Here is a 56,396-nt window from a genome sequence, read left to right as displayed (position 1 = left end):
TTCTTAAGCATAAGGCTCCATTTCTTCAAGTGTAACGCGGGGCTCTACGCCTTCGAGGATGGGGGCTTCGTTCTCATCCTTAATCAGTTTGCTGTTGCCGGCCAGGGTTCCGAAGAAGTAGTACAGGCCGGGGATGATGATTACCCCGAACACCGTACCGAACAGCATGCCGCCCAGGGCCGAGCTACCGATGGTGCGGTTGCCAATGGCACCGGCACCCGTAGCCACCACCAGCGGAATCAGACCAGCGATGAAGGCGAAGGAGGTCATCAGAATCGGGCGGAAACGGGTCTTGGCACCTTCGATGGCCGCGTCGCGCACGCTCATGCCCTCTTCGTGTTTCAGGGCCGCGAATTCGACGATAAGTACCGCGTTTTTACCCAGCAGACCCACGAGCATTACCAGACCTACCTGGGCGTAGATGTCGTTGGCCAGGCCAAACATCTTGATGAACAGGAAGGACCCGAACACACCCGCTACCAGCGAGAGAATAACGGCCAGCGGCAGCAGGAAGCTTTCGTACTGCGCGGCCAGCACCAGGTACACGAACACGAGTACGATGAGGAAAATCACGGTCGACTCGTTGCCGCGGCCCACTTCGTCTTTCGACAGGCCGCCCCAGTCGATGCCGTAGCCATGGGGCAGGGTCTCGGCCACTTCCTGCACCGCCTTGATGGCCTCGCCCGAGCTGTAGCCGGCGGCAGCCCCGCCCCGGATGGAACCCGTGGGGTACATGTTGTAGCGGTTGATTTCGTTGGCTCCCTGCGACTTCACGATTTTCATGAAGGCCGAGAACGGGACCATTTCGCCCTTGTCGTTCTTGGCCCACATGTTCAGGATGTCTTCGGGCAGTTTGCGGTACTCCGGCGAGGCCTGCACGAACACCTTGAAGAAGCGCTGGTACTTGATGAAGCCCAGCTCGTAAGTCGAGCCCACCAGGATGCTGAGCGTGTTCATGGCGTTGCCGATGCTCACGCCTTTCTGCATGGCCAGCTCGTTATCAATCTTGAGCTCGTACTGGGGGTAATTGGCCGAGAAGAAGGTGAATACGCCCGCCAGCTCCTTGCGCTTTTTCAGCTTGGCAATGAACTCGTTGTTCACCCGTTCCAGGGCCTTGTAATCGCCGGTGCTGGTTTTGTCGAGCATCTGCAGCTGGAAACCACCCGCCGCGCCGTAGCCCGGTACTGCCGGCGGCTCGAAGAATTCGATGGTCGCGCCGGGAATCTCGTGGGCCTTCTTCTCCAGGTTCGCCACAATCTCGGCAATGGATTCCTTGCGCTCCGACCATGGCTTCAAGTCAATCAAGCAAGTACCGGCGTTCGAGCCGCGGCCTTCGGTCAGTACTTCGTAACCGGCCAGCGTCGAGATGTTAGCGATGCCGGGCACGTCCTTAGCCAGGTCGCGCAAGCGCTTCGATACGGCGTTCGTTTGTTCCAGCGTGGTGCCGGGTGGCGTCTGCACAATGGCGTAAATCAGGCCCTGGTCTTCGCTCGGAATGAAGCCGGCTGGCAAACCTGCCGAGATGGCCCAAATGCCCAGCCCGAATGCTACCAGCATCACGAACGTAACAATGCGGTTGGCCACAATGCGCTGCAACAGGCCCACGTAGGCATTGGTCAGCTTCTCAAAGCCGCGGTTGAACCAGTCGAAGAAACGCTGCAGCGGCGTTTGCTTCTTGGGTTGGCCGTGGTGGTTTTTCAGAATCATGGCGCAAAGCACCGGCGTCAGCGTCAACGCCACGAGGCCCGAAATCACGATGGCCGTGGCCATGGTAATGGAGAACTGACGGTAGAAAATGCCCACCGGGCCGCTCATGAACGACACCGGAATGAACACGGCTGTCATCATGATGGTGATGCCGATGATGGCGCCGCTGATTTCGCCAACGACTTGTCGGACTGCATTATAAGGCGATAGGTGCTGCTCGTCCATCTTGGCGTGCACCGCCTCAATCACCACAATGGCGTTATCGACCACAATACCAATCGAAAGCACCAGCGCAAACAGCGTAATCATGTTGATGGTGAGGCCAAACGCCTGCATCGCAATGAACGAGCCCACCAGCGACACCGGCACGGCCAGCGCCGGAATCAGCGTCGAGCGCCAGTCGCCGAGGAAGATGAACACCACCAGTGCCACCAGAATGAAGGCATCGCGCAGGGTATGAATCACGTTCTCAATCGAGGCGTCGAGGAAGTTCGACACGTCGTAGGTGATTTTGTAGTCCATGCCGGGCGGGAAGCTGCTTTTCTTTAGCTCTTCCAGCTTGGCTTTCACCTCCTTAATTACGTCCGAAGCGTTCGAACCGTAGGTCTGCTTCAGCACAATAGCCGCCGAGGGGTACTGGTTCAGGTTGGAGTAGATGTCGTAGTATTCCGAGCCCAGCTCCACGTTGGCCACGTCCTTCAGGTGCAGGCTTTCCCCGTTCGGGTTAGCCTTCAGAATCACGTTCTTGTACTGCTCCACGTCGTTGAAGCGGCCCTGGTAGCTCAGCACGTATTCCAGCGACTGCGCATTCTTGCCATCGGCGCGGCCGATACGGCCCGGCGAGCCAATTACGCTCTGCTCGTCCAGCGCCTTCATTACATCGTCTACCGAGATGTTGTAGGCCCGCATGCGGTCGGGTTTCAGCCACACGCGCATGGCGTACTGCCGGCTGCCCAGGATGCTGGCCCGGCCGATGCCGCCGAGGCGCTGCAGCTCGGGTATCATGTTCACGCCGGCAAAGTTGAACAGGTACTTCATGTCCGTGTTCTTGTCTTTCGAGTACAAGTTCACGTACATCAGCATGTTGGGCACCACGCGGTTCACAATCACACCCTCGCGCTGCACAATCAGCGGCAGGCGGTTGAGCACCTGGGCAATGCGGGTGTTCACGTTCACCACCGCCTGGTCGGGGTTGGTGCCCAGGTTGAACACAATCTGGATGTTGGCCTCCCCGGCCGATACGGCGTCGGAGGTCATGTACTTCATGCCCGGCACGCCGTTCACGGCCTGCTCCAGCGGAATCAGCACCGACTCGGTCAACACTTTAGCGCTGGCGCCGGGGTAGGAGGCGCTCACCATCACGAGGGGCGGCGAAATCTCCGGAAACTGCGACGTGGGCAGCTGCATGATGGCCAGCCCGCCCATGAGCAGGATGGACACCGATATAACAATGGCAAATACGGGCCTGCGAATGAATTTACTAAACATATTCTTCTGGCTGTGTGAATATTAGGAAAGGCCGATTAAGAATCGAAGGCCGTCATGCAGAGCGCAGCGAAGCATCTTTACTGCGCAGCGCAACTCAATCGTAAGATTTAGTGGTGGCGGGCGAGATGCTTCGCTGCGCTCTGCATGACGGCCTATGTAGTCCGCTTATTCGGCGGTTACCTTCAGATTCGAGAGAACCCCCTGCGGCGCCTTGTAGTCATAAGCCACCTTGTCGCCGTCTTTCACCTTGCGCAGGCCTTCCAGGAGAATGCGGTCGTTGGTGGTGATGCCGGAGCCAATAATGTAGAGGTCAGGCATTTCTGAGGCGATTTTCACTTCGCGCTGATGCACCACGTTGTTCTTGTCGACCACGAAAACGTACTTCTTTTCGAGGATTTCGAACGTGGCTTTCTGCGGGATGATGACGGCGCCTTTCAGCGGCACGGTCATCAGCACGCTGCCGGTTTCGCCGTTGCGCAGCAGGCCGTCGGGATTAGGGAAGGTGGCGCGGAAGGCGATGTTGCCGGTTTCGTTATTGAAATCAGCCTCAATGGTTTGCACAATGCCCGTCTGGTCGAATACCTCGTTGTTGGCCATGCGAAGCTTCACGTGCGCGGCCTTGTCGTTGGTTTTCGAGTGGGCTTTGTAAGCCAGGTACTCAGCCTCGGGTACGTTGTAGTACACCCACATTTTGCTGTTGTCCGAAAGCGTCGTCAGCAGGTCGCCTTCATCCACGAGGCTGCCCAGCCGGGCCTGGAAGTGGTCCATGATGCCGCTAAACGGTGCCTTCATGGTCGTGAATTGGAGGTGCGTCTGGGCCAGCGACACGTCGGCATTGGCCTTGTCGTATTTGGCCTGCGCCAGCGCCAACTCGCTGCCCGACACGATGTTCTTGTCGGCCAGCTTCTTGGTGTTCTGGTACTCCATCTGCACGTAATGAGCCTCGGCCTGCGACTTCTTCAACTCGGCCTGGTACACGGTGGGCTTAATCTGGAACATGGTCTGGCCCTGCGACACGTGCTGGCCTTCGTCCACGAAAATCTTCTCCAGATAGCCTTTCTCCAGCGCCCGCATCTCGATGCGCTGGTAGGAGTGGACCTGCGCCACGTACTCCTTGGTGATGGTGGTGTCTTTCTGCAACGGGCTGGTGGCGACCAACTTAATCTGCTCTTCGACTTCCTTTTTTTCTTCCTTGCAGCCGGTGGTGTAGAACAAAACACTGCAGCTCAGCAGCATGAGTACTCTTTTCATAGGAACCTTGGGTAACGTGACAGGCGGGTGGTATTGCATAGAAAATGGTAATTCAGAAAACGGCCCCCAATGGCTAGCCTGACCCGCGATGCATTGGGAAAGCCTGTGCCGGGGGGCAAATCAGGCGGTGGAATTGGCCGGAAGACCAGCAAGAATCGGAGCCGGGTTGGGCTGATTGGGGTTGTTCATACTTCGCGGAAGGCTTCGCTCAAACAGCAGAACGCCCTTGGCCCCCAGCAAACCTGCCGGAACCAAAACAAGCCGAATGCGTGCATCGAAGGGTGGGAGGGGCGAGGCAACGCAGCTTGTGTCGTGGGTTGACAGCACAAACTTCCCCCCGGTGGCATGAAGCGTAAATGAAGGTTTACCGCCGTGCTTTATATTTTTCGGCCCGCATCTGCCGCGTCCAGAGGCACTTTTGGGGCTTGGGGCGGGGCGGGTTGATGAAGAAAGTGAAGCCTTTCCTGTTACCTTTAATTCACCCAGCCCGCATAGCCATAACGACAAGTAAGCAAGCAGTTATCGACCGCACCATCAAAGCCATTAACCTGCTTCCCGCCGATAAAGCCGAAGAAATTCCCGACTTCGCCGACTTTATGAGCAAGCGCTACGAAGAGCAGCTATTGGCGCAGGGAATCCAGCAGCTAGCTGCCGAGAGCAAGACGTTCGACTTCTTAAATACTGAGGAAGAATTGTATGCCAAAGCTGACTTGAAGGAAGTATAGCCCGCGAAACCTTCGAAGAAGGCTACGAAGCCTTTAAGTTAGGCGCAATGCTCAAGGAAATGAGCGAGGAAAACAAGATGATGCAGGAGGAACTAGACGCCAAGTGCGATACGACGAAAAAGTACATCTCCCATATCGAAAACAACGCCAGCGACATTCGCCTCTCCACGCTCATAAGGATTGTGTGGGAGGGCTTTGGCAAAAACTTGAAGTTGACGGTGGACTAATAACAATTCTAAAAAACAATTAATAAAGAATAACATGGAAGAATTCGATTTGCCAAAAGCTCAGGAGATTGGGAGGAATTTTGCATCACAAGCTAACAACTGGGAGAGTGGGCACAAATTTACCAAAATGTTAGATGATAATACTTTCGTTGATAACGAATATGGTAAAATCTATGAAATTGAAATTTATCCTAGATATAGCAGACTGAAAATTGGGGCAGATGCAAATCAAATCGACCTAATGTTGAGCCTTTGTGGAAATTTGAATCCGCCATATTATATCCTTTATGTGTTGGTAGTTCCACGACAAGGGCACGAACAGGGAAGGTATCAGTCAAATCTGATTGAAAGCATATCTGATGTAAGGCTTTTTCTGAATGAATACAAAGAATTTTTTGAGACCGATGGAAGGCATCATATTTGGATTGGGGCTGCTGATAATTCAGGACTAATAATTTATGACCAGCATAATGTTATTTTCTGCTATGGGGATTTAGAGCGACAAACCACCTTTTTGCAAACCCACGGTTTTCAAGAGAAAGCATTTTCTTTCCCTGTGCCACATGCTCATCGGTACAATGAAAAAAATGACAAGTCTGAAGAGAAGATATTGCAACATTGGGATTGGGGAATTTCTCCGGTAACTGATGATGATACTTACGATTGATTTATTAAACGCGCTTGGAATGGCACACTTATAATCAGTTAGGTCGTGAGTCGCTAATTGTGTTATAAAAGAAACGCCCCGCAACGAATTCGTTACGGGGCGTTTCTTTTGAGGCTTCAGCTACTTCTGCGCCTTATGGGGCGGAAGCGCTGGCGGGCGGCATTACGCCTGGGCCAGGTCGAAGCGGCCGAGGTTCATCACCTTGGCCCACACGGCTACGAAGTCCTTCAGGAACTTCTCCTGCGAGTCCGCGCAGGCGTACACTTCGGCCAGGGCGCGCAGCTCGGAGTTCGAGCCGAAAATCAGGTCGACGCGGGTGCCGGTCCACTTCACCTGGCCGGTTTTGCGGTCGCGGCCGTTGAAGAGGTTTTGAGCATCCGAGGTGCTGGCCCAGGTGGTGTTCAGGTCGAGCAGGTTCAGGAAGTAGTCGTTGGTGAGCGCACCGGCCTGAGTGGTGAACACGCCGTTGTCCGAGCCGTCAAAGTTGATGTTGATGGCGCGCAGGCCACCGAACAGGACGGTCAACTCGGGGGCGGTCAGGGTCAGGAGCTGGGCTTTGTCAATCAGCAGCTCCTCGGCGGCGGCGCGGTGATGCGTCTTCAGGTAGTTGCGGAAGCCATCGGCGGCCGGCTCCAGGGCCTGGAACGACTGCACGTCGGTTTGCTCCTGCGAGGCATCGGCGCGGCCGGGGGTGAAGGGCACAGTCACGGTGTGGCCGGCGTTTTTGGCGGCTTGCTCGATGCCAACCACACCGGCCAGCACGATGAGGTCAGCCATCGAAACCTGCTTGCCGCCGGTTTGGGCCGCGTTGAACTCCTGCTGAATGCCGCCGAGCTTGTTGAGGACGGTCGAGAGCTGCGCGGGGTTGTTCACTTCCCAGTAGCGCTGCGGGGCCAGGCGCAGACGGCCGCCGTTGGTACCGCCGCGCTTGTCGGAGCCACGGTAGGTGGAAGCCGAAGCCCAGGCGGTGGACACCAATTGCTGCACGGTGAGGCCGGAATCGGCGATTTTGCCTTTCAGCGCGGCCACGTCCTGGGCATCAATCACCTGGTAGGTAACGGCCGGGATGGGGTCTTGCCAGAGCAGCTCCTCGGTGGGTACTTCGGGGCCGAGGTAACGCTCTTTCGGGCCCATGTCGCGGTGCGTCAGCTTAAACCAGGCGCGGGCAAAAGCATCGGCAAACTCGTCGGGGTTCTCGTGGAAGCGGCGCGAAATCTTCTCGTAAATCGGGTCAACGCGCAGGGCGATGTCCGAAGTCAGCATGAAGGGGGCGTGCTTCACGTTCGGGTCGTGGGCATCGGGGACGGTACCTTCGCCGCCGCCGTTCACGGGGCGCCACTGGTGAGCGCCGGCGGGGCTCTTAGTCAGCTCCCACTCGTAGCCGAACAGGTTGTTGAAGTAGCCGTTGCCCCACTGCGCGGGCGTGCTCGTCCAGGCGCCCTCGAGGCCGCTGGTGATGGTGTGCTCGGAGTGGCCTTTGCCATAGCTGTTGCGCCAGCCCTGGCCCAGTTCCTCAATGGGGGCACCGGCGGGTTCGCGGGCCACGAACTTGGCCGGGTCGGCCGCGCCGTGGGTTTTGCCGAAGGTGTGGCCGCCGGCAATCAGGGCCACGGTCTCCTCGTCGTTCATGGCCATGCGGCCGAAGGTTTCGCGGATGTCGCGGGCCGAGCGCTCGGGGATGGGCTCACCGTCCGGGCCTTCGGGGTTCACGTAGATAAGGCCCATTTGCACGGCGGCCAGCGGGTTTTCCAGCTGCCGGTCGTTTACGTAGCGCTTGTCGCCGAGCCACTCGGTTTCGGGGCCCCAGTACACGTCTTCCTGCGGCTCCCACACGTCGGCGCGGCCACCGGCGAAGCCGAAAGGCTTCAGGCCCATCGACTCCAGGGCACAGTTGCCGGTCAGAATCATGAGGTCGGCCCAGGAGATTTGCTTGCCGTATTTCTGCTTGATGGGCCACAGCAGGAGGCGGGCTTTGTCGAGGTTGGCGTTGTCGGGCCAGCTGTTGAGGGGGGCAAAGCGCTGCATGCCCGCGCCCGCGCCGCCGCGGCCGTCGGTAATGCGGTAGGTGCCGGCGCTGTGCCAGGCCATCCGGATGAAGAAGGGGCCGTAGTGGCCGTAGTCGGCCGGCCACCAGTCCTGCGAGTTGGTCATCAGCTCGAACAGGTCCTGCTTCACCGCATTCAAATCCAGCTTCTTGAATTCCTCGGCATAGTTGAAGTCCTTGTCCATCGGGTCGGTCAAGGGCGAGTGCTGGCGCAGGATGCTCAGCTTGAGTAGATTGGGCCACCACTCGCGGTTGGTGCGGCCGCCACCGGCCGTCTGCTTCACCTCGCCATTTAGGAAAGGGCACTGGGAAGCATCCGCGTTGAGGTCATGGAGGATGGAGTTTTCCGGGGGAAGGTCGTGCAGGTTGGCGCTCATGTTGTAAGTGTTTTTAGTGGTCAGCCTCATAAAAGGCCGGTTGAATTAAAAAGTTAGCGGACTTACCTGAGAAGCCGTTTTGAGAGGCTGATACAGGGCAAGAGGCGGGAGCTTTGCACAAAGCTAATTGGCGTAAATGCATAATCAAAATCGATTTTATTTATAACTTTATAACCAAAACCTATATCGGCGCGCCGCTTTTTTGCTATGAATCTCCAACAACTCGGCTACCTCGTGGCCCTGGATACGCACCGCCAGTTCGGCCTTGCCGCCGAAAAAAGCTTTGTGAGCCAGCCGGCGTTGAGCGTGCAAGTGCAAAAGCTGGAAGAGGAGCTGGGCGTATTGCTGTTCGACCGTACCCAGCGCGGGGCCGAGCCCACGGCCGTAGGGGCCCAGGTTATTGCCCAGGCCCGGCGCGTACTGCACGAAGCCCAGCAGCTGCGCGAATTAGTACAGGTGGCCAAAGGCGAGGTAGTGGGCGAGCTGCGCCTGGGCGTCATCTCCACGCTGGCCCCGTACTTGGTGCCGCGCTTCCTGGTGGGGCTCAGCACGGCCTACCCCAATTTGCGCGTCCACATTGAGGAGCTGCGCTCCGAAGAAATCATGCTGCGGCTCAAGGACTACCGGCTGGATGTGGGGCTGCTGGTCACGCCGCTCGATGACCGGCTGTTGCACGAGCTGCCCCTGCTGGACGAGCCTTTCCTGCTGCTCGCCTCCGAGGACCACCCGCTGGCCGCCCGGGCCACCGTGAGCCCGGCCGACCTGGCCAGCCCCGGCCTGTGGCTGATGCAGGAGGGCCACTGCTTCCGCAACCAGGTGCTGAACCTGTGCGGCCGGACTGCTTCCACCGGGGCCGTGGCCTACGAAAGCGGCTCCATCGAAACGCTGAAAGAGCTGGTGCGCCACCACCACGGCTACACGCTGGTGCCCGAGCTGGCCGTGCTGGACGAAGTCGATAGCAATCCGCTCCTCAAACGCTTCGTGGACCCAACCCCGGTGCGCGAGGTGAGCTTGGTGGTGCATCACGGCTTCGTGCGAACGACGTTGCTCACCGCTTTACGGGAGTTGATTCTGGCCAGCGTGCCCGCCCGGTTGCGTGCGGGTAAGTCGGGGGAGAAAATCCGGTGGCGCTAACGGATGAATTAAAAATGCTCAGCGACACAATCTCAAAACACCTCTTCACTAAGGATGGAAAACGAAAACGCCGTATCAAACAAGCCTGATGTTCTGGACAACGGTCCTTTCTACCACGGGACGAAAGCAGATTTGCCGGTTGGTGAATTTCTGACCGCGGGGTTCAACTCGAATTATCACCCCGAAGTCGTGATGAATCACATTTATTTCACTGCCCTGCCCAATGGAGCGGGGCTTGCAGCCGCCCTGGCCAAAGGCGACGGGCACGAACGAGTTTACATTGTCGAGCCGACGGGCAGCTTTGAAAATGACCCGAACGTGACGGATAAGAAATTTCCCGGTAATCCAACTCGCTCGTATCGCAGTCAGGCACCCTTGAAAATCGTTGGCGAAGTGACGGATTGGGTGAGAATAACACCCGAAGAGCTCCAGGTATGGCGCGAAAAGCTGGCGAATCTTAGAGCGGATTCGAATGCAAAAATCATTAATTAATGGCCAGTCTCTATATCATTGCCGGTTGCAACGGAGCCGGCAAAACCACAGCTTCCTTTACCGTTTTGCCGGAGCTTTTGCAGGTGCGGGAGTTCGTGAATGCAGATGAAATTGCGCGAGGGCTTTCGCCTTTTCAGCCAGAAACAGTTTCGATTGAAGCAGGCAGAATCATGTTGCGCCGGTTGCAAGAGTTAACGACACAAGAGGTGGATTTCGCTTTCGAAACGACGCTGGCAACTCGCAGCTTCGCGGGGCTGATTGACCGCACCAAAGCGCAGGGCTATACTGTCACTCTGATTTATTATTGGCTCGACAGTGTTGAACTGGCCGTTGCAAGGGTTCAGGCCCGCGTGGCGGAGGGGGGACATAATATTCCCGCTGAGGTTATTGCCCGCCGCTATCAGGCGGGACTACGCAACTTTCTGAACCTGTATAAAAGCCGGGTGGATTACTGGCTGCTTATCGATAATTCCCAAACGCAGCCCGAACTAATTGCCGAAGGGCAGGGTAATGCCTCATATAAGGTTGTAGATTTACCCAAGTGGAAAGCCATCCATCAACTAGCGAATTATGAACCAGACCGAAATTAAAGAGAAGGTGCTGCAAGGCGGCAAGCTGGCTATTGAGCGGCTTTTAGTCAAAAAGCGCCAAACCAACTCTTATGTGGTGGTTTCTGAGAACGGCAAGGTAGTGAAGCTAAAAGCCTGATTATAAATGGATAAGACATTAAAACGCCCCGCAACTAACCAGTTGCGGGGCGTTTTAATGTCACTTCAGCAGCACTAGCCGCTGGAGTTTCTACAGCAGCTTGTCAATCGTGACGGGCAGGTCGCGCACGCGCTTGCCTGTGGCGTGGTAGATGGCGTTGGTAACGGCGGCGGCTACGCCCAGCAGGCCTACTTCGCCCAGGCCTTTGATGCCGAGCGGGTTGACTTTATCGTCTTCCTCGCTCACGAAAATTACGTCGATGTCGTGGATGTCCGCGTTCACGGGGACGTGGTATTCGGCGTAGTTGTGGTTCATGTAGCGGCCGAAGCGGTGGTCCATTACCGATTCTTCCATCAGGGCCGAGCTGATGCCCCAGACTACGGAGCCGAGGACTTGGCTGCGGGCGGTTTTGGGGTTGATGATGCGGCCGGCGGCCACGGCATTCACCACGCGGGTGACGTGCACGGTCATCAGCTCCGGGTCCACTTTCACTTCCACAAACACGGCGTTGTGGGCGTGCATGGAGTATTTCGGCGGCTTCAGCGCTTCCAGCTTGGCCAGCACGGTGGAGTTTTCAGCTTCGATTTTGGGCTCGCCGCTGGCCTGCACGAGGTCGCGCAGCACGACGGCCTGGGTTTCGTCGGAGCGCAGGCGCAGCTGGCCGTTGGCAAATTTCACGTCGTCGATTTTGGCGTCTTTGAAAGCCGGGTGGTCCATTTTCTGGGCCTGCTTTAGCAGAGCTTCGCCTAGCTTGGTGCAGGCCTCCACCACGGAATTGCCCACGGAAGCAGCCGTCCAGGAACCGCCTTGCAGCGGCGACTCGGGCAAGGTAGTGTCGCCCAGCACAAAGGTGACGGCTTCGATGGGCAGGCCCATGCTTTCGGCCGCAATCTGCGTCATAATGGTGTAGGTGCCGGTGCCGATGTCGTTGGTGCCGCTGCTCACGGTGAGGTGGCCATCGGCGTCAAGGCTGGCTTTTACTACGGCGGGCTGCTTGGAAGCATCCCAGATGCCGCCGCCCATGCCCCAACCCACCAGCAGCTTGCCGTCGCGCATCGAGCCGGGCTCGGCGGTGCGTTTTTCCCAGCCGAATTTAGCTGCGCCCTCGGCGTAGCACTTGCGCAGGGCTTTGCTGGAGTAGGGGAGGTTTTGCGCTTGGTCGAAATCGGAGTAGTTGCGAATGCGGAATTCGAGCGGGTCGAGGCCGGCGGCGTAGGCCATCTCGTCCATCGCAATTTCCAAGGCAATAGAGCCCGAGGCCGCGCCGGGCGCGCGCATGTCGAGCGGCGAAAACACGTCGAGCTTGCTTAGGCGGTAGCCCAGCTCCACGTTTTTGCAGTCGTAGAGCGTGCCGCTCCAGCCCACCACGTTTTCGGTGAAATCCTCAAACTGCGAGGTTTCGGCCACGGCAAAGTGGTTGATGCCCGTGAGTGAGCCGTCGGCCGCCGTGGCAAGGGCTACGTGCTGCAAGGTTTCGGGCCGGTGGCCGAAGCTGAACATCTGCTGGCGGGTGAGCGACACGCGCACCGACCGCTCCAGTTGCAGCGAGGCCATCACGGCCAGAAACAGCTGGTACTGGGGCCGCAAACCAGAGCCGAAGCCGCCGCCGGTGTACTTCGAAATTACGCGGGCCTGGTCCTTGTTCAGCCCGAACACCTTCATCACGTACTGCTGGCTGTTGAAGGCACCCTGCGTTTTGTCGTAGATATTCAGGCTCTTATCGACCAGCCACTCCACGGTGCTCGCGAACATCTCCATGGGGTTGTGGTGCTGGGCGTGGTGCGAGTACTGTGCCTCCATGTGGGCCACGCCCTCCTTCCAGCCCTTGCTAAAATTGCCGCGCGACTTCGGGGGCTTGTAGCCGGTTTTGCCCCGGCCAGGCTCATACGCCTCGTCGATGTGCTTCACCAGCTCGGTTTCGTGCGCTTCTTCCTCGTATTCAATGTGCAGGATGGACGCGGCATAGCGGGCCAGCTCAAAGGTGTCGGCCACCACCAGCGCCACGGGCTGCATACTAAACTTGATTTCGGCGTCGTGCAGCGGCCTAAAGGGCGAGCCGCCGGGGGCCACGTCGTCCTTATAGCTGCGGTCGAGAAAGGCGAAGCCAGGCACGTTTTCGTGCGTGAAAACCTCCTGCACGCCCGGCAGCGCCCGCACCGGCGCGGCATCAATTTTCGTGATTTTGCCCTTGGCAATTGGGCTGCTCACCACGTAGCCGTAGAGCAGATTGGGGACGTTGAATTCGGCGGCGTACTTGGCGGTACCGGCCACTTTAGCTGGGCCATCGACGCGGTTGGTGGGTTTGCCGATGTAGTCGGTGGTGTGGCTCATGGGTTAGAGTTTTGGAAGGCGTTGGCGTCGAACGCCTGATTCATTTCGGTGGCTTGCTTGAGCGCGCGCACGATGGCACGCTTGGCCAGCTCAATCTTGAAGGTGTTGGCCCCGTAGCCTTTGGCGTTTTCGAGCACCTTGGCGGCCACGCGGCGGAAGGTGTCGGCCGTGGCGTGCTGGCCGACGAGCATCGCCTCGGCCTCCTTGTCGCGCCAGGGCTTGTGGGCCACGCCGCCCAGCGCCAGGCGGGCATCCTTGATGAGGGTGCCTTCCAACTCCAGCGCCGCTGCCACGCTCACCAGCGCGAAGGCGTAGCTGGTGCGGTCGCGCAGCTTCAGGTAGCTGAAATTGGTTGAGAAGCCCTTGGCCGGCAGGTCGAGGCCGGTGATGAGCTCGCCGGGCTCCAGTGTATTGTCGCGCTCGGGGTGGTCGCCGGGCAGGCGGTGGAAATCTTCAAACTTGATGGTGCGCTCACCGTTGGGGCCGCTCACGCGCACAGTGGTGTCGAGGGCGGCCAGGGCCACGCACATATCCGAGGGATGCGTGGCGATGCACTGGTCGCTGGTGCCCAGGATGCCGCACACGCGGTTGTAGCCGCCGATGGCCGAGCAGCCCGAGCCGGGCTCGCGCTTGTTGCAGGGCGTGGCCAGGTCGTAGAAATAGTAGCAGCGGGTGCGCTGCATCAGGTTGCCGCCATCAGTGGCCATGTTGCGCAGCTGCGGGCTGGCCCCGGCCAGAATGGCCTGGTTGAGCAGCGGGTAGCGTTTTTCTACCTCGGGATGCCAGGCGGTGTCGGCGTTGGTGGCGAGGGCGCCGAGGCGCAGGCCGCCATCGGGCAGGTTTTCGATGGTGTCGAGGCCCAGCTTTTTGAGGCCGATGAGGTGCGTGGGACGGGCCACGTTTTCCTTCATCAGGTCAAGCAGGTTGGTGCCGCCGCCGATGTAGGCCGCGTCGTCGTGTGCGGCTTTGTCCTGCACGGCGGCCTCCACGGCCGTGGCTTGGGTGAATGTGAAAGGGTTCATCTTACTGAAATGAGGAGTGAAGGATATTACTTCGGCGGTTCAACCGGGGCCATGTCCGGCTTTGTTGCGCCGGCCGACCAGGCTTTGTCCTCAATGATTAATCCTTCGCTGTTAAGCACTTCCATGACCGCGCTCAGGATGTTGCTGTAGGCGCCGCAGCGGCAGATGTTGCCGCTCATCAGCTCGCGCACTTCGGCTTCGGTTTTGGCCTTGCCTTCGTTGATGAGGCCCTGGGCTGAGCAAAGCTGGCCCGGCGTGCAGTAGCCGCACTGGAAGGCGTCGTGGTCGATAAACGCCTGTTGCAGTGGGCTGAGCTTGTCCTCGGTGCCCAGGCCTTCGATGGTCTGGATGTGCGAATCTTCGTGCATCACGGCCAGCGAGAGGCAGGAGTTGATGCGCTTGCCATCCACCAGCACCGTGCAAGCGCCGCATTGGCCGTGGTCGCAGCCCTTCTTGGTGCCGGTTAGGTCGAGGTATTCGCGCAGGGCATCGAGTAGGGTGGTCCAGGGCGCAATCTGGAGGGTGTGGGCCTGGTTGTTGATGTTGAGGCTAACGGCTTGCGTCGGGGCCAGGGCCTCCGGCGGCGGGGCCGGCGAGGCTTGGGTAACTTGGCTCATAATGAAAGAATAGCGTAAGGTTGTGGATACTGCTATTCGCCTACGGGTGCTTTCGGTCAGTGTTCTGCCTGTTAGCAGGGTTGGTCAGGCAAGGCGCTCGGGTAAGCACAACCAAGCAGCTGGGAAAGGCTAATAATCAATTAGAATGAAGATGATATGAAAATTTGGGCAATTCTGAGAAACTCCCGCTGCGGGCTGCACCACATCCGTAAAAGGGTTGTATTAGCAGAAATATAGCGTATTGGCCCAGTCCTTCTGTCCTGCCATATTGCTGCCATTTATTCGCTCACCAGCTACCAGCCGGACGCCCGTTTTCCGAAACGGCGCTACCTTCCCGCCCCATGAAAATCCTTTTAGTTGAAGACGAACCCTCGGTAGCCGCCTTCCTGCACCAGGGCCTGACGGAGCAGGACTACACCGTCGACCTCGCCGCCGATGGCCTGCTGGGCCTGCGCCGGGCCCAGGAAAATCGGTATGACTGCCTGATTCTCGACCAGATGCTGCCCGGCCTCAGCGGCCTCGAAGTGTGCCGGCAGGTGCGCGCCCACGACCCCGGCGTGCCCATTCTCATGCTCACCGCGCTGGGCGAAACCGACGACAAAATCCGCGGCCTAGACGCTGGGGCCGACGACTACCTCGTCAAGCCTTTCGCTTTCGATGAGCTGCTGGCCCGGCTGCGCGCCCTCGTGCGCCGCCGCACCGAAGCCCCCGCGCCCAAAGCCATTCTGCATCTGGCCGACCTCAGCCTCGACCCCGGCGCCAAGCGGGTGGAGCGCGCCGGCCAGGCCATTCAGCTCACCGCCCGCGAGTTTGCGCTGTTGGAGTATCTGCTGCGCAATCAAAACCGCGTGGTTTCGCGGGCCGATTTGTTGGAACACGTCTGGGATTTGAGCTTCGATACGGGCTCGAATGTGATTGACGTGTACATCAATTTCCTGCGGAAGAAAGTGGATAAGGGTTTTGAGCCCAAGCTGATTCATACGCTGGTGGGGATGGGGTACGTGATGAAAAATGAGGGGTAGTCAGCCTCGCAATGACAGCCGATTACCCTGCCAGTTTCTGAATAATGTCCATTCGCCTCCGCCTTGCTTTGCAGTTCGGGACCATTCTGGCCGTGACGCTGCTGCTGTTTGCGCTGGTTATCTATTTCGCCACGCAGCAGTCGCGTCGAAATGCGTTCACTCAGAGCCTGTTCAAGCGCACGCTGGTAGTCGGGCACGCCTATGTGGCGGGCCAGGAAGGTCGCACCGATGCCGGCGAAGAAGCCTCGTACCGCCGTTACCTGCGCCAGCTCTACCGCACGCTGCCGGCCGAGCAGGGCCGGGTATATGACGCCGAAAACCAGTTGGTTTTCCGGGAAGGGCAGGGGGCGGCCCGGCCCGCGCCACCCGCGTGGCTGGCCGAAGTGCGCCGCAACGGCCAGGCCGTGCTCGAGCCCGAAACCAACTACCACGAAACCGTGGGCCTGCTCTACCGCGATGCTCGCCTGGGGCCGCTGGTGGTAGTGGCTTCTTCAATAGACGAGGACAGCCGCCAGCAGCTGAATGAGCTGCGGCGGCTGCTGGCGCTGGGCTTCCTGGTGGCGGTAGTGGTGGCGGGGGCGGGCAGCTGGTTTTTTGCGGGGCGGGCGTTGCGGCCCCTGCGCCGCATGGTGCGCGAAGTCGACGGCATCACGGCCACCGACCTCAGCCAGCGCCTGACCCGCACCGGCGAAACCACCGACGAAATCGGCCTGCTCACCCAGCGCTTCAACCGCCTGCTCGACCGTCTGGAAGCGGCCTTCGTGGGCCAGCGCACCTTCGTGCGCGACGCCTCGCACGAGCTGCGCACGCCGCTCGCAGCTCTCATCGGCGAACTGGAAGTTTCGCTGCTACAGGCCGAGCGCCCGCCCGCCGAGTACCGCCGCGTGCTGCAAAGCACCCTCGACTCGGCCCGCCAGCTCAACAACCTCACCAACGGCCTGTTGCAAATTGCCCGGGCCTCCGATGACCCTTCGCAGGTGCCCATGGCGCCGGTTAGCCTCGACGACTTGCTGCTGCAGGCTCACGAGCAGCTGCTGCGCCGCCATCCCACCTGCCGCGTCGACCTGGATTTCGGCGAGGCCGAATCCTTCGTTGTGCGTGGCAACGAGGCGCTGCTGCTCTCGGCCGTGCTCAACGTTCTGGACAACGCCTGCAAGTTCTCGAAAGACACGGGCGGTACGGTAACGGCCACGCTGGCCCGCCGCCACAAGCACCTCTCGCTGCTGGTGAGCGACGAAGGGCCGGGCCTCTCGGCAGCCGACTTGCAGCAGGTTTTCGTGCCGTTTTTTCGGGCGGCCTCGGCGCGGGCGGTGCCGGGGCACGGCATCGGGCTGCCGCTGGCGGCCCGCATTATGGCCTTGCATGGCGGCACCGTGCGCGTGGAAAGCGAGCCCGGGCAGGGCACGCAGGTATGGCTGGAATGGCCTGTTCCGTCGACGTAAAGCCTGGTTTTTGGATTTTAATCCCCTTTTAATTTGCCTTTAATTCGGCCTTAATAGCGCCCGCGTAACCTTGTGTTCGGTATTGCCGCCAAGCTCCTTTTTAAGGCTTGGGGCACGCTGCAACCCCAAGGTTATGACCCAGGTAATTTCTTCGCCGGCCCAGACGGGGACTCCCATCGCGCCGCCCGCTGCCCCCGCCGAGCCCCGGCCGAAAGCATCGTTATTCAGCACCATCGGGCAGGATGCCCCGGCGGGGCTGGTGGTGTTTCTGGTGGCGCTGCCGCTGTGTCTGGGCATTTCGTTGGCCTCGGGCGCGCCGCTGCTGGCGGGCGTGATTACGGGCATCGTGGGCGGGGTGCTGGTGAGCGTGCTCAGCGGCTCGGCGGTGAGTGTGAGCGGGCCGGCGGCCGGCCTCACGGTGGTGGTGCTGTCGGCTATTTCCACGCTGGGCTCGTGGCCGGCGGTGCTGGCCGCTACGGCCGTGGCGGGCGTTATCCAGATTATTCTGGGGCTGGCGCGGGCGGGCATCATTGCCCTGTATTTCCCGGCGGCGGTTATTCGTGGGATGTTGGCCGCCATTGGTATTATATTGATTCTGAAGCAGCTGCCGCACTTCTTTGGGGCCGATGCCGACTATTTTGAGGACATGAACTTCCTGCAGTTCAATGGCATGAACACGTTCTCGGCCATTGGCGCGGCCATGAAAGGGCTGAGTCCCGGCTCGGTGCTGGTGGGCGTGGTGTCGCTGATTATCCTGCTGCTTTGGAATACGGCCCCGGTGAAGCGCCAGTCCTGGTCGCGGCTGGTGCCGGGCGCGCTGGTGGCCGTGCTGGCCGCCGTGGGCATCAACCAGCTGCTGAAAGCCGTGGCGCTCGATATGCAGGTGCGCCCCGAACACCTGGTGAAGCTGCCGGTGCTGTCGTCGCTGGGCCAACTGGCCCGCGAGATGACCTTCCCCGATTTCAACGCCCTGCGCAACCCTGCTACCTACGGCGTGGCCTTCACCATTGCCATCGTGGCCTCGCTCGAAACGCTACTCAGCGTGGAAGCCGTGGACAACCTCGACCCGCAGAAGCGCCATACGCCTACCAACCGCGAGCTAATGGCGCAAGGCGCGGGCAACCTGGTAAGCGGCCTGCTGGGCGGCCTGCCGCTCACGGCGGTTATCGTGCGCTCGTCGGCTAACATCGCGGCCGGCGCGCAGAGCAAAATGTCGGCTTTCATCCACGGCCTGCTGCTGCTCACGAGCCTTCTGTTTCTGGGCGCGGTGCTGAACCTGATTCCGCTGTCGGCGCTGGCGGCGGTGCTGCTGATGGTGGGCTTCAAGCTGACCACGCCGGCCCTCTACCGCAAGCAGTGGCAGCTGGGCCGCGAGCAGTTCATCCCCTTCATTATTACCATTGTGGCGGTGCTCTTCACCGATTTGCTGAAGGGTGTGAGCATTGGGCTGGTGCTGGGCTTCTTCTTCATTCTGCGCGATAATGCCAAGGCCGGTTCCTACCTGCGCCGCGACGACTCGGCGGACAACGCCGAAAGCCCCAATGCTCCCCTGCACCTGCGCCTGCCCGAGCATGTTTCCTTCCTCAACAAAGCCAGCATTGTGACCACGCTGGACCAACTGCCCGCCAACAGCCGTGTCATCCTCGACGGCACCCGTTCCGACGTCATCGACCACGACGTGCTCGAAGCCATCGAAGCCTTCCGGCAGGCCGCCCCGGCCCGGGGCATTGCGTTGGAGTTGCGCGGCATCCGGCAGGTGGCGCTGGGGGCGCATTAAAATTGCCCGAACATTATGCCAGGTGCAGCAAGGTATGACGTTCAATTTCTGCCTGGCCTAATTTCATTTTCTATCAAACATGACCGAAAAAAGCACTGGCCAGATGCAGAAGCTACCTGGTGATTCATCAGCATCTGGCGCGGCGGCCAGCACCGGCGAAACGCCTGGGGTAGTTGCCGTGACTACGCTCACGATGTCGCGCGGCACGCGGCCGTTCATCACCGGCCGTGCGGCTAGTGGCGTGCACAACTACCGCCGCCGCAGCGCCTGAACGGTGTCGGAGCTGCGCCCGTAAACGCTGCAGATAAGAAGTATCACTACTCACTGGCGCTACCTTGGCAGTGCCTTTTCGCTTTGCCGCCCGGCCGGGTTGCCAAGCACCATGCGCCGGAAAAGCTGCTTCGGCAGCGCAATTGGCGCTAAAAATTCCCTCACTATGGCTGGAATCAGCAAAATTCTCGAAAACAATAAGAAATGGGTTTCCGACCGCAACGCTTCGGACCCCAACTTTTTTAAGAACCTGGCCAACGGCCAGAAGCCGAAGTACCTGTTCATCGGCTGCTCCGATTCGCGGGTGCCGGCTTCGGGCATTACGGGCACGGGCCCGGGCGAGATGTTCGTGCATCGCAACATTGCCAACCTGGTGGTGCACAGCGATATGAACCTGCTTAGCGTGCTGCAATACGCTGTGGAAGTGCTGGGCGTGCAAGACATTCTGGTGGTGGGCCACTACGGCTGCGGCGGCGTGGCCGCAGCGGCCGCAAACAAGCAGTACGGCCTGATTGATAACTGGCTGGTGAACATCCGCGACGTCATCCGGCTGCACGAAGCCGAATACCTGCGCATCAAGGACGACAAGCAGCGGGCCCGCCGCCTAGTGGAGCTGAACGTGATTGAGCAGGTGCGCAACCTCGCCAAAACCAACATCATCCAGAACGCCATGCGCGGCGACAACCCGCCCCGCTTGCACGGCCTCGTCTACGACATCGCCGATGGTGTGCTCAAAGACCTGAACGTGGACGGCCGCGACGTGATGGATGCCATGGAGCACATCTACGCTACCGAGGCTGCGACTCCCGAAGTCGAAAAAGACAAAGACGCCAATTCCTACGACGGCCCCAAGCACGACCCGGCCAAAGAGGCAGCAGTAGTTGATAAGAAAGTTGTAGCCGAAAAGAAATAGGCACACCCGACCTTTCCGTTTTTCCCGAATCCCTACCGACCACCCACAAAAAAGCCCTGCCGCGCATTGCGGCAGGGCTTTTTTGGGTTTCGGGCAAGCAAGTGGGCCCGGTTACTTGGCGGCTTGCAGTTCCTGCGTGGCTTTGTCGACGGCAGCCTGGGCTTCGGCGGCGTGGCCGCGGCTGGCCTGGGCTTTGTTGGCGGTCTGGAGCAGGCCCAGCACCATGCGGTCGGCGCCGTAGGCTTTGTACTTCACGCCGAGGTCGCGCAGACGCGTCACACCTTCGGCAAAGGCCGTTGGGTCGTCGAGGCGGCCCATCATGCCAGCCATGGGCTCGGCCAGGCTGAACTTGGCCTGGGGGCGGGCGGCGTCGAATTTATCGCGTACGTAAGCCCATTCGGCGGGGCCACCGGCCTGGGCGTAAGTGGCCACTACGGCTTGTGCGAGGGCGCTTTGGCTGTCATTTTCCAGCGCTTTGGCACGGATCAGGGCCTGGGCCGGCTGCACCATGGCCAAGGCGCGCAGGGCGGCACCCTGCACGCTGTACGACTGGCTGTTGAGTTGCTTGGTGAAGTACTTCTCGTCCTTCTTGTCCTTCAGCTTGGCCAGGGCGCCGAGCAGCGAGGCCTGCACCCAAGGTTCCTTTTCGGTGGCTGCCAGCTTGCGCAGGGCAGGCGCGGCCACTTTGGCCACGTCCTTATTATCCAGTTTCAACGCCTCCACAGCGGCTAAGCGGTTGTTGTAGAACTTGTCGTTGAGAGCGGCCAACAGCGTGCTGCGATTGGCTGCAATGGTCTGGTCTTTAGCGGCCGCGTCGATGGCCTCGCGGCGGTCAACAAACAGCGGTGCATGGGCGTACTGGAAGGCGTACTCGGCGGCCGTCTTGTTGTCGGTTTTCAGCCACAGCGTCTTCTTGTTGGCATCCACGTTCACCAGGTCGGGCTTGGCCGACAGGGGCATGGTGAAGGTCTGGGTGGCCTCCGTCATGGTCACGGGCTGGTGCATCACCTTGCCGTCCACGTAGTAGTCGATGGTGAAGGGCAGGCGGAAGGTCTGGCCGGCCTGGGTCTGTTTCACGGTCACCGTTTCAGCCTTTTTAGCCGCATCCCAGGCATAGTCGATGGTCACGATGGGATGGCCGGGGGCGAAGTACCACTGGTTCCAGAACCAGTTCAGGTCTTGGCCCGACACGGCTTCAAAAGCCAGACGCATCTGGTGCGCCTCGCCGTTGCCGAGGGCATTATCCTTGAGGTATTTCTGGAGTCCGGCGAAGAATACATCGTCGCCGAGGTAGGTGCGCAGCATGTCCATAATGGCCCCGCCCTTCTGGTAGCTTACGAGGTCGAAAACCTCCTCCTGCTCGTCGTAATGGAAGCGCACGAGGGTTTTTGCGGCATCGCGCGGGCTTGCCAGGTAGCGGCGCAGGTAGCGGTAGTAGTGCGCATCGGCGGCATCCTTGCCGTATTTATGTTCGGCGTAGAGGCCTTCCGAAAAGTCGGCCATCGTCTCGTTCACGGTGATGTTGGACCAGCTTTCGGCCGTCACGTAGTCGCCGAACCACTGGTGGAACAGCTCGTGCGCAATCACCGATTCAGAGCCGTATTCGCGGTCAATCAGTTCGCGGTCGGTCATTTGCACCTGCTCGCCGTGCAAGGTGGCGGTGGTGTTTTCCATGGCGCCGCTCACGTAGTCGCGGGCCACAATCTGGGCATACTTGTTCCACGGAAACTCCACGCCGAGGCGGTTGGAGTAAAACTCCATCATGTCGGGTGTGTTGCCGAAAATCTGCTTGGCGAAGGGCGCGTACTTGGGTTCGAGGTAGTAGTTAACCTCCTTGCCGCGCCAGGTGTCCTTGTAAATTTTGAAGTCACCCACGGCCATCATAAACAGGTAGGGGGCGTGGGGCAGCTCCATTTTCCACACGTCGGTGCGCAGGCCGGGGCCGGCGGGCGTGCTGCTCACCATGCGGCCGTTGCTGAGCGTCACGTACTTGGCGGGCACGGTCATCGAGATTTCCTCGGTGGTTTTCTGGTTGGGGCGGTCGATGGTGGGGAACCAGGCCGACGAGCCTTCCGTCTCGCCCTGCGTCCAGATTTGGACCGGCTTGCCCTTCACCGTCGAATCGGGGTTGATGAAGTACAGGCCCTTGGCATCCGTAATGGCGGCCGAGCCCTTCACTTTCAACTCGTCCGGCTTCGACACGTAGTCGATGTAAATCGTGTACTCCTCGCCCGGCTTGAAAACGCGGCCGAGGTTGATGCGCAGGTTCATGCCATCGGCGTAATCATATTTTAGCGGGGTTTGCGTAGTGCCGTTCATCAATGCCACGACGTTGATGTCCATGCCTTTGGCATCGAGGCGGAGCGTGTCGGTGGGGTAGGCGTGGGGCTTGAGCGCGACCCACTCCTTGCCCAGCAGGTGGCGCTTAGCGTAGTCGAAACGCACGTCGAGCTTGGTATGCACCAGGTCGTTGACCTTGGTGGCCGAGGCGCGGTAAGGGGATTCAGGCTTGGCCGTCGGCGGGGTGGGAGCCTGTGCAAAAGCCGGGCTGGTGGCCGCCAGGCCCAGCAGGCCCAGCGCGAAAAGGTGCTTCATGGAGAAACGAAATGGAGAAATGGGAGTTTCGCGCGAAGGACGCGGGTAACGGGCCAACGTTGCGGCTGGAAGCACGAAAGTAGCGTGCCCGGGCGAGACGGCCCTGACGATGTACGGACTCGCAGAGTTCACGCTATAGTAGCTTTGCACCCCCACCAACCCACCAATGAATGCGACTTACGCACTACGCCAGCCCATTTTTTTGCACACTTTTCACTTTTAACGCCCTGGCCCAAAGTACCCCGGCCGACAGCGCCCGCGCCCTCAACGAGGTGACCGTGTACGGCACCCGCCTCGACCAGGTGGCTGGCCAGACCGGCCGCTACGTGACCGTGGTTCCCGGCCGCACGCTCAGCCAGTACCCGGTGGCCTCGCTTGATGATTTGCTGCGCTTGCTGCCCGCCATCGAGATGCAGAGCCGGGGCAACTTCGGGACGCAGGCCGACATTACGCTGCGCGGCTCCACCTTCAATCAGGTACTCATTCTGCTGGATGGGATGCGGCTGAACGACCCGCTCACGGGCCACTTCGCGGGCTATCTGCCCATCACGCCCGCCGAAATTGAGCAGATTGAAGTGGTGCGCGGCCCCGGCGCGGCCCTCTACGGCCCCGACGCCGTGGGCGGCTTCGTCAACATCGTCACCAAAACTTTCGCCGCCACGCACCGCCCCGATGGCGTGGAAATCGGTGGCACCTTCATGGCCGGCGAGTACGATTTGAAAACCACCAACGCCGGCTTTTACGGCCAGGACAAGGGTTTGCGGCTGGCCGGCGGCATTCTCAACAACACCGCCAGCGGCCAGCTGCTGAACCTGCCCGGCGGCGGGCGCAACGACTTCAAGCTGAATACCTACTCGCTCTCGGGCGCTTATCAAATCAGCCCCAAGCTGAGCGCCGCCGCCCGTGCCAGCTTCGACCGGCGCGACTACAACGCCCAGAACTTCTACACGACCAACGCCGGCGACCGCGCCCGCGAAACCACCTCGCGCGACTGGTACCAAGGGCAATTGCGCTACGACTGGAACACCCGCGCCCGCACCGAGCTGCAGCTGGTGGGCACCTCCAGCACCGACGACTACCTCTACACGCCCGCTTCCGTGGCCAGCAGCCACCTCATGCACTACCTCAACGTGCAGGCCCAGCACCAGCTGCGCTTTTCCGACAAGGTGCAGCTGACCCTGGGCGGGCAGGCCGACCGCCGCCGCGTGCGCAGCAACGACCAGGGCATTCACGCGGTGTGGCACCAGGGGGCTTTTGCCGTGGCTGGCCTCATGCCCACCAGCGGCCTGAGCGTCACGGCGGCCCTGCGCCTCGACCACGACCAGGCTTATGGCACCGAAGTAGTGCCCCAGCTCACCGCCAGCCAGCACCTGAGCGACAAGCTGACGGTGCGCGGTGCCGTGGGCCGGGCTATTCGAGCGGCCAATTTTACGGAGCAGTATTATTCGTCCATCCGGCCGGGCACGGTGCCCACGGGCTTCAATGTGGGCAACCCCCACCTGAGCGCGGAGCGCACCTGGAGCTACGAAGGCGGCCTCGATTTCCAGCCGCTGCCGGCCCTCACGCTGCGCGGCACCTATTTCAACCGCTACGGCCGCAACCTGATTGACTACGTGAGCCAGCCCGGCGCGCAGGTGATTGCGGCTACCGGATTGACCAACCTGAACCCCGCCGCCACCTATCGCCTGGCCGAAAACCTGTTTGCCGTGAGCACGCAGGGGCTGGAATTTGAAGCCAGCACCCGCGCGCAATTGAGCAAGGGTCTGCGGCTTGAAGGCAGCGTGGGCTACACTTACACTCACCTGAATATCGACGGCAACATCACGTCGCAATACCTGAGCAACGTGGCGAAGCAGCTAGTGAGTGGCAGCGTAAGCCTGGTGCACCGCCGCTTCACGGCCAGCCTGGGCGGGGTGTATAAGCAGCGCACCGGCCAACAAACCGTGGCCAGCGCCACCGTGAACGATGCCCAGCTTACGCCCGATTACGTGGTCATCAACGGCCGGCTGGATGTGGCGCTGCTGCCCGAGCGCCTGTGGGTAGTGGCCCAGGCCCAGAACTTGTTCGACGCGAAATACTCCGACCTGCTGGGCGCCCAAATGCCCGGCCGCTGGCTGATGGCCGGCGCGCGGCTGGCGCTGCGGCGGTAGGGGCAGAGCCGCGCCGCCGCAGCGGCTTGGAGCAAAGGAAATAAGAACGGCCTGCTGAGCGCAACGCTCAGCAGGCCGTTCTTTTTGGGCTACCCAACGCCACCGCTGGCCCGTGCAGCCGCCCGGCCTTACCTTTGCCCCATCAATTCCTCCTCCCGGAAGGATTGTTTTTATACAGAGGCGCTGAGAGACAGGCTCGACGACGCGCCGGCAACCACCCGCAACCGCGGACCGGTGCCAATTCCTGACCATATAAAAACAACTGCCGTGCCCGCTGTTTCCGCTGCCTCGCTTGCTTTTTCTGGTGTTTTTCGTTCCCGTTCGTTGCTGATAGGCCGAATGCGGATGGGCTGTTGTTGCTGTTGAGTGCGGGCACTCGCGCCGCGTAGCTGACGCTGCGGCCGGCGCATACCAATTCCTTTTTACGGGCTTTTTGCTTTGCGGCACGGCCGCCCCGGGTGGGGCGGTGGCGTGGCGCGTTTCTATCTGTTTATGTTAAAAAAATCACTGGAGCTGCTTCGCGCGGAAGCAGCCGAAACGGGGGCGAATACGCTCAAACGTAGCCTGAACGGCGTGAGCCTGATTGCCATTGGCATCGGCGTTATTATCGGGGCGGGCCTGTTCTCGCTCACCGGCATTGCGGCCGCCAACAATGCCGGGCCGGCCGTTACCATTTCCTTTATTGTGGCCGCCGTGGGCTGTGCTTTCTCGGCGCTGTGCTATGCCGAGTTTGCGGCGCTGGTGCCCGTGTCGGGTTCGGCCTACACATATTCCTATGCCACGATGGGCGAGCTATTTGCTTGGATTATTGGCTGGGACTTGGTGCTGGAGTACTCGGTGGGCGCGGCCACGGTGGCCATCAGCTGGTCGCAGTACCTCATCAAGTTTCTGGGAAAATACGGGCTGCATATTCCGGCGCGGCTGGTGATGTCGCCGTTTGAGTCGGCCACGCTGGCCGACGGCAGCACCGTGCACGGCTACGTAAACGTGCCGGCCATGCTCATCGTGCTGGCCATTACGGCCATCGTCACGCGGGGCACCAAGGGCTCGGCGTGGTTCAACGCGCTGGTGGTGGCCCTGAAGGTGGCCGTGGTACTGGTGTTCATCGCGCTGGGCTGGCAGTACATCGCCCCCGCCAATTACCAGCCCTACATCCCGGCCAATACGGGCACCTTCGGCGAATTCGGCCTGAGCGGCATTCTGCGCGGGGCAGGCGTGATATTCTTCGTCTTCATCGGCTTCGACATCGTGGCCACCATGGCGCAGGAAACCAAGAACCCGCAGCGCAACATGCCCGTCGGCATCCTCGGCTCGCTGGCGGTGTGCACGGTGCTGTTTGTACTGTTTGGGCACGTGCTCACGGGCTTGGCCAATTACACCGAGTTCAAGAACAGCGCCGCGCCGGTGGCCATTGCCATCGAGAAAACGCCCTACGCCTGGCTGTCATCGGCTGTGATTCTGGCCATTCTCGTCGGCTACACATCGGTGATATTGGTTGATTTGCTGGGGCAGTCGCGGGTGTTTTTCTCGATGTCGCGCGATGGGCTGCTGCCGCCGGTATTCTCGCGGCTGCATCCGAAATTTAACACGCCGTTTCAGTCCAGCCTGCTGCTGGGGTGCTTCATTGCGCTATTTGCGGGCTTCGTGCCCATTTCGGTGGTGGGCGAAATGACGAGCATCGGCACGCTGCTGGCCTTCGTAATGGTGTGCCTCGGCGTGCTCATCATGCGCAAAACCAACCCCGATGCGCCGCGCTCTTTCCGCACGCCGTGGGTACCGGTGGTGCCCATCCTGGGCATCGTGGTATGCCTCGTGATGATGGCCTCATTGCCGTGGGAAACCTGGCTGCGTCTCATCGTGTGGCTGGCGCTGGGCATGATTATCTACTTCGGCTATGGCAAGAAGAACAGCAAGCTACGGCTGGCCCGGGAGGCGGTTGGGAGAGTTAAGAGCGAGCTTATTGTTAACTCCTGACTCTTCAATGCGTGGTGAGCCCGTTTGCGTCCAGCTCCTCATCATCACGCACCCGGCCGAGGTCGCCTTCCAGGTCAATCTCACCGGCATCGGGAGTGGGAGTGAGGGGGCGTTGCTTGTACACATCCACGGCCCCGCAGCGGTCGAGGACGGCGCGGCCCAGCTCGGCTTCTGCGGAGGTGGCGGTTTCGATGGTGACCACGGCGTGCTCGGGGCCGGTGGCGGCGATGTGAGCGTGCGCATCATCCAGTTGACTGCCACTGAACAGGTCCGTAAAAAACCGCGTCACGCTTTCGCGGAAGGGTTCGGGGGGGGCGCCGGCATCGGGCAGGTTCTGGGCCTGGAGGGTTTCCTGAGTGGCAATATGGATGGTGCCAGGGGCGAGGCCGGCCGCCTGCGCCTGGGCGGCGGCAAACTCGGCTTCGGAGGCACTGGTGAACAAACCGACGATGATGCGGGCCATGAGAAAGTGGGGGAGGATGTGCCGGTTCTACGGCGGCCCCGGCGGGCGGTTGTGGCGCGGGCGGCGCGGCCCACGCCACAACCGGCTACTTCAGCACCTTGCAGCGGCTGGGCAGGCGGCCGGCTGTGATGAGGGTGTTGAAGTCGGTGGTGGGATTGGCGTAGGCGGCGCGGGGGCCGCAGTCGCAGAGGGCCGTGAGCGGGTCGCGGTCCACAATCAGGGCATCCATATCAGCCAGTGAGGGCGCGGTGGTCAGCTGGGCGTAGTCGGCGTAGGTGAGCTTGAGGAAGGCCACGTTCGGGCCGATGCCCCGGTTATCGAGCCAGTAGCCCTGGGCCAGCGCGGTGGGCTGGGACAGGTGGCCCGACACGTCGGACGGTGCGGGGTAGGCCACGATGCTGCGGCGGTCATCGCTCAGCGTCACGGGCACCAGGTCGTGGTAGTCGGCCCTGGTTTTGTAGAGGATGGCGGGGGCGCTGGCCGCTAGGGGCTGCGGTTTTGCCAGCGGCGACTTGGCTACGCGGCCGGTGCTACAGCCGGCTATCGTGGCGATAATCAGGTACAGGGTCGTTTTCATGCTGCTGCTTATTCTACCGAAATCTTTTTGCTGATAAGGCCCGCGCTGGTGGACAGCTGCACGAGGTAGAGGCCGGTGGGCAGCCCGCCCACCGGAATAGCCAGCGGCGTGGCCGCCGGCACGCGGCGGGTCTCGTACACCACCTGCCCGGTGAGGCTCAGCAGGCGCACGGCGGCCACGGCGGCCGGCAAGGCGCGCACATCCACGGTCAACACCTCGTGGGCGGGGTTGGGGAAGAGGCCTACCTGGGCGGCCAGGGCCGCCGGTGCGGTGGCCGTGGCCGCCGCCCGGCTCACGCTCATATCAAACAAATACGTGCCGATGTTGCCGGCGAAATAGGGCGCTACTTTCACGTAGAGCGTGCCGCCGTTGCCCAGCGTGATGGGGCCGGGCATCACATCGTCGTAGGTGGTCGACCAGGTGGTGCCGCCGTCCAGGGAGTAGGAAAAGAGGGCGTCGAGCGAGTAGGTCTGGCCGTTGGCGCTGCTGTAGGAGTCGTGCAGGCGGGCCGTGATGCTGTAGCTGTTGCCGGCCGGCAGGTTCACACGGTAGTAATCCACGTCGGTGGTAGCGTGGCAGTTGGAGCCGGTGGTGGCGCGGGTGGCCGCATTATTGGTAAACGTGAGGGCCAGCGGGGCGGCGGTGGTCACGGCGTCGTCGGGCTCGAAGGCGTCGGCCTGGAGGGCGGCGGCCTGCACCGTCACCCGCGTGGGGTTCTGGAACGTGCCGGTGCCGGTAAGCTGCCAGGTGGTGGCGGCGGTCGGCTTGTGCAGCACGGCCAGCAGGTAGGTGCCCGGCGCGGCCGTGATGCCGGTGGTGCTAAACGTGAGGTACGGGGCCTGATAAGTATAGCCGGCGGGCAGGCCGGTGGTTTCGTTATAGGTGTTGATGGTTTGCACGAAGCTGCCATCGAGATTATACAGATTGACCTGGTACTGCCCGGTGAAGGTGCCCGTGCTGGCGTTGGCAATGTTGAGGTTGACGGATGCGGCCTGGCCCTGGGTGAAGGTGGCCGGCGTGGCGGTGATGGCCGAGTTCAGCCGGATGGTGTTGGCGTTGCCTACGGTGATTTGGGGCAGGTTGGTGTAGCCGTTGCGGTCGGCCACCAGCAGCCAGTTGCCGCCGCTGGGGCGGTAGAAGATGCCGATTTTGTAGGTGCCCGGCAGCACGCTGAACAGGCCAGCGGTGGCAAAGCTCAGGTTGCCGGTGTAGGTGTAGCCGGCGGGCAGGGACTGGGCGGTTTTGGTTTCCACGTAGTCGACCAGGGCATTGTTGAGGTCGAATACGGCGGCGCAGTAGTCGCCGGCGAAGGCGGCCGTGCCGGTGTTGATGAGGTTGGTGCTTACCGAAAATGCCTGCCCGTAGGCCAGGGCCGGAGCCGATAGCGTCACGGTATTATTTAGGGCCATGGCGGCGGTGGGGGTGGTGGTGCCGCCGCCCTGGGTGGTGCCGGCCGGCGGCTGAATGCCGATGATGGCCTGCTGGCCGCTGTTGTAGCTGCCGGCGCCGCCGCCGGTGCCCAGACCGGCGGGGTTCACGGCATTGATGGAAAAGTAGCCGTCGTAGGCCCCGCCCCAGCCCCAGTTGAAGTGCAGGAAGTTGTTGGCATCGTAGCCATCGGCCACGAAGCAGTGTCCGCCCCCGGTACCGAAGCCCGCGTAGATGATGGGCCGGCTGGCATCGAGCTCGGTTTTCATCAGGTTTAGCCATTGCGCGTCGGTGTAGGGCTGGCGCAGCAGGCCCTGCATGGTGGGGCGGTAGCCGAAGTAGGTTTTCAGGGCATACTCGGCGCAGTTGGGCACGTTGGTGGCGGCCGATATCACGTAGGCATTGCTGGAGTGGGCGCTGTAGCCCATGTCCTCGCTCACGCCCACCTGGTACATGAGGGTGGCCACGGCGGTGTTGGCCGAGGTCACGGAGTTCGGCATGGCCGTCCATTGGTAGGTGGTGGTGCCGAAGTTGGCCGAGAGCGTGCCGAAGCTGGCCGTGTTGTAGGAGTGGAAGCCCGCGCCGGTGGCCGGGTAGTTCCAGTATTTCATGATTTGGGCGGTGGCGGTGGCCACGCAGCCGGTCACGGAGCGTCCGCCGCCGGGGGTGTCGTAGGGGCAGAGGTCGTTGTAGTACGGCGACTGGTTCCAGCGGGTGGCCACCAGCGGGGCCACGGCCGCGGTGGCGCTGGGCCGGCTGGCCGTGCCGGGCGTGCCGCTCAGCAGCTGCTGCCACGCGGCTGTGATGTCGGGCGTAGCCGCTACGTGGGTGGCCACCACCCGGCGAATGTCGGCGCGGTAGCCTTCCAGCCACTTGGCCACCTGCGGGGCCAGGTGGGCGGCATCGAAACCGGACTGGTCGGAGTAGCCGAGGATGGGCGTCACCTGGTCGTCGGCGGCCACCAGCACGAAGCCCGGAGCCGGGGTGGCAAACACGTAAAACGCCGCGGCCGGGGCCGCCCCGCCCATTTCGGCGCGGTAGGCCAGGGCGAGCGGGGCGTCGGCGGACAGGCCGTGTGCGGTGCGCGTGGCCAGGAACGCGGCACCCGCGCGGCGGGCCGTGGCCTCGTCGATGGGGGCCGCGGCGGCGGGCCGCAGCCACACCAGCAGGAACAGTAGCAGGAGTAGGTTTTTTTTCATGGCACAGAAAGTTGAGTGGGACGCTGGGAGCGAAAACTACCCGGCGGCGGCGGTTAAGTCGGGCAATAGTCTAGCAGCCGGGGAAAAAAGTCGACCGGCCCGGCTGCGGGTCGACCAAGCCGCCGTTTGTGGCGCTACGGTGGCGGTTATGTCCAAATAGTTCTTGCCTTTTGCGCATCCATCCACCATCCCCCACATACCTACTGCATGGCCCAAGCCAAATACGCCGCCCGGTTCGAGAACTTCTTCGAGAAACTGCGCCTTAACCGCGACCAGTTTGCCGACATGGCTGCCTTCACCCTGCAAGCCCTCCAGCAGGCCGCCAACGGCAAGTACAGCGCCGCGGCCGAGGCCCTCAAAACGACCTCGCCGACTACCGCGCCGCCCACGCCGGCCAGCTCTCCGGCGAGAGCCAGGCCGGCACCGTCACACTGGCCCAGGCCCTAGAGGACTTCAAGGCTTACGCGAAGCGGATGGAGTGCAAGGTCATCAACCCCACCTACGAAGTGGGCAGCCCCGACCTGCTGGCCATCTTTCCCAAGGGCCGCGCCGCCCTCACCAAGAGCAACCAGAGCAAGGTGGAAGACGCCTTCACGGCCTTTCTCGATGCCTCGATGCCCAGCCCACCGCTTTCACCTCGCCTCAGCGCTCGGAGGGCCGGAAGGTGCTCGAAGCGCTTTCAGCCGCGCTGTGCCGCGCCGATGGCTTGGCCAAAACCGCCGGCACCCAGCGCATCAACCTGCACGACGGCCGCGCCGCCACCTGCCTGGCGCTGTTCCAGGTTTACCTCACGCTGCTGCTCGAATTTGCGACGCAGCCGGAGCGGGCTACCCCCGTTTTTCGACTTCAGCAAAGCCGAAATGGGTGGGGGCAAAAAGGCCAAGCTGCCCGTGCCCGCCACCCCAAAAGCTAACCAACCCTGTTTTTACGCGAAAAGCCCTTTCCGGAGGCCCGGAACAGGCTTTTCTGTACGGATGGGGTACTCCGGGGCTCCGGAACGAGCATTTCCGTCCGGCGAAGCCCACTCCGGAGCGCCGGAGCGACCATTTCCGAGCAGCGAAGGGCATTCCGGAGTTCTAGATGTTTCCCTTGGCCGACGCGCGTCGCCGGCACGTCGCCGACCAAGGGCGTCCACAGGCGGGGTGACAGCTGCCGGTGGCAGAATTTCAGCCAACCATCATCCCCGGCGCGGTACCTTTACACTTGCATTATCCGCCGAACTTTTACCCCATTCAGGTAGTTGGCGGCGGAATTCCTAAGCTCATCGATGGACACCACCCAATACCCCGGCCTGATACCTTCGTACGAACACGAGCGCCTGGCGGCCCTGCAGCCCTACCAGGTGCTGGGCACGCCGGGGCAGGAGGTGTTCAATGATTTTGTGAGCATCGTGGCCAAGCTCTTCGACATGCCCATTGCCCTGGTGAGCTTGGTGCGGGCCGACGACGTGGTGTTCGTCGGCAACGAGGGGCTGCCCGATGCCTTGGTCGTGAACCGCGAAGACAGCATGTGCTCGGTGGCCATCCTCAGCGAGGGCCTCACCGAGTTCCGCGACATCGCCGCACAGCCCTGCGCCCTTGTCAATCCCTTCGTGGCCCAGCAAATGCATCTTGGCTTCTACGCCGGGCAGGCCCTGCACGCCCCCAATGGCTTGGCCGTGGGCAGCCTCTGCATCATCGACCGCCGCCCCCGCCAGCTCACCCCCTCGGAGGGCCTTTTGCTGAAAGACCTGGCCCAGGTAGCCCAGGAGCTGCTGCGCCTGCAGGCCGCCCTGGCCGCCGGCTTCACCGTGCCCGAGGCCCTGCCCACCCGCATCGATGCCACCGTGCAGCAGTCACTCACCCGCCTCGCCACCCTGGCCGAGCTGAACCAGTGGGAAGCCGCCGACACTGAAGAAGCACGGCAATACGCCGAGTCGCGCCTCGACGAAGCCCGCTACCTGGCCCAGACGCTGCACCGCGAACTCCAAGCCGTGCTGGCAAAGGCATAGGGCAAGGCGGGGCCGCTTTCGCCGGAGCCCCCCCAGAACCAACCTCATTACCCCAGGTTGCCCGGAAAACTACTGCTTGATGTATTTCGTGGTCACCCACCGGCCCGTCCCGGCCTCCTGCAAGCGCAGAAAATACACGCCGGCTGGCAGCAAGGGCAGCTCCACCTGGCTGGTTGTTACACTGGCCTCATATACCACATTGCCCAGCGCGTTGCGCAGCTGGAGCGGCCACGGGCCGGTGCCGTTCAGGCCGGCCAGAGAAAAAGCATTGGTCGTGTTGGGGTTGGGGTAAAGTTGGATTTCAGCCTGGGAGAGGCCGGCTTTCACCGTCGCCACGGGCGAGTACGTTGCCTGGCCATCCACATCCACTTGCTTGAGGCGGTAGTAGAGCTGGCCGGTGGCGGTGGTGCGGTCAAACTGCTCGTAGGTGCGCGGCAGGCTGGTGGTACCGGCTCCGGCCACGCGGTAAGCCGCATTCCAGACGGTGCCGTTGATGCTCTTCTCCACGTCAAAATAGCTGTTGTTCAATTCGCTGGCCGTGGCCCAGCGCAGAGCCACGCCGCCGGCTTGCGGCTGGGCCGAAAAGCTGACCAGGGTGACCGGCAAGGGGGCCGACGCGTACGCCACCGTGCGGCTGGAAATGCCGGGGCCGCTGATGGTGACCCCCGAAACTTTGGTGCCGAAGGAAGCCGGCGTAGCGGTGGCGTAGTCGCAGGTGTTGCGGTACTGGTTGCGGTTGGTGGTAGCCGTGCCGCTGCCGCCCGCGGTGGGCAGCGCAATATTGGTGAAATTGCCGGAAGCCTTCGTGTTGTCGAACGACACCTGGAGGTTGTAGAGATTGGCAGGCCTATTGCCGGCAAACGTTACTGCGTATTCGTAAACCAGGTCGTAATTGTAGCCATTCGTGCAGCCCGATGCATTGGTCGAGTAAATCGATTTGGGCTTTGCGTTGATGGTTACGGAGTATGCCTTATTGCCATTTTGCGCCGCGTCGGCCACCACAGTCACCTGCGCCTGGCAGTTTAGGGAGCCCAGCAGCCCGAAAGCAAGCAGCGTAGTTAGCGGAGAAAACGGGGCGCGAAAGCAGGACAAGTAGGGCACTGGAATGATAAAGCTTACAGAAAAAGGGAGTGACGACGAGCGTAGGCGATAGGCAAAATTTTGCCTATTTAGTATTTAAAGAATACAAAGCTACCGGGCGGCTATGGTTCAGCTTTCGCCTTTTCGCCCAACCTGGTGGTTTGGGCCGTGAACCGGGTTAATCAGTCCTTGAAATATTTAGCGCCCACTGATTCGATACCTAAATCCAAGAACTAGCCGGGCAATTGCGCACGCCGGGCAGCAGGCCTATAACTGACGGCTTGGCATTCTCAAAACCGACCTTTTCTCCGGTTACCTTTGTTGATTCCCTGCGTCGATAATCCCTCGGCGCAGTCCTCCAATCAACCTGAATTCTGTGATAGTTTGCATTGCCGAAAAGCCTAGTGTCGCCCGTGAAATTGCCACCGTGCTGGGTGCCACCCGCCGCATGGACGGCTACATGGAAGGCAACGGCTACCAGGTCACCTGGACCTTCGGCCACTTCTGCCAGCTCAAGGAGCCCGACGACTACCAGCCCGAGTGGAAGCGCTGGAGTCTGCACAACCTGCCCATGATTCCGGATTCGTTCGGTATCAAGCTCATGCGACGCGACGAGGGCGTGGTGAAGCAGTTCCACACCATCAAAAAGCTGGTGGACGAGGCCACCGAAGTGATAAACTGCGGCGATGCCGGACAGGAAGGCGAGGTGATTCAGCGCTGGGTATTGATGGAGGCCAAGTGCCGCAAGCCTGTGAAGCGCCTCTGGATTTCGTCGCTGACGGAGGAGGCTATCCGCCAGGGCTTCCAGAACCTGCGCGAGGCCAAGGAATTCGACAGTTTATACCAGGCTGGCAAAAGCCGCGCCGTGGGCGACTGGCTGTTGGGCCTCAACGCCACGCGCCTCTTCACCCTCAAATACACCACCTACCAGGACAAGCAGCTCCTGAGCATCGGCCGGGTGCAAACCCCCACGCTGGCCCTGCTGGTGGAGCGCTGGCACGAAATCCAGAACTTTAAACCCGAGCCGTATTGGGTGCTGAAAACCGAATACCGGGGCACCCTCTTCAGCCACATGGCCGCGCCGGATAAGGCGAAGGATGCCGACGCCGCACCCGACACCAAGAGCCGCCTGCGTGCCCTGGGCTATTTCGTGACCGAAGAAGAAGCCCGCGAAGCCCTGGAAGCCGTGCGCCCTGCCCCGCTGCGCGTGACGGATGTGGAAATCAAGAAAGGCCGCGAATCCCCGCCGCGTCTGTTCGACTTGACCTCCCTGCAAGTGCAGTGCAACAACCAGCTGGGCCTCTCGGCCGAGGACACGCTGAAAATCGTGCAGGGCCTGTACGAGAAAAAAGCCGTGAGCTACCCGCGCGTCGATACCACCTTCCTGCCCGACGACCAATACCCGAAAATTCCCGGCATCCTGCGTGGCATCGGCTACGATGCGCTGACCAAGCCGCTGCTGGCCGCCAAGATTCCAAAGACCCCCAAGGTTTTCAACAACAACAAAGTCACCGACCACCACGCCATCATCCCGACGGGTGCGGCCGGCCCCGGCGGCGGCATGGAAACCAGCGTGTACGACATCATCGCGCGTCGCTTCATTGCCGCCTTCTACCCCGATTGCGAGGTGAGCAACACCACCGTGCTGGCCGAAGCCGCCGAGCGCCCCTTCCGCGTGCGCGGCCGCCAGATTCTGAACCCCGGCTGGCGCGTCGTCTACGGCGACCCCACCCAGCAGGCCGCCCCCAAGCCCGCACCCGCCCCGGGAGCCGCTGGCGCAGCCGAAGCCGATGACGACGCCGTTTCTACGGTCCTGCCCAACTTCGTGAAGGGCGAAAGCGGCCCTCACGACCCGCGCCTGGAAAGCAAGATGACCCAGCCGCCCAAAGACTATACCGAAGCCACGCTGCTGCGCGGCATGGAAACGGCCGGCCGCAACATCGACGACGAAGAACTGCGCCAGGCCATGAAGGAAAACGGCATCGGCCGTCCCAGCACCCGCGCCGCCATCATCGAAACGCTGTTTAAGCGCAACTACATCAAGCGCGAAAAGAAGCGCATCGTGCCCACGCCCACCGGTGTGGAGTTGATAGGTTTGATTCGGAATCCGACCCTGAAATCGGCTGAGCTCACGGGCCAGTGGGAGCACAAGCTGCGCCAGATTGAGCGCGGCGAGCTGTCGTCGGAAGGGTTTTTGGGCGAGCTCTCGGGCCTGGTGCGCGAGATGGTGGCCGAGGTGAAGAACGACGGGCGCGGCCGCATGGTCACGTCCGGCAGCGCCGAGCTGGCAGTGCAGCAGGCCCAGGCCGGCAGCAGCAAAGTGCCCGCCGGCATGACCGGGGCCAAAACCACGAAAGCCCCCGGCGCGGCCATACTCCCCGGTGCCAATGGCTTGGGCTACTGCCCGGCGTGCAAAACCGGCCACGTGGTGCGCGGCAAAGCCGCTTTCGGCTGCGTGCGCTTCCGCGAGGGCTGCACCTTCCGGCTGCCCATCGAAATGCACGGCAAAAAGCTGAGCGACCCGCAGGTGAAAGCCCTGCTCGCCAAAGGCCGCACGCCGGTGATGAAAGGCTTCATCGGGGCCGAGGGCCAGAAGTTTGACGCGGCTATTGGCCTCGACAACAGCTTCCAGCCGATGCTGCTGCAAGTGGCCGACAGCAAGCCCGGCGCCGCCCCCGACTCGGGCCTGATTCCGTGCCCGGTGTGCAAGCTCGGCACCATGCTCAAAGGCAAAACGGCCTACGGCTGCTCGCGCTTCCGCGAAGACTGCCAGTTCCGCGTTGCCTTTGAATGGGGCGGCAAGCAACTCACCGAAACTCAGCTCAAGCAGCTGCTGCGCAAGGGCGAAACCAGTGTTATTCGCGGCTTCATCTCGGCCAAAACCGGCAACAAGTACGATGCCGCGCTGAAGGTGGAGGAGGGGCGCGTGGTGCCGGTGTTTGGCTGATGATAGCAACTTGAGGCGTAATTGCCTCAACCATTTAGTGCAGACTTACAACAGTAGTGTCATTGTAGCCAACGAAATGGTCAAACCCTTCCGAAATTTCGTTGTCGGTACGAATCTGACCGGAAGCCAGGCGTACAATTATAGCCCGCGTTAGCAAAAACCGGTATTTGCGATTAGGTACTGCACGCACGATGTGAGTTTCCATTATTCGTTGCACGGTGCGGGTTGTGTCGTATAAAACACTGCCCCAATATCCGCCTCCATAGTCAGTCGATTCGTTAGAAAAGAAACCTACGGCCAACGATGTCGCGCCGCGTTTATTGGTATCCACCAGTACACGCACGAGCACGTAGGGAGTGGCTTCAAAACGTACTTCATTGGATTTGCCAACGATAAGGGAAGCGCCATCCAACGTTGAGTAAGCATCAAAAGGCCGGTAGTCAGTCAGGTCAAATAACTCCCTGCTATCCCGAAAGTCAACGCGGTAGGTAACGCCTTTGGCAGTGCCGTCGAAGGCAATGGAAAAATGCCCGTCGGGCCCCGAGCGGGTACCTGCAACAGAATCAGTTTGGGTGTTTCCATATGCTCCGTAGCGCCATTTTATCACCTCAATCGGCACATTTGCTAGCGGCTGGCGGGTGTATTTATTGATGATGGTGCCTTCTACTACAGTACTTGTCGAGGGGCCCGCCAGCAAATGGCACCCTGACAATGCAGTAATAATTAAGCAATAGATGGAAAAAGTGGAAAGCAAGCCGCCAGTTATTCCTGTGCTCAAAGTGTCCATTGTTTCAGTATAGTAGTGAAAGCAGGCATTCGCATTCCATTTAATTGCTGGTTAATTGCTGGAAAGCGTCGATTGAAGTCACTAAAGCCCCAGTCGGTAATTCAGGCGCAGGTTCACCTGGTAGTGTCGGCCGAAATCGGAGGCGGCATATGGTTCAATGCTAAGCCCGGTCTTTGCCAGTCGCACATTGGCACTCACGAAGCCCATATTGTAACCGGCTTCGTGCGTAGCCACGGCCATTCCGGCCAATACATACCGGCCATCATCCATTCCCAGCCCGCTACCTAAGCCGAATCGGGATGTGTGGTTTCCCAGCGCCAGCGACCCCATGCCCGTATCTACTTGTCCAAACAGGACCCGTCGGTTGCCCAGCCATAATTGGGCATCGGGAGCAGCCCACACCGTTTGCAGCGACGAGTCGGCCGCAATAGTGGACGTGTTGCGCAGGCGTCCCAGGTGTATGCCCAGCCGGTAGCCGAGGGCCAGGTGACGAAACTGTTTTCGACCTTCCACATAAGGGTTGATGTCGTACAGCGGAAAGCTGGCGTAGCTACCCGGGCGAGTCGTGGGGAAAGGAATGTTGGTTGGGAGGGGCTGAAAGCCAACGTGCTCGGTGCCGGCCCATACTCCGAGTCCGACGGTTTGAAGCCCCCTGGCCGCTGGCCCGCGCAGGGTATAAGCAACGTTGCCCCCAAGCACCGAATAGTCGTGGTAATAGCCCATTCGCTGGGCTGGGCTACCACCCCCGCAGCCACTGATACTGGTGCTGCCGGCGTGCGTCACATCCTCATCGTATCGGCCTTGCTGGGCTCCAAATGACAGCGTGAGCATGCGGTGGCGGGTACTATCGGCCGGGGCTTGGCTGGTGAGCACGAATACGACCCCGGCCAGCCCCAGCGGCAGCAAGCGCGGCAATGAAATGGAGCGCAGAAAATCCAACGACCAAATAGTGGATTGATTGACTAGCCGGGTCGACCCAGTAACCAAGAGTAAGCATGCTTCCACAGCCAAAATCAACAGCAGCAACCCCTTCACCACCATGGTTTCGGGCTGCGTGAGGGCCACGGGCGACAGCGCCGCCGTGAGGCCCAGCAAGCCTATCAGCACCAACAAATAGCGGCTCGCCGATACCGGCCGGGCGGCATCCGGCCGGAAAAGTGATTCAGGGGCCGGCCGCCGCACGCGCCATGCCCAAATGCCCAGCGCCAGCAGCCCTAGGGGCAGCAGCCATAGCTGCAGTTCCAGCCACCGGCCGCCCATCAAGGAGTACAAATTGCCCGCCACTGGCTCGCTGGCCGCATCGCGCCAAAATCCCTGTGCAAAGCGCCCCAGCAGTAGCAGCCCCGTTTGCAGCAGCAGCCACGAGCCCACTGGCCAGCGCCGGTTACGAGTGGCCAGCAGCACGCCGCCCACCGCCGCGCACAGCAGCAGCGCCAGCAGCTGCGTAGGGGCTACCGGCAGGCTGTGGGCAGCCGTGGCCGGCAGCAAGCCGGCCTGCACCTGCGCCCACCACGGCGGGGTGCCGGCCGCATACGTCAGGCCCCAGGCTCCGGAAGTAGGTTCTCCGAAGCAACAGCCCGTGAGCACGCAGCCCACGCATTGCACCACCAGGGCTGCGCACAGGGGCAGCGCCAGCGCATCGAACACGGCCCAGCTCAGGCCCAACCAACGCCGCAGGGCCACCACCGTCAGCACCGCTGCCAAACTGCCGCCCAGAATGGAGCGTGCCGTATCGGTTGGCGCATTGGTGAACAGCAGGCTGCTCCATTCGCCCACCGGGTGAGTGATGAGCTTGGTGCCCAGGACGAGCGCCAGGCTGCTGGCCGCCACCAGCGTTAGCCAGGGGCGGAGCGGGAAGCCGCGCCGCCAGCCTTCCCACAGCAGCAGCAGCACGTTGGTGAGCGTGGCCAGCAGGTAGAACGGCGTGTAGTAATCGTGGTCCGGCGCGTAAGGTAGCATCATGGTCAGGGAGTAAGCGCTGTGGATATCAGCTCCTAAACCTACCGTTCTACCTCAAGGTATTGCAACCCAATTTCTGCACTTATCAGACTCTGAAATCAATGTTATTATTAAGCAGTATGCTGATATTCAGTAGATAAATGCATGTTATTTAGGCTTTATAGCAAATTTGGAATCTCATAACTGAGCCAACTCCGGCCGATGCGTCGGCGGTACCGCGTTTTCCCGGTATTCTACCAGGTTCTTCACCATGCCCTTGAAGATGATGCCGTGGAAGGGGAGCACCGCGTACCAGTACAGCCGCCCGGCCAGGCCGCGCGGGCGATAGGCGGCCAGCTGCTCCACCGCGTGGGAGCCATCGGGCTGGTTGAGGATGCGGAATTGCAGCCAGGCCTCGCCGGGGAGCTTCATTTCGGCATACAGCAGGAGGCGGCGGCCGGGTTTATCAGCTACCAGCACGCGCCAGAAATCGAGCGGGTCGCCGGCGCGGAGGCGGGAGGGCGAGCGGCGGCCCCGGCGCAGGCCCACGCCGCCCACGGCCTTGTCCATGAGCCCACGGATGCGCCAAAGCCAGTCGGTCTTGTACCAGCCCCGCTCGCCGCCGATGCGCCAGATATTGTCGAGGACCTCCGCCACGGGCCGCGTGAATGGCATCAGCTGGCGGTCGAAGAACATGCCGTTTTTGGGAATCTGGATGGCGTCCATGTAGTTCTGGCGCATCACGCCGGAACTGAGCGCGTCGCTCCAGCTGCTCACCACCTCGTTTTGCTCGATGCGCTGGAAGGCCAGCGCCAGGGCGGCGCGGTAGCTCATGCACTCGTGCGGCACCACGGCCGCGATGCTGTTTTTGGGGTCGCAGATAGTATCGTTTCTCAGGCTTTCGACCAGGCTTTGGGCCAGGGAAAAGGTGGTGCTCGTGACCAGATACAGCCACCACGACGACAGCCGGGGCGTGAGCACGGGCACCGTCACAATCCAGCGCTTGTAGCCGCGCTCGGCGGCCAGCCCCAGCAGCATTTCGCGGTAGGTGAGTACATCGGGTCCGCCCACATCGAAAGCCCGCCCGAAGCAGGCCGGGTTATCCAGCACTGAAGTGAGGTAGAACATGATGTCGCGGATGCCGATGGGCTGGCAGCGCGAATTCAGCCAGCGCGGTGTCACCATCACGGGCAGCTTTTCCACCAAATCGCGGATAATCTCAAACGAAGCCGACCCGGAGCCAATAATGATGCTGGCCCGCAGCACCGTGAGCCGGGCCGTGGTGGCCTCGCCCAGCACGTTTTCCACGGCGCGGCGCGAGCGCAGGTGCACGCTCAGGTCGTGGTCGTTGGCAATGCCGGAGAGGTAGATGACCTGCCGGGCCGTGGTCGTGTTGAGGTAGTCGGTGAAGTGCCGGGCCGACCGCTGCTCCTGCTGGAAAAAGTCCTCGTTGCCGCCGCTCATGGAGTGTACCAGGTAATAAGCCGCATCGATATCGGTGGGCACGGCGGCCAGGGTTTCGGGCCGCAGCAAGTCGCCTTGCACCACACTCACCTGTGGGTGCCGGGCTTCGGGCAGCGTTTCGGGTAGCGAAAATCGGCGTGGGTCGCGCACCAGGCAGATGATGTCGTGGCCGGCCTCGGCCAGCAGCGGCAGCAGGCGCTGGCCAATGTAGCCAGTCGCCCCGGTGAGCAGAATTTTCATATGGCGGCAGCGGGGGCGAGGAACGTGCGGCGTCACCCCCGCCTGGTGTAACTGTCTGGTGGCCGGCTTGTTTGCTTGCTGCCACGTTGGCGCAACTCTGCCGCTGAATCAGCATCTTTGCGCTGATGAAACACGCCCTACACCTGCTCGCCGCCGGCCTGCTGCTCACCACCGGAGCCCAGGCCCAAACCAAGTTCAGTATCCCGCCGCTGAGCCCCACCACCCACATCCACCAGAACTTCTCCACGTCCTACATCGACCTGACGTACTCGCGGCCATCGCTGCGGGGGCGCACGGTGTTTGGCGGAGTTGCTCCCTACGGCACGGTGTGGCGCACGGGGGCCAACACCATTACCAAAGTGCGCTTTGGCGAGGAGGTGAAAATCAACGGCCAGGTGGTGCCGGCCGGGGCCTACGCCCTGCTCACCATCCCCGATGCGAAGGAGTGGACCTTCATCTTGAACCGCGATACGGCCCAATGGGGCAGCTACGAGTACAAGCAGGCCCTCGACGTGCTGCGCGTGAAAGCCAAGCCCACCAAGCTGGCCGCCCCCGTCGAAACCATGAGCCTGACCGTAGAAAACATCAAGCCCGCCTCCGCCGACCTCGTCATCACCTGGGACCGTACCCAGGTGGCGCTGCCCATCACCGCCGACCCCGACCGCGTGGTGATGGGCCAGATTGAGCAGGCCCTAAAGGGCGAAAAGAAACCCTACGTCTCGGCTGCGCAGTATTACTACAGCACCGGCAAAGACCTCACCCCCGCCATCGGCTGGCTCGATGAGGCCATCAAAGCCAACCCCAACAGCTATTACGCCTATTACTGGAAGGCCAAACTGCTCCAGAAACAAGGCAAAAACCAGGAGGCCATTGCCGCCGCCAACAAGTCAATGGAATTTGTAAAGGAAGATAAAAACGAAGTGTCGAAAGCCGAATACACCCACCTGAACCAAGAGGTGCTGGCGGCCGCTGGCGCGAAAAAATAGCGTTTCTGTTTGCTGCTTTAGCAAATTAAAAAGCCCCCGTGCATGCTGCACGGGGGCTTTTTAATTTGCTAACTCGACTTATTCGACTGGCTTGGTCTGTTGCACCATCTGCGTGAAACTCTTGGCCGCGTTGGTGAATTCGGACGGGATAAGGACCACCGTCGTGGTATTATTATCAATGCCGATTTCCGAGAGCATCTGCATCCGGCGCAGCTCCAGCGCAATGGGGCTTTCTTCCATCTGCTTGGCGCCCTGCGTCAGTTTTATCGACGCTTCCAGTTCGGCCTCGGCCTTGATGATGCGGGCGCGCTTCTCCCGAATGGCTTCCGCCTCGCGCGCCATGGCCCGCTGCATGGATTCCGGGATTTCCACGTCCTTGATTTCGACCAGCTCAATCTTCACGCCCCACGCTTCAGTGGCCGCATCCACAATCTGCATCAGCGCGGAGTTGATGGCGGCCCGTTCGCGTAACACCTCATCCAACTGGTGCTGGCCAATGATGTTGCGCAAGGCCGTGACCGAAAGCTGGTAAACCGCCTGATTGAAATTGGCCACCTTGATAATGGCATCGGCCGGGTTCACCACCCGAAACCACAGCACGGCGTTCACCTTAATGGTCACGCTGTCCTTGGTGATGGTTTCCTGCTGCTCCAAATCCACGGTTTTGGTGCGGATGTCAATGGTCTGCTGGCGCTCAATAAATGGGATTATCCAGTAAATACCCGGCCCGCGCAACCCCGTGAACCGGCCCAGCCGAAATACCAGAGCCCGCTCGTATTCCTGCGCTACGCGAATACCGGAAAGTAGCAGCAAAACGACGGCGAAAACGACATACATCAACATAGTCGAAATGAGTTTGGTAAAATTATGTGGGATGTATCGCTGTGAGAGTCCAGAAATTACAGAAAATTAATTATAAACAATCATTTCTACTTAAATCCCAGACCTTTTAATTGTGCTTTCACAGATGCGGCGGTTTTGTATTTGGCAACTTCAGTTTTTCCGTCCGTCCATTCGCACTCGCAGCCGGTAAATTTCTCGCTGGTCTTTTTTAAATAAGTGAGTTGATTTTTGGGGCTGGCATTATCGAAAATAAAGGTTTCATAAAAGTCCCCGTTGTAGTCGTAATGTCCTTGCGGGTATTTGCAGAGAATAATTAATTCTTTGGCGGTATCCGCGTCGGCATTGCCAAAAAATACCGAAAGAACTTCCGGATATCCGCCGTCTTCTTCGATTGGGCCAAAAGAAATATCCCGGTACTGGCCGGGATATTTCTGAATGTATAAATGACCTTCTATTCGATTGTAGCCGGTGTTGAGGTCACTGGCATCATCGTAGCCGTAGAGCGCAAGAATAGCCTTCTGGCCACCCCAGGCGGTGGTTTCCAGCGTGGGATGCGCCAGCTGGCGTCCCTGGGGTTTGAGCCGGGCTACAAATTGAGCGACGGTTTCCGCGCGCTTCCGCTGAATTGTTTGGCCATGCGAGGAGGTAATTGCAAGACAAAATATTGCCAGAACTATGGAAAGGAATTTCATTTAACTATTTGGATTAAATAAGCATAATTATTAGCGCCCCACCACCGGCAATACAGCTACACTCTCGTGCCCGGCGGCATCAATGCTGGCCACGCCGAAAATGAAATTGTCCTTGCTAATGGGCAGGTCGGCGGTGGTACCCGATACGGGGTAGCGCTGCTGCCACTGCGGGGCGCTGGTTTCGCGCACCAATACCACGTAGCCGCTGGGCTTGGGGCCGGCAGCAGGGGCCTGCCAGCGCAATTCGGTGCGGTTGGTGAGGTTGGCGGTGAGGACTTCGACCTTGGTGGGGGCGGCGGGGGCCAGGGCCAGGCCGGCCATGGTGGCGAGGTTCACGCCGGCGTTGCGGCGCAGGTAGGCAAAGTCCACGCCTTCGGTTACGTCGCCGTAGGCCCGGCCCTTTTCGGTGCGTAAGTCCTGGTGCTGGTGGGTAAAATCCTCGTTCATCTCGGTGAAGCGGACGGCAGCGAAACCCTGCTGGTTGAAAGGCGTGTGGTCGCCGCCGCGCAGGAACCGGTCGGGGCGGTACTCAATGGTAACTTGGTGGCCGTGGCCGTAGAGCTGGGCCATGCGGCTGGCGTAGCGGGCCAGCTGGCGGCTGGGCGCGTCGTTCTCACTGCTCAGCTGGCGGCGGATTTTGGCCTGCTCGGGCGTTTCGGTGGCCGGCACGCCTTCGCTGAACACGCGCAGGTGCTTATCGTCGCTGATTTCGGGGTCGAAGCCGTGGGAGTTGCCCACGATGTCGTTGTTGAGCATCGCAATCAGGTTCCAGCCTTCTTTTTTGGCGCGCTCGGCCAAGTGGCCTGAGCCGTAGAGGCCCTGCTCTTCACCTTGCACGGCCACGAATTTGAGGGTGCAGGGGAATTTCTGGCCAGCCAGCACGCGGGCCAGCTCCATCACCAGCACGGTGCCGGAACCGTCGTCGTTGGCGCCGGGCGCGTCGGCGGTGGCGTTCATCACGTCGCTCACGCGGGAGTCGATGTGGCCGCTGACGAGGATGACGCGGGTGTCGGTGGGGTCGGTGCCGGGCAGGGTGGCCAGCACGTTGGCCATCAGCACGGGCTTGTTGATGCGGCGGCCGTCGGGCTTCACGGTGAAAGTGTCCATCTCGACGGTCATTCTTCCGCCACCGGCTTTGCTGTATTTTAGAAACTCATCGCGCACCCAGTTGCGAGCCGCGCCGATGCCGCGCGTAGGGCTCTGCGTGTCGCTCAGCGTGTGGCGCGTGCCGAAGGAAACCAGCTTGCGGATGTCGGCTTCGAGGTTTTTGGCCGAGATTTCATCCACCAGCTTTTGAATGGCAGGGTCGGCCGGCGGCAGGAGCGGGGCGGGCTTTTGGGCGAGGGCGGCGAAGGGCGCGAGGAGCAGGAGGGCGGCGAGTTTCATGGAGGGAAGGTAGGACGGGAGTTGCGTTTGGGAGTTAATCAAGCCCCAGCGGAGCGGCATGTTAGTAGTAAAAGAAACGTAAATAAAGAACAGAGCCCCAGCGGGGCGGCACTCGTTCAACGAATGTCCGCCCCGCTGGGGCTCTGTAAAGGTGAAGGCAGCTGTGTTATTACCGATATGCCGCCCCTCCGGGGCTTACTAATCGGACCAGATTATTTCTGATAAAACGGCTCAATCGTCTTGAAATACGGGTTCACGCCTTCTTCCGAATTCATGTCCAGCAACATCAAATCCACAAACTGATAGACGTTGGTTTTGCCTTCGAGCACGGGGCCGAGCTCCTGCATGAAGCTGGGGTCGGGGTTGGTGCTGATGAAGGCGAGGAGCAGGCGGGGCACGTCGGGGTTGTTGGCCAGCTGCATCTGGGCCAGGTAGGCGGCTTCGATGTGGGGCTGGGTGGCGGCCCAGGCGGCAATGGCGTCGGCCACAGCCGTGGGGGCTTCGGCGGGCTGGCTGAGCATTACCTGGGCATCGCCGCCGGCAGGCGAGAGCGGGCCGGTGAGCTGGCCATTGAGCAGGGCAGCCAATTCATCCTTCGGCAGAAGCTTGCCGGCGGGCGAGAAGGGGTTCAGCACGCAGTCCTGGCCCTGCACCATGTTGAAGAAGGCGTGGCCGGGGATGCGCACGTAGCTCACCGCGCCGTTGTCCACGCCGCCGTCGGTGAGGCGGGGGGGCGAGGAGAAGATGGGCAGCTTGCCGTCGTTGAGAATCTGGAGCTGGATTTCCTGGCCTTCGGCGAGGGTCACTTCGCCCGTACCGATGCCTTCCATGGGGGCCAGAATCATCAGAATTTCTTCTTGCAGCAGGGCCTGGTAGAAGGCGGGGCGGGCGTTTTCATCGGTGGCGGCCAGCAGCAGGAGCTGCTCCAGCACGTTCTGGGGCTCGAAGGGGAGAGGCTCCGGCTCGGGCATCTGGTAAACGGGCGCGGGTGGGGCAGCCTCTACTGGGGCCGTGAACTTGGCACCTTGGTAGCGGGGGCCGCCAGCAGGCTTTTCGGCTGGGGCCGAAGGAGTAGAAGGAGCGGCAGGAGTGGCCGGCGTTTCGTCGGCAGGTTTGTTTTTGAGGAAGTCGAACAGGCCCATGGGAATACAGAATTGCGAGTGGATTGGAGTGCAATCTACGGCGAAAAATGGGTTTTGGGCGGGTAGAATGAGGGTGATTGTGGGTTACACGGAACTATCGTTTGTCATCCTGAGCAGAGCGAAGGACCTCCCCATGGCTGCGTCGATTAAGATTAGTGTAAATCGTTCAGCCGTGATAAGGTCCTTCGCTGCGCCCAGGATGACAGTCGTTTGCCGCTACCAATCCATTCCCCTCAGTGGCACTTATCAACATCGGCCTGCACCTCGCGGATGGTGCGAGGGGCCGCCTCGTTGCCCCAGTGGCTCTCGATGTAGTTGAGCAAGTTGGTGAGCTGGGCGGGGCTCAGGCCCTTGTTGCTGGGCATGATGTTGTGGTAGCCAATGCCGTTGACCACGATGACTTCGCTTTGGCCGTTGCGGAGCAGGCAGGCCAGCTCGGCGCGGTGGTCCACCAAGTAATCGGCGCCGGCCAGGGGCGGAATGAGGCGGGCCAGGCCTTGGCCCTGGTCGCCGTGGCAGCTGGCGCAGTGCTGGGCGTAGAGCTTCTCGCCCTGGTGGCGGTTGTTGCTGAAGCAACCGGGGAGCAGCAGGAGCAGCAAAAAGCCAGAAAGGAGGCGCGGGGGGCAGAAGGGCATGTTATGGTATGGTCAGCAACACTACAAAAGAACGTCATGCAGAGCGCAGCGAAGCATCTTGCCCGCAATCACAAATCCAATCGCAAGAAAAGATTTAGTGGTGGCGGGCAAGATGCTTCGCTGCGCTCTACATGACGGGCTATTTGTTCCCGTTCTTACTTCCCGGCCACGCCCTTTTTGCGGCTGTCAATCTCGGCCAGCAGCACCGGGATTTCAGCGATAAGGCGCTGCACTTCCTTGGGGTTGAGGCTGTCGTAGAGGCCGCGGATGTGGCCCTGGTCGTCGACGAGGGCGAAGGTGCCGTTGTGGGCAAAGCCGCCGGGGGCTTGCTGGTCGGGGAGGGCGGCGGTGAAGTAGGCTTTGGCCAGCTGGAAAACGGTGTCTTTGGCGGTGGGCTCGCCATGGGCGCCGGTGGTGGCGAAATGCCAGCGGTTGGCGTCGGTGATGCCGAGGCGCTGGGCGTAGTCCTTTAGGACAGGGATGGTGTCGTGGGCCGGGTCGATGGTGTGCGAAAGGATGGTCAGGCGCGGGTCCTGGCCGTATTTGGCGTACACTTTCAGCAGCTCGGACTGCATTTTGGGACAGATGCCGGGGCAGGTGGCGAAGAAGAAATCGGCGATGTAGGCGCGGCCGGCGAAGGTTTGGTTGGTGAGCGTCTGGCCGGCCTGGTCCACGAGGCGGAACCGGGGCACGGTGGCAAACACGGTGTCGGCGGGGCCGCCGTCGGCACGTGGGCGCACGTCGCGCTCGCCCATGATGGGCAGTTTGGCGGCTTCCTTGGGCGGCTCGGTGCAGGCGGTGGTGAGCAGGGTGGCGGCCAGTGCGGGCAGCAACAGCAGGCGGTTGAACATGGGTGGAGCGGGGTTATTTGGAAGCGGGGGGCGGCACGTCGCCAGCGGCGGGGTGCTCGGTGGTGAAGCGGGTGGCCGAGTCGATGGTGGCCTTGTACTGGCGCTGCACGGCATCGAGTATTAGCTGCTGCTGCTGGAAATAGGCGAGGCGGGTGGCGGGCGCGGCCGTGGTGTCGGGGGCTTTGTACTGGTGCATCCAGCTCATCATGGCCTTATCGGCGGCCAGCAGGCCGTGGATGTAGGGCGCAGGGGCTTCGGAATGGTAACCCGAGAGCTTGGCCTTGAGCTCGTAGAGCTGGCTGGTTTGGGCCATCAGAGAGTCGTGCTGGTTCATAAGGGCCATTTCGGCGGCGCTGGCGGGCGAGGCCGCGCCGTTTTCGCTGATGGGCTTGTTGGGGGAGGAGCAGGCGGCCAGTACCGGCACGGAGGCCACTACGGCGGCGCGGAGCGCATTTTTGAAGGAGCTGTTCACGGAGCAAAGGTACGGCCGGCGGCCGTGAGGGAAAGGTGAGGCGGGAGCGAGGGGAGCTATAATCAGGCCCGGGGAAGGTCGTGGCGGGACCGAGAAAAAAGTGCGAAATCAAAAGCTGGAGTCAACCGGTTTGTCATCCTGAGCGTAGCAAAGGACCTACTCACGGCGGCTGATTTTTGTGATTACTGCAGAAAGTCAGCGGTGAGAAGGTCCTTCGCTACGCTCAGGATGACGGATTTTAGTCCATTCATCCACTCATTTACCAAACCACCACTATATGAAAACCCGCCAACTGGGCCGCTCCGGCCTCACTGTATCGGCCCTGGGCCTGGGCTGCATGGGCATGTCCGACTTCTACGCCGGGCAGGACGATGCCGAAAGCACCCGCACCTTGCACCGCGCCCTGGAGCTGGGCGTGACGTTCTTCGACACCGCCGACATGTACGGTCCCTACAAAAACGAAGAGCTGGTGGGCCGTGCCTTCAAGGGCAAGCGCGACAGCATTATCCTGGCCACCAAATTCGGCATTCAGCGCGACCCGAATGACCCCACCAAGCGCGGCATCAACGGCCGCCCCGAGTACGTGAAAGCTGCCTGCGAAGGCAGCCTCAAGCGCCTTGGTACCGACTATATCGACCTTTACTACCAGCACCGCGTCGACCCCAATACGCCCATCGAGGAAACCGTGGGGGCCATGAGCCGGCTGGTGGAGGAAGGCAAAGTGCGCTTCCTGGGCCTGAGCGAGGCCGCGCCGGCCACCGTGCGCCGGGCCGTGGCGGTGCACCCCATTGCGGCGCTGCAAACCGAATATTCGCTCTGGAGCCGCGAGCCGGAGGACGAGATTCTGCCCACCGTGCGCGAGCTGGGGGTGGGATTCGTGCCGTATTCGCCGCTGGGCCGGGGCTTCCTCACGGGCCAGATTAAGCGCTTCGAGGACCTGGCCGAGGACGACTACCGCCGCCACACGCCCCGCTTCCAGGGCGAGAACTTCCAGAAAAACCTCGACCTAGTGGCCCGCATCAATGATTTGGCCAAGCAGAAGCACTGTACCGCCAGCCAACTGGCCCTGGCTTGGGTACTGGCGCAGGGCGAAGACGTGGTGCCCATCCCCGGTACTAAGCGCGTGAAATACCTGGAGGAAAACCTGGGCGCGTTAGAAGTTGAATTGACGAAGGATGAATTGGCGCAGCTGGATGAAATTGCGCCGAAGGGCAAAGCTGCGGCGGGCTTACGGTACCCGGCGGCCATGATGGGCTCGGTGAACGGGTAACGCCTGTCATTGCGAGGCGGAGCCGAAGCAATCCGTCCTCTGAATGCGACCAGCCCTGAGATATGATAAAGCTTTTTTAAATATGAAAAGCCCCGGTACTACATAGTACCGGGGCTTTCTGGTAAAAGTCAGTGTCGGATTTTGACAGGACGGATTGCTTCGGCTCCGCCTCGCAATGACAGGCAATTTCTAGCTCGGCAGCAAATCAATCCAGCCGTCCTCGCTCACCACCACGGCCAGCACGGGGTATTTGCTGCTGCTCACGTAGCGGAGGGCGCCGTTGTAGCGGGCGCCGCGTGAGGAGTCGCCCCGGTCGGTGGCCAGGCCGTCGAGGATGACGCCGATGGCGTGGCACATGGCGTTGGGCTCGATGAGCACGGCCCCGTCGATGTTGGTAACGAGGCGCAGCACCGAGGGCGTCATGATGCGCGGCACCACCCGGAAGCTCTGGCGGGTGAGGCGTTTGGCCTCGTTGGCGGCGCCGGTGGTGATGACTAGGATGGTGCCGTTGGGCTGGGTTGTGGCCTGCTGGGCCAGGTCCCACAGGTATTCAATGCTGTCGCGGTCGAGCGACGGAAATACGATGCGCACGATGCGGGCGAAGTTATCGGCGGCCACCTGGCCCTGGGGCAGGCGGGGCGTGTTGCTCACCACGCGCATGAGCACATGGCCCGCGTGGCTCACCTCCCAGCTGTAGTGGTTGGTGAAATGCACCGTCACGAGCGGCTCAAACTGCGAGTCCGACTCGGGCACAAGCTGGCCCAGTCCGAAAACGTGCGAGGCGTCCGAAATCAGCGCCGTATGGCCCTCGCTCAACTCCAGCAGCTTGCGGATGGAGCGGTGGTCGCGCATGGGCACGGGCGTTTCCAGGGTGAGCACGGGCACCACGGCCGGGTGCTGGCGGCGGCTCACCAGCATCGTGCCGATGCCTTCGTCGCCCTCGTGGCGCAGGGCGGCCACGCCGTTGCAGGCGTCGTACAGGCCGTGGGTGCCGGCAGGGGCCACGCGCAGCATCAGCCGCCGGCCGGCCGAGCGCAGCACTTCATTGTAGTCGCGGTCGAGAACGGGCTGGTCGTTGTCGGCGGTGTCGGCCTCGCGCAGGGCGCGGGTGCAGTCGTGCATGAACTCCAGAACGGCCGCATGGGGCAAGTTGGCGGGGCGGCCCGAGCCGGGCTTGGGCAGAGCGTAGTAATTATCATAGCACTCGGCCGAAAGCTGGAGCACCACCGTCACGAGGTAGCCCTGCAGGCTAACCGGCGTGGAGCAGAACGAGCGGCGGCTTTCGTGGCGGCTGGTGGTGAGGCTTTGCAGGGTGCTTTCGGTGGCCTGGCACATGAGCTCGTACCAATGCTGCTTCTCGAACCGGTCGTGGTCGTTGGGGTGCAGGTGGTACACGGAGCCCTGGGGGCCTTTGTCGGCTTCCAGCGCCGTGGCTTTGCGCTTTACTTCCCGAAAATCGGCGGGCGAATAGCGCACCGAAGTAGGCTCCAGCACCACGGCATCGGGCTCGTCGGCTTCCTTGGCCGAAGCAAATCCTAACAAGAATACCTCGGGCCGCAGGCTGCGGTCGAGGAGATTAAAAACCCCCTCAGCAAAGAGTTGGGCAGATACGCGAAACAGGCTTTGGTGTTCCCACATGGGCAAATACAGAACGGTCGGGACCCGTCGCGGACCCGGCTTCGCCCCGAACTACGCAAAAAAAAGATGGATAGTGGTGCGCCGAAACAAATTTCCTGCCCAAGTGCTTCAGGCATTTCTCCAAAAGCCGTATCTTCGGTACCCGGCTGGTCGCGGTAGCCGCCTAGTCCTCACCTCCCCATCCTCGCAAGCTTATGCTCTTCGTCGACATGCTTTTTGTGATGGCGGTGGCCATATCTTTTATCCCGATTCTGACCGGGTACTGCGCCCATAGCCGGGGCCGGTCGTTCTGGCTGTGGTTTGCGCTGGGCTGGTTGCTGCCGCTGGTTTCGTTTTTCCTGCTTTTCGCCCTCATCGCCCGCGACGAGCTGGACCCCGGCCGCCGCCTGCTCGGCGAAGCCCGCGAAATACTACGCGAAGCCGAAGAAAAAGCCGGGCTGAGAACGAAGCTGTAGCGAGTGGTTCGCTCAAATTCGCGAGCCTCAACGGCTGTCCGAAGGCCAGGCTTCATTAATGGCCCGCGCCACCCACGCCCCGGTGCTGAAACAACCTTGCAACAAGTAGCCGCCGGTGGGCGCCTCCCAGTCCAGCATCTCGCCGGCCACGAATGTGCCCGGCCGCTGCCGCAGCATCAGGTTCTCATCGACCGCGGAGAAGGCAATGCCGCCAGCCGTGGAAATGGCTTCATCCAGCGGCCGCAGGCCCGTCACGGGCAGTGGCACGGCTGTGAGCAGGGCAGCCAAAGGTTCCGGCTCAAGCGCTGCTGCCTCAGGCGCCATCTCGCGCATTAGCGTGGGCACCGGTGGCCCCAGGTGTAGAGCTTTTTTTAGAAACTCAGGAAAAGAGGACTTGCCGCGCGGCTGCCGGAGCTTCTGGAGGAGCGTAGCCGGGGGAAGGTCGGGTTTGAGGTTGAGATGCAGCACGGCAGGGCCTCCCGCCGCCAGTGCGGCCCGAACCTGGGGGGTGAGGGCGTACACAGGGGTTCCCTCTACGCCATAATCGGTGAGCATAAGTTCGCCGCGCACGGCCGGGCCGTCGTTCACGCACAGGGCAATGTTCTTGAGCGGAGCCCGGCCCACTTTCTCCCGAAAGAAGGCCGACCAGGCTACTTCCGCCCCGCAGTTGGCCGGTGCGAAAGGCACCACCGGCACGCCAATTTTCTTCAGCAGCGGCACCCACGCGCCATCGGAGCCGGTTTTGGCCCAGCTTGCGCCGCCCAGCGCCAGCACCGTAGCCGTGGGTTCGATGATAAATTCACGGGCTTCGCCGGCCCCGGCGCTTTCGTCGCGCAGACGCAGGCCCACAGCACCCACAGAGCCCAGCCAGCGGTGACGGGTGTTGATTTCAACGCCCAGCTCACGCAGTCGCCCCAGCCAAGCCCGCAGCAAATCGGCCGGTTTGTGTGCCGCCACCGGAAAGATGCGCCCGCTGGTGCCCACGAAGGTTTCGATGCCCAAGTCGGCCGCCCAGGCCCGCAATTCAGCGGCCGAAAAGTATCCCAGCAAAGCCTTAAAACGGGTGCTTTCCGTGCCGTAGCGGCCGGCAAAAAGTGCGGCTTCTTCCGCATTGCTCAGGTTGAAGCCGCCGTGGCCGGCCACCAGAAACTTGCGCCCCACCGTAGCCTGCGCCTCAAAAAGCTGCACTTTCCAGCCCCGTTCGGCCAGCCGCTGGGCCGCCAGCAAGCCGGCCGGGCCACCACCCACAATGGCTACACTTTTCGTCCTCACGCCTCGCTCTCTTGGATAAGCTGTTTGCGGTAGCGCGCCAGAATGGCCGATTTCAGGATGAAGCCCAGGTAGCGGCCGTCTTCCTCGCACACCGGCAGGGCCCAGGCATTGTGCCGGTCGAGTAGGCTCAGGGTGTGGCCCAGGTCGTCATTCGGCCCCACTACTGCCGGGGCGGGCTTCATCAACTCGCGCACGCTGGTGGTGCCGTAGTGTGCGTCATCAAAGAGCGCATCGCGCACCGAATCGAGGCTGACCACGCCCAGCAACCGTCCCCCCGCCGCCACTACCGGAAACAGGTTGCGCGAGGAGTGACGGAAAATTTCCACCAATTCGCCCAGCGTGGTTTTGGGCCGCACCGGAATAAAATCGGTTTCAAGCAGCTTGCGCGGGTCCAGCTGGGCCAGCAGGCCGCGGTCCCGGTTGGCGTACACGTCCACACCCTTCAGGGTAAGCTTGCGGGTGTATACCGAGTACGGCTCGAAGTATTTGGTAATCAGGTAAGAACTGCTCGTAACCACCATCAATGGCACAAACAGCGCGTAGCCTCCGGTAATCTCGGCAATGAGAAAAATGGCCGTGAGCGGCGCGTGAATTACGCCCGCCAGCGTGCCCGCCATGCCCAGCACCACAAAATGCACCTCCGGAATGTGTACCAGCCCGCTTAGGTTGATGAGCCGGGCGAAGAAAAACCCCGCCAGCGCCCCAGCAAACAACGATGAGCCAAACATGCCCCCGTTGCCCCCGCCGCCCACCGTGATGCTCGTGGCCACCACCTTCAGCATCATGCTGAACAACACCAGCACCAGCAGCAGCCAAGGATTATTGTCTTGATAAACAGAGAAAATACTGCCATCAGTGATGTGGTCGGCGTGGCCGCGCAGCAGCAGCTCTACCGTATTGTAGCCCTCGCCATACAGCGTCGGAAATAAAAAAATGAGCCCGCCCAGCGCCGCGCCCGCAATGAGCACCTTGCGCCAGTTCAGCCCCGGCCAGCGCTCGAAAAAGTGGTCGAACCAATGGTAGGTCCGAATCATATACACCGAGAAGAAAGCCGTAAACAACCCCAGCAGCACGTAAAACGGCACCGCATCAACCGGCCAGCTGGTGGTGATGAGCACGAACGGCTGGCCCGCGTACAGCACCTTCGATATCACCGTGGCCGTGGCCGACGAAATCAGCAGCGGAATGAAATATTGCGCTGGCAGCTCCAGCAGAATGGTTTCGACGGCAAACAGTACCCCCGCGATGGGAGAGTTGAAAATGGCCGCCACGCCCGCCGCCGCCCCGCAGCCCGTGAGCAGGCGCCGCCGCCGCCGGTCCAGGTGCAGCACCCGTCCGGCATTGGAGCCAATGGCCGCGCCGGTCACCGAAATCGGGGCCTCGGTACCGGCCGAGCCGCCAAACGTCACCGTGAAAAAGGCCGTGATAAGCTGCGAGTACAGCTTCGAGCGCGGGACCACGCTGCCTTCGCGGGCCGTGTTATAAATAATTGGCGCGATGCCACGCCCCAGCTGCCCGCCCAGAAACAACTTGGTGAATAGCACCGTGAGTGCAATGCCGATAACCGGGTACACCGACAGCGCAAATACCCGGTTGGGCTCCGAAATGCCCATGCGCAGCATTTCCTGGCCCCAGTGCACCAAATTCTTGAGCAACACCGCCGCCAAGCCAGCCGCCCCGCCCACCAACACGCTCAGAATGAGCATATACATCCGCTCGCTGATGTGGCGTGCCCGCCAAACCAATAGCGGGCGCAACAAGCGGTGGACGGCGTGATGGGGCATGGGCAAAAAAAGTGGGCGGCACTTTTACCAACGCAAAATTGGGACCCATAGATGTAAATGGCCTGAAGGCGGCACGCGCCTCCCTAGGGAAGCACCAGCCCTGCACCGTTTTACTGGGCTCAAATTCCTTATCAATCAATTGATTGATTTTAAAAAGGCGCAAGCCGCATTTTCTCAGTACTACTCGTTATTCGGGTAGCGGCAGCCCCTGCACATACGTTTTCTTGAGGTGCTCGCCTACGCGCAGCAGGCTGTCGTCGTGTTCGTACAGCAGGTTGCGCCACAAGCTTTGGATGAGGAGCAGCAGCCGCAGCGTCATCATTTCCGGGTCGTCGGTGCCGAGCTGCGCGAAAGCCTGTTTCAAGAGGCTGTCAATGGGACTCATAAAACGCTGAAAATACTTCTGCACCAGTGGCTTGCTGAATTCCTTGTCCTGCACTTTCCAGAAATCGGGCTCGTCGTGCACCAGCTTGTAGGGCAGGTCAATGGTTTTCTCAATCAGCGCACGCGGGTCTTTCTCAGCGAGAATGCCGCGGTTGGCTTCCACAATGCGCTGAAAGCCCTGCTTAATCAGGTATTCAAAAAGCTTCTCTTTGCTCAGGAAGTACTTGAACAACAAGGCTTCGGAAACCCCGGCCGTCTTGGCGATGAGCAGGGTGGAGGTATTGTCGTACCCGCGCTCACCAAAGAGTTGCAGGGCCGTCTGTTCGATTTTAGTATGACTGGTCATTGGCCAGACCGGATGAAGAGGATGAAAGCCCGAACCAACGGCTCCGGACTCGGGAAATACGTATTTGGGTAAAGTAACGTCGTCCGCACGGGTAAAAAATGCCCCTGACTCGGATTACCCCCAAAAGGTACAGCCGGCCAAATCGAAATAATTCGACTTAGCCGGCTGTAATAGGCTGATAAACTCGTTGTTGGAACCTTCTAGCACGAAGGCAACGTCGTTTCCAGCAAATGTTTCCAGACGGGGTGGGAGTTCATCTGGTTAAACAGAACGTGGGAATTTGGCTGTTTGACAAACGGGTGAGATGTTGCTCGACAGCGAGACAAAGGTAGAGAAGATTCCTTACTGTAAAATGAGTGTTAGCTCACTATCTGTAAGTGAATACTCACTATGTTCATAATGAGGTATATAAAATATGAAAAATAATAAAGTAACCTGAGTAGGACAGAGCCATTAGGCTTAAAAGGCTGGAAATGGCGCTAGCATTTCACTACTGTCGCGGTTATTTTTTATTGGAATGGTCAGATTGCCTGACAAACAACAACGAACATTTGTTAGTTAGAACGGCTGCCGTACCTTTGAGTTCCTCTATTCCCACCTTCTTCTGCTCGTTTCATGCCTCTCAGTTTTGATATTGAGCAATTTGTGCTGTATCGCAGTGTAATTGCCATGTTCTTGTGTACCAGTAGTACCTACCCGCACTGCACATGAGCAAGAAACTGAACAAGCGCCAGATTATTCTGGATGAAGCAGCTAAGCTGTTCAAGCTGAAAGGCTTCGGCGGTACGTCGATGCGCGATTTGGCGGGGGAGGTTGGCATGGAGGCGGCCAGCATGTACAACCACATCAAGTCGAAGGACGAGATTCTGGAGCACCTCTGCTTTCACGTCTCCAATACTTACATCGCGCAACTGGCTGAGGTGGAGCGGATGCCCGGCTCAAACGGCGACAAGCTGAAAGAGCTGCTGCGCCGGCACATCAACCTGATGTTGGAAGACGGCGCGGCCGTATCGGTGGCCAATAATGATTGGAAATACCTGACGGATAACAAGCTGGAGCAGTTTAAGGCCGCCCGCAAGCAGTACGAGAAGGGCTTTGCGGCACTGATTGAAAATGGCATTGCGGCTGGCGAATTCCGACCCGTAAATGCTTCAGTGGCCCTGTTTACCATCCTCTCGGCCGTGCGGTGGGTGG

Annotated in this window: 48 protein-coding genes and 1 riboswitch (2 of these 49 running past the window's edge); of the genes, 22 read left to right on the top strand and 26 right to left on the bottom strand. The window is 60.9% G+C overall.

All coding sequences use genetic code 11. From position 1 onward, the window contains the following. The 3 genes from ACYU7Q_RS05900 to ACYU7Q_RS05890 form a co-directional block, all read right to left on the bottom strand. Positions 1–11, bottom strand: the start of a protein-coding gene (locus ACYU7Q_RS05900) for an outer membrane factor lipoprotein domain-containing protein (RefSeq protein ID WP_460608500.1). It extends 1,441 nt beyond the left edge of the window; the window shows 11 of its 1,452 coding nt (coding positions 1–11); its start codon is at positions 9–11; its stop codon lies beyond the left edge, outside the window. Next, complete coding sequence (locus tag ACYU7Q_RS05895; RefSeq protein WP_460608499.1) at positions 4–3,195, bottom strand: efflux RND transporter permease subunit; 3,192 nt, start codon at positions 3,193–3,195, stop codon at positions 4–6. The genes ACYU7Q_RS05900 and ACYU7Q_RS05895 overlap by 8 nt, the downstream gene beginning before the upstream one ends. A gap of 165 nt (positions 3,196–3,360) precedes the next feature. Then, entirely contained in the window at positions 3,361–4,446 is a 1,086-nt protein-coding gene (locus ACYU7Q_RS05890) for an efflux RND transporter periplasmic adaptor subunit (protein ID WP_460608498.1), read from the bottom strand. A gap of 356 nt (positions 4,447–4,802) precedes the next feature. Here ACYU7Q_RS05890 and ACYU7Q_RS05885 point away from each other — a divergent pair, with 356 nt between their 5' ends. From ACYU7Q_RS05885 to ACYU7Q_RS05875, 3 genes are read left to right on the top strand one after another with little or no spacing between them, the layout of a single operon-like run. After that, a complete protein-coding gene (locus tag ACYU7Q_RS05885) occupies positions 4,803–5,171 on the top strand; it encodes a hypothetical protein (RefSeq protein ID WP_460608497.1) in 369 nt (122 codons plus the stop codon). Positions 5,172–5,218: 47 nt separating this feature from the next. Next, positions 5,219–5,398, top strand: a complete 180-nt coding sequence (locus ACYU7Q_RS05880) for a helix-turn-helix domain-containing protein (RefSeq protein WP_460608496.1) — start codon at positions 5,219–5,221, stop codon at positions 5,396–5,398. Between the two features lie 34 nt (positions 5,399–5,432). Continuing rightward, positions 5,433–6,065, top strand: coding sequence for a hypothetical protein (locus tag ACYU7Q_RS05875; protein WP_460608495.1), 633 nt, complete (start codon positions 5,433–5,435; stop codon positions 6,063–6,065). Between the two features lie 162 nt (positions 6,066–6,227). Here ACYU7Q_RS05875 and katG read toward each other — a convergent pair whose 3' ends face one another. Further along, positions 6,228–8,486: a catalase/peroxidase HPI gene (katG, locus tag ACYU7Q_RS05870; protein ID WP_460608735.1), complete on the bottom strand. Its 2,259-nt coding sequence runs from the start codon at positions 8,484–8,486 to the stop codon at positions 6,228–6,230. Between the two features lie 207 nt (positions 8,487–8,693). On the opposite strand from katG, the gene ACYU7Q_RS05865 reads away from it, so the two are divergent. From ACYU7Q_RS05865 to ACYU7Q_RS05850, 4 genes are read left to right on the top strand one after another with little or no spacing between them, the layout of a single operon-like run. Continuing rightward, positions 8,694–9,620, top strand: a complete 927-nt coding sequence (locus tag ACYU7Q_RS05865) for a hydrogen peroxide-inducible genes activator (protein WP_460608494.1) — start codon at positions 8,694–8,696, stop codon at positions 9,618–9,620. 54 nt (positions 9,621–9,674) lie between these two features. Then, entirely contained in the window at positions 9,675–10,112 is a 438-nt protein-coding gene (arr, locus tag ACYU7Q_RS05860) for an NAD(+)--rifampin ADP-ribosyltransferase (RefSeq protein WP_460608493.1), read from the top strand. Beyond that, complete coding sequence (locus tag ACYU7Q_RS05855) at positions 10,112–10,702, top strand: zeta toxin family protein (RefSeq protein WP_460608492.1); 591 nt, start codon at positions 10,112–10,114, stop codon at positions 10,700–10,702. The genes arr and ACYU7Q_RS05855 overlap by 1 nt, the downstream gene beginning before the upstream one ends. Further along, the gene (locus ACYU7Q_RS05850; RefSeq protein ID WP_460608491.1) at positions 10,683–10,820 is read left to right on the top strand and encodes a hypothetical protein; all 138 of its coding nucleotides are present in this window, start codon (positions 10,683–10,685) and stop codon (positions 10,818–10,820) included. The genes ACYU7Q_RS05855 and ACYU7Q_RS05850 overlap by 20 nt, the downstream gene beginning before the upstream one ends. A 90-nt stretch (positions 10,821–10,910) precedes the next feature. Here ACYU7Q_RS05850 and ACYU7Q_RS05845 read toward each other — a convergent pair whose 3' ends face one another. Genes ACYU7Q_RS05845 through ACYU7Q_RS05835 form a run of 3 tightly spaced genes read right to left on the bottom strand, consistent with a single transcriptional unit; the run spans position 10,911 to position 14,790 of the window. Next, the gene (locus ACYU7Q_RS05845) at positions 10,911–13,151 is read right to left on the bottom strand and encodes a xanthine dehydrogenase family protein molybdopterin-binding subunit (protein ID WP_460608490.1); all 2,241 of its coding nucleotides are present in this window, start codon (positions 13,149–13,151) and stop codon (positions 10,911–10,913) included. Beyond that, on the bottom strand, positions 13,148–14,173 hold the full coding sequence (locus tag ACYU7Q_RS05840; RefSeq protein ID WP_460608489.1) for an FAD binding domain-containing protein: 1,026 nt from the start codon (positions 14,171–14,173) through the stop codon (positions 13,148–13,150). The genes ACYU7Q_RS05845 and ACYU7Q_RS05840 overlap by 4 nt, the downstream gene beginning before the upstream one ends. Before the next feature lie 26 nt (positions 14,174–14,199). Further along, positions 14,200–14,790 (bottom strand): (2Fe-2S)-binding protein, encoded by a 591-nt coding sequence (locus ACYU7Q_RS05835; RefSeq protein ID WP_460608488.1) that lies wholly within the window; start codon positions 14,788–14,790, stop codon positions 14,200–14,202. A 341-nt stretch (positions 14,791–15,131) separates the two neighbouring features. Here ACYU7Q_RS05835 and ACYU7Q_RS05830 point away from each other — a divergent pair, with 341 nt between their 5' ends. From ACYU7Q_RS05830 to ACYU7Q_RS05810, 5 genes are all read left to right on the top strand, one after another. Beyond that, positions 15,132–15,812: a response regulator transcription factor gene (locus tag ACYU7Q_RS05830; protein WP_460608487.1), complete on the top strand. Its 681-nt coding sequence runs from the start codon at positions 15,132–15,134 to the stop codon at positions 15,810–15,812. Positions 15,813–15,856: 44 nt separating this feature from the next. Next, positions 15,857–17,254 carry a sensor histidine kinase gene (locus ACYU7Q_RS05825; protein WP_460608486.1) on the top strand — a complete coding sequence of 466 codons (1,398 nt, stop codon included), beginning with the start codon at positions 15,857–15,859 and terminating at the stop codon, positions 17,252–17,254. Between the two features lie 133 nt (positions 17,255–17,387). Beyond that, positions 17,388–19,031, top strand: coding sequence for a SulP family inorganic anion transporter (locus tag ACYU7Q_RS05820; RefSeq protein ID WP_460608485.1), 1,644 nt, complete (start codon positions 17,388–17,390; stop codon positions 19,029–19,031). A 79-nt stretch (positions 19,032–19,110) separates the two neighbouring features. After that, the gene (locus ACYU7Q_RS05815; protein ID WP_460608484.1) at positions 19,111–19,302 is read left to right on the top strand and encodes a hypothetical protein; all 192 of its coding nucleotides are present in this window, start codon (positions 19,111–19,113) and stop codon (positions 19,300–19,302) included. Positions 19,303–19,467: 165 nt separating this feature from the next. Beyond that, complete coding sequence (locus ACYU7Q_RS05810; RefSeq protein ID WP_460608483.1) at positions 19,468–20,214, top strand: carbonic anhydrase; 747 nt, start codon at positions 19,468–19,470, stop codon at positions 20,212–20,214. Between the two features lie 111 nt (positions 20,215–20,325). On the opposite strand, the gene ACYU7Q_RS05805 is transcribed toward ACYU7Q_RS05810, so the two are convergent. Next, positions 20,326–22,809 (bottom strand): M1 family aminopeptidase, encoded by a 2,484-nt coding sequence (locus ACYU7Q_RS05805; protein ID WP_460608482.1) that lies wholly within the window; start codon positions 22,807–22,809, stop codon positions 20,326–20,328. Between the two features lie 170 nt (positions 22,810–22,979). Between ACYU7Q_RS05805 and ACYU7Q_RS05800 the strand changes: the two genes are divergently transcribed. Continuing rightward, positions 22,980–24,959 (top strand): TonB-dependent receptor plug domain-containing protein, encoded by a 1,980-nt coding sequence (locus ACYU7Q_RS05800; protein WP_460608481.1) that lies wholly within the window; start codon positions 22,980–22,982, stop codon positions 24,957–24,959. 167 nt (positions 24,960–25,126) lie between these two features. Then, positions 25,127–25,218: riboswitch (SAM riboswitch) on the top strand. Between the two features lie 233 nt (positions 25,219–25,451). Further along, positions 25,452–26,933, top strand: coding sequence for an amino acid permease (locus ACYU7Q_RS05795; RefSeq protein ID WP_460608480.1), 1,482 nt, complete (start codon positions 25,452–25,454; stop codon positions 26,931–26,933). Positions 26,934–26,937: 4 nt separating this feature from the next. On the opposite strand, the gene ACYU7Q_RS05790 is transcribed toward ACYU7Q_RS05795, so the two are convergent. The 3 genes from ACYU7Q_RS05790 to ACYU7Q_RS05780 all read right to left on the bottom strand — a co-directional run bounded on the left by ACYU7Q_RS05790 (position 26,938) and on the right by ACYU7Q_RS05780 (position 30,600). Next, positions 26,938–27,396 (bottom strand): hypothetical protein, encoded by a 459-nt coding sequence (locus tag ACYU7Q_RS05790; protein ID WP_460608479.1) that lies wholly within the window; start codon positions 27,394–27,396, stop codon positions 26,938–26,940. An 85-nt stretch (positions 27,397–27,481) separates the two neighbouring features. Further along, positions 27,482–27,973, bottom strand: coding sequence for a hypothetical protein (locus ACYU7Q_RS05785; RefSeq protein ID WP_460608478.1), 492 nt, complete (start codon positions 27,971–27,973; stop codon positions 27,482–27,484). Between the two features lie 8 nt (positions 27,974–27,981). Then, complete coding sequence (locus ACYU7Q_RS05780) at positions 27,982–30,600, bottom strand: thiol protease/hemagglutinin PrtT (RefSeq protein WP_460608477.1); 2,619 nt, start codon at positions 30,598–30,600, stop codon at positions 27,982–27,984. 207 nt (positions 30,601–30,807) lie between these two features. On the opposite strand from ACYU7Q_RS05780, the gene ACYU7Q_RS05775 reads away from it, so the two are divergent. The 3 genes from ACYU7Q_RS05775 (at position 30,808) to ACYU7Q_RS05765 (ending at position 32,590) form a co-directional block, all read left to right on the top strand. Then, positions 30,808–31,047 (top strand): hypothetical protein, encoded by a 240-nt coding sequence (locus tag ACYU7Q_RS05775; protein WP_460608476.1) that lies wholly within the window; start codon positions 30,808–30,810, stop codon positions 31,045–31,047. A 217-nt stretch (positions 31,048–31,264) separates the two neighbouring features. Continuing rightward, on the top strand, positions 31,265–31,513 hold the full coding sequence (locus tag ACYU7Q_RS05770) for a hypothetical protein (protein ID WP_460608475.1): 249 nt from the start codon (positions 31,265–31,267) through the stop codon (positions 31,511–31,513). 354 nt (positions 31,514–31,867) lie between these two features. Next, positions 31,868–32,590 (top strand): hypothetical protein, encoded by a 723-nt coding sequence (locus ACYU7Q_RS05765; protein ID WP_460608474.1) that lies wholly within the window; start codon positions 31,868–31,870, stop codon positions 32,588–32,590. 69 nt (positions 32,591–32,659) lie between these two features. Here the strand turns inward: ACYU7Q_RS05765 and ACYU7Q_RS05760 are convergent, their stop codons facing one another. Beyond that, complete coding sequence (locus ACYU7Q_RS05760; RefSeq protein ID WP_460608473.1) at positions 32,660–33,682, bottom strand: T9SS type A sorting domain-containing protein; 1,023 nt, start codon at positions 33,680–33,682, stop codon at positions 32,660–32,662. A 364-nt stretch (positions 33,683–34,046) separates the two neighbouring features. On the opposite strand from ACYU7Q_RS05760, the gene ACYU7Q_RS05755 reads away from it, so the two are divergent. Continuing rightward, complete coding sequence (locus ACYU7Q_RS05755; RefSeq protein ID WP_460608472.1) at positions 34,047–36,617, top strand: type IA DNA topoisomerase; 2,571 nt, start codon at positions 34,047–34,049, stop codon at positions 36,615–36,617. 34 nt (positions 36,618–36,651) lie between these two features. On the opposite strand, the gene ACYU7Q_RS05750 is transcribed toward ACYU7Q_RS05755, so the two are convergent. The 3 genes from ACYU7Q_RS05750 to ACYU7Q_RS05740 all read right to left on the bottom strand — a co-directional run bounded on the left by ACYU7Q_RS05750 (position 36,652) and on the right by ACYU7Q_RS05740 (position 41,046). Continuing rightward, positions 36,652–37,404: a hypothetical protein gene (locus tag ACYU7Q_RS05750; RefSeq protein ID WP_460608471.1), complete on the bottom strand. Its 753-nt coding sequence runs from the start codon at positions 37,402–37,404 to the stop codon at positions 36,652–36,654. A gap of 81 nt (positions 37,405–37,485) precedes the next feature. After that, positions 37,486–39,366, bottom strand: a complete 1,881-nt coding sequence (locus ACYU7Q_RS05745) for a prolipoprotein diacylglyceryl transferase family protein (protein ID WP_460608470.1) — start codon at positions 39,364–39,366, stop codon at positions 37,486–37,488. 174 nt (positions 39,367–39,540) lie between these two features. Continuing rightward, positions 39,541–41,046 carry an SDR family oxidoreductase gene (locus ACYU7Q_RS05740; protein ID WP_460608469.1) on the bottom strand — a complete coding sequence of 502 codons (1,506 nt, stop codon included), beginning with the start codon at positions 41,044–41,046 and terminating at the stop codon, positions 39,541–39,543. Between the two features lie 125 nt (positions 41,047–41,171). Here ACYU7Q_RS05740 and ACYU7Q_RS05735 point away from each other — a divergent pair, with 125 nt between their 5' ends. Then, complete coding sequence (locus ACYU7Q_RS05735) at positions 41,172–42,032, top strand: DUF2911 domain-containing protein (RefSeq protein ID WP_460608468.1); 861 nt, start codon at positions 41,172–41,174, stop codon at positions 42,030–42,032. Positions 42,033–42,110: 78 nt separating this feature from the next. Here the strand turns inward: ACYU7Q_RS05735 and ACYU7Q_RS05730 are convergent, their stop codons facing one another. The 7 genes from ACYU7Q_RS05730 to ACYU7Q_RS05700 form a co-directional block, all read right to left on the bottom strand. Beyond that, positions 42,111–42,875 carry a slipin family protein gene (locus ACYU7Q_RS05730; RefSeq protein ID WP_460608467.1) on the bottom strand — a complete coding sequence of 255 codons (765 nt, stop codon included), beginning with the start codon at positions 42,873–42,875 and terminating at the stop codon, positions 42,111–42,113. An 86-nt stretch (positions 42,876–42,961) separates the two neighbouring features. Next, the gene (locus ACYU7Q_RS05725) at positions 42,962–43,567 is read right to left on the bottom strand and encodes a hypothetical protein (RefSeq protein WP_460608466.1); all 606 of its coding nucleotides are present in this window, start codon (positions 43,565–43,567) and stop codon (positions 42,962–42,964) included. A gap of 30 nt (positions 43,568–43,597) precedes the next feature. Then, positions 43,598–44,953, bottom strand: coding sequence for a M28 family peptidase (locus tag ACYU7Q_RS05720; RefSeq protein ID WP_460608465.1), 1,356 nt, complete (start codon positions 44,951–44,953; stop codon positions 43,598–43,600). A 212-nt stretch (positions 44,954–45,165) separates the two neighbouring features. Next, on the bottom strand, positions 45,166–46,095 hold the full coding sequence (locus ACYU7Q_RS05715) for an enhanced serine sensitivity protein SseB C-terminal domain-containing protein (protein ID WP_460608464.1): 930 nt from the start codon (positions 46,093–46,095) through the stop codon (positions 45,166–45,168). A gap of 233 nt (positions 46,096–46,328) precedes the next feature. Beyond that, positions 46,329–46,730 carry a c-type cytochrome gene (locus ACYU7Q_RS05710; RefSeq protein ID WP_460608463.1) on the bottom strand — a complete coding sequence of 134 codons (402 nt, stop codon included), beginning with the start codon at positions 46,728–46,730 and terminating at the stop codon, positions 46,329–46,331. 155 nt (positions 46,731–46,885) lie between these two features. Further along, positions 46,886–47,581: an SCO family protein gene (locus tag ACYU7Q_RS05705; protein ID WP_460608462.1), complete on the bottom strand. Its 696-nt coding sequence runs from the start codon at positions 47,579–47,581 to the stop codon at positions 46,886–46,888. Positions 47,582–47,594: 13 nt separating this feature from the next. Next, positions 47,595–48,053, bottom strand: coding sequence for a hypothetical protein (locus ACYU7Q_RS05700; RefSeq protein WP_460608461.1), 459 nt, complete (start codon positions 48,051–48,053; stop codon positions 47,595–47,597). Between the two features lie 277 nt (positions 48,054–48,330). Here ACYU7Q_RS05700 and ACYU7Q_RS05695 point away from each other — a divergent pair, with 277 nt between their 5' ends. Continuing rightward, entirely contained in the window at positions 48,331–49,323 is a 993-nt protein-coding gene (locus ACYU7Q_RS05695) for an aldo/keto reductase (protein ID WP_460608460.1), read from the top strand. A 189-nt stretch (positions 49,324–49,512) separates the two neighbouring features. Here ACYU7Q_RS05695 and ACYU7Q_RS05690 read toward each other — a convergent pair whose 3' ends face one another. Further along, complete coding sequence (locus tag ACYU7Q_RS05690) at positions 49,513–50,961, bottom strand: diadenylate cyclase (RefSeq protein WP_460608459.1); 1,449 nt, start codon at positions 50,959–50,961, stop codon at positions 49,513–49,515. A 194-nt stretch (positions 50,962–51,155) separates the two neighbouring features. On the opposite strand from ACYU7Q_RS05690, the gene ACYU7Q_RS05685 reads away from it, so the two are divergent. Further along, positions 51,156–51,416: a hypothetical protein gene (locus ACYU7Q_RS05685; protein ID WP_198070347.1), complete on the top strand. Its 261-nt coding sequence runs from the start codon at positions 51,156–51,158 to the stop codon at positions 51,414–51,416. 27 nt (positions 51,417–51,443) lie between these two features. On the opposite strand, the gene ACYU7Q_RS05680 is transcribed toward ACYU7Q_RS05685, so the two are convergent. The 3 genes from ACYU7Q_RS05680 to ACYU7Q_RS05670 form a co-directional block, all read right to left on the bottom strand. After that, positions 51,444–52,688, bottom strand: coding sequence for a BaiN/RdsA family NAD(P)/FAD-dependent oxidoreductase (locus tag ACYU7Q_RS05680; RefSeq protein WP_460608458.1), 1,245 nt, complete (start codon positions 52,686–52,688; stop codon positions 51,444–51,446). Further along, positions 52,685–54,472, bottom strand: a complete 1,788-nt coding sequence (locus ACYU7Q_RS05675; RefSeq protein WP_460608457.1) for a chloride channel protein — start codon at positions 54,470–54,472, stop codon at positions 52,685–52,687. Before ACYU7Q_RS05675 ends, ACYU7Q_RS05680 begins: the two co-directional genes overlap by 4 nt. 187 nt (positions 54,473–54,659) lie before the next feature. Further along, positions 54,660–55,202 (bottom strand): TetR/AcrR family transcriptional regulator, encoded by a 543-nt coding sequence (locus tag ACYU7Q_RS05670; RefSeq protein ID WP_460608456.1) that lies wholly within the window; start codon positions 55,200–55,202, stop codon positions 54,660–54,662. A 707-nt stretch (positions 55,203–55,909) separates the two neighbouring features. Between ACYU7Q_RS05670 and ACYU7Q_RS05665 the strand changes: the two genes are divergently transcribed. Then, positions 55,910–56,396: the 5' portion of a TetR/AcrR family transcriptional regulator gene (locus tag ACYU7Q_RS05665; RefSeq protein ID WP_460608455.1), read on the top strand. The gene runs 92 nt beyond the window's last position; only the first 487 of its 579 coding nucleotides appear in the window; the start codon lies at positions 55,910–55,912; its stop codon lies beyond the right edge, outside the window.

This window comes from Hymenobacter terrigena, assembly GCF_054776515.1.
This window is presented reverse-complemented; position numbering and strand designations above follow the sequence as displayed.

What these genes read in the sequence shown, in the direction of transcription:
- ACYU7Q_RS05895 (WP_460608499.1), bottom strand. Translation starts at nt 3,195, where the DNA reads ATGTTTAGTAAATTCATTCGCAGGCCCGTATTTGCCATTGTTATATCG.
- ACYU7Q_RS05890 (WP_460608498.1), bottom strand. Translation starts at nt 4,446, where the DNA reads ATGAAAAGAGTACTCATGCTGCTGAGCTGCAGTGTTTTGTTCTACACC.
- ACYU7Q_RS05885 (WP_460608497.1), top strand. Translation starts at nt 4,803, where the DNA reads ATGAAGGTTTACCGCCGTGCTTTATATTTTTCGGCCCGCATCTGCCGC.
- ACYU7Q_RS05880 (WP_460608496.1), top strand. Translation starts at nt 5,219, where the DNA reads ATGCTCAAGGAAATGAGCGAGGAAAACAAGATGATGCAGGAGGAACTA.
- ACYU7Q_RS05875 (WP_460608495.1), top strand. Translation starts at nt 5,433, where the DNA reads ATGGAAGAATTCGATTTGCCAAAAGCTCAGGAGATTGGGAGGAATTTT.
- katG (WP_460608735.1), bottom strand. Translation starts at nt 8,486, where the DNA reads ATGAGCGCCAACCTGCACGACCTTCCCCCGGAAAACTCCATCCTCCAT.
- ACYU7Q_RS05865 (WP_460608494.1), top strand. Translation starts at nt 8,694, where the DNA reads ATGAATCTCCAACAACTCGGCTACCTCGTGGCCCTGGATACGCACCGC.
- arr (WP_460608493.1), top strand. Translation starts at nt 9,675, where the DNA reads ATGGAAAACGAAAACGCCGTATCAAACAAGCCTGATGTTCTGGACAAC.
- ACYU7Q_RS05855 (WP_460608492.1), top strand. Translation starts at nt 10,112, where the DNA reads ATGGCCAGTCTCTATATCATTGCCGGTTGCAACGGAGCCGGCAAAACC.
- ACYU7Q_RS05850 (WP_460608491.1), top strand. Translation starts at nt 10,683, where the DNA reads ATGAACCAGACCGAAATTAAAGAGAAGGTGCTGCAAGGCGGCAAGCTG.
- ACYU7Q_RS05845 (WP_460608490.1), bottom strand. Translation starts at nt 13,151, where the DNA reads ATGAGCCACACCACCGACTACATCGGCAAACCCACCAACCGCGTCGAT.
- ACYU7Q_RS05840 (WP_460608489.1), bottom strand. Translation starts at nt 14,173, where the DNA reads ATGAACCCTTTCACATTCACCCAAGCCACGGCCGTGGAGGCCGCCGTG.
- ACYU7Q_RS05835 (WP_460608488.1), bottom strand. Translation starts at nt 14,790, where the DNA reads ATGAGCCAAGTTACCCAAGCCTCGCCGGCCCCGCCGCCGGAGGCCCTG.
- ACYU7Q_RS05830 (WP_460608487.1), top strand. Translation starts at nt 15,132, where the DNA reads ATGAAAATCCTTTTAGTTGAAGACGAACCCTCGGTAGCCGCCTTCCTG.
- ACYU7Q_RS05825 (WP_460608486.1), top strand. Translation starts at nt 15,857, where the DNA reads ATGTCCATTCGCCTCCGCCTTGCTTTGCAGTTCGGGACCATTCTGGCC.
- ACYU7Q_RS05820 (WP_460608485.1), top strand. Translation starts at nt 17,388, where the DNA reads ATGACCCAGGTAATTTCTTCGCCGGCCCAGACGGGGACTCCCATCGCG.
- ACYU7Q_RS05815 (WP_460608484.1), top strand. Translation starts at nt 19,111, where the DNA reads ATGACCGAAAAAAGCACTGGCCAGATGCAGAAGCTACCTGGTGATTCA.
- ACYU7Q_RS05810 (WP_460608483.1), top strand. Translation starts at nt 19,468, where the DNA reads ATGGCTGGAATCAGCAAAATTCTCGAAAACAATAAGAAATGGGTTTCC.
- ACYU7Q_RS05805 (WP_460608482.1), bottom strand. Translation starts at nt 22,809, where the DNA reads ATGAAGCACCTTTTCGCGCTGGGCCTGCTGGGCCTGGCGGCCACCAGC.
- ACYU7Q_RS05800 (WP_460608481.1), top strand. Translation starts at nt 22,980, where the DNA reads ATGCGACTTACGCACTACGCCAGCCCATTTTTTTGCACACTTTTCACT.
- ACYU7Q_RS05795 (WP_460608480.1), top strand. Translation starts at nt 25,452, where the DNA reads ATGTTAAAAAAATCACTGGAGCTGCTTCGCGCGGAAGCAGCCGAAACG.
- ACYU7Q_RS05790 (WP_460608479.1), bottom strand. Translation starts at nt 27,396, where the DNA reads ATGGCCCGCATCATCGTCGGTTTGTTCACCAGTGCCTCCGAAGCCGAG.
- ACYU7Q_RS05785 (WP_460608478.1), bottom strand. Translation starts at nt 27,973, where the DNA reads ATGAAAACGACCCTGTACCTGATTATCGCCACGATAGCCGGCTGTAGC.
- ACYU7Q_RS05780 (WP_460608477.1), bottom strand. Translation starts at nt 30,600, where the DNA reads ATGAAAAAAAACCTACTCCTGCTACTGTTCCTGCTGGTGTGGCTGCGG.
- ACYU7Q_RS05775 (WP_460608476.1), top strand. Translation starts at nt 30,808, where the DNA reads ATGGCCCAAGCCAAATACGCCGCCCGGTTCGAGAACTTCTTCGAGAAA.
- ACYU7Q_RS05765 (WP_460608474.1), top strand. Translation starts at nt 31,868, where the DNA reads ATGGACACCACCCAATACCCCGGCCTGATACCTTCGTACGAACACGAG.
- ACYU7Q_RS05750 (WP_460608471.1), bottom strand. Translation starts at nt 37,404, where the DNA reads ATGGACACTTTGAGCACAGGAATAACTGGCGGCTTGCTTTCCACTTTT.
- ACYU7Q_RS05745 (WP_460608470.1), bottom strand. Translation starts at nt 39,366, where the DNA reads ATGATGCTACCTTACGCGCCGGACCACGATTACTACACGCCGTTCTAC.
- ACYU7Q_RS05740 (WP_460608469.1), bottom strand. Translation starts at nt 41,046, where the DNA reads ATGAAAATTCTGCTCACCGGGGCGACTGGCTACATTGGCCAGCGCCTG.
- ACYU7Q_RS05735 (WP_460608468.1), top strand. Translation starts at nt 41,172, where the DNA reads ATGAAACACGCCCTACACCTGCTCGCCGCCGGCCTGCTGCTCACCACC.
- ACYU7Q_RS05730 (WP_460608467.1), bottom strand. Translation starts at nt 42,875, where the DNA reads ATGTTGATGTATGTCGTTTTCGCCGTCGTTTTGCTGCTACTTTCCGGT.
- ACYU7Q_RS05725 (WP_460608466.1), bottom strand. Translation starts at nt 43,567, where the DNA reads ATGAAATTCCTTTCCATAGTTCTGGCAATATTTTGTCTTGCAATTACC.
- ACYU7Q_RS05720 (WP_460608465.1), bottom strand. Translation starts at nt 44,953, where the DNA reads ATGAAACTCGCCGCCCTCCTGCTCCTCGCGCCCTTCGCCGCCCTCGCC.
- ACYU7Q_RS05715 (WP_460608464.1), bottom strand. Translation starts at nt 46,095, where the DNA reads ATGGGCCTGTTCGACTTCCTCAAAAACAAACCTGCCGACGAAACGCCG.
- ACYU7Q_RS05710 (WP_460608463.1), bottom strand. Translation starts at nt 46,730, where the DNA reads ATGCCCTTCTGCCCCCCGCGCCTCCTTTCTGGCTTTTTGCTGCTCCTG.
- ACYU7Q_RS05705 (WP_460608462.1), bottom strand. Translation starts at nt 47,581, where the DNA reads ATGTTCAACCGCCTGCTGTTGCTGCCCGCACTGGCCGCCACCCTGCTC.
- ACYU7Q_RS05695 (WP_460608460.1), top strand. Translation starts at nt 48,331, where the DNA reads ATGAAAACCCGCCAACTGGGCCGCTCCGGCCTCACTGTATCGGCCCTG.
- ACYU7Q_RS05690 (WP_460608459.1), bottom strand. Translation starts at nt 50,961, where the DNA reads ATGTGGGAACACCAAAGCCTGTTTCGCGTATCTGCCCAACTCTTTGCT.
- ACYU7Q_RS05685 (WP_198070347.1), top strand. Translation starts at nt 51,156, where the DNA reads ATGCTCTTCGTCGACATGCTTTTTGTGATGGCGGTGGCCATATCTTTT.
- ACYU7Q_RS05675 (WP_460608457.1), bottom strand. Translation starts at nt 54,472, where the DNA reads ATGCCCCATCACGCCGTCCACCGCTTGTTGCGCCCGCTATTGGTTTGG.
- ACYU7Q_RS05670 (WP_460608456.1), bottom strand. Translation starts at nt 55,202, where the DNA reads ATGACCAGTCATACTAAAATCGAACAGACGGCCCTGCAACTCTTTGGT.